The 57671-nt window shown below is 72.0% G+C and carries 51 protein-coding genes and 1 pseudogene (1 of these 52 running past the window's edge); 26 read left to right on the top strand and 26 right to left on the bottom strand.

Annotated features, from left to right (window positions below):
- The 7 genes and pseudogenes from CLV40_RS32860 to CLV40_RS40945 form a co-directional block, all read left to right on the top strand.
- A protein-coding gene (locus tag CLV40_RS32860) for an ABC transporter substrate-binding protein (RefSeq protein ID WP_245931720.1) crosses the window boundary here: on the top strand, window positions 1-1027 show its 3' portion. It extends 473 nt beyond the left edge of the window; only the last 1027 of its 1500 coding nucleotides appear in the window; the start codon falls outside the window, past its left edge; it ends in the stop codon at window positions 1025-1027.
- A gap of 11 nt (window positions 1028-1038) precedes the next feature.
- A complete protein-coding gene (locus CLV40_RS32855; RefSeq protein WP_245931719.1) occupies window positions 1039-1992 on the top strand; it encodes an ABC transporter permease in 954 nt (317 codons plus the stop codon).
- Window positions 1985-2812, top strand: a complete 828-nt coding sequence (locus CLV40_RS32850) for an ABC transporter permease (protein WP_104482906.1) — start codon at window positions 1985-1987, stop codon at window positions 2810-2812. Before CLV40_RS32855 ends, CLV40_RS32850 begins: the two co-directional genes overlap by 8 nt.
- Window positions 2809-4425: a dipeptide ABC transporter ATP-binding protein gene (locus CLV40_RS32845; protein WP_104482905.1), complete on the top strand. Its 1617-nt coding sequence runs from the start codon at window positions 2809-2811 to the stop codon at window positions 4423-4425. The genes CLV40_RS32850 and CLV40_RS32845 overlap by 4 nt, the downstream gene beginning before the upstream one ends.
- 137 nt (window positions 4426-4562) lie before the next feature.
- On the top strand, window positions 4563-5948 hold the full coding sequence (locus tag CLV40_RS32840) for a C40 family peptidase (RefSeq protein WP_104482904.1): 1386 nt from the start codon (window positions 4563-4565) through the stop codon (window positions 5946-5948).
- 114 nt (window positions 5949-6062) lie between these two features.
- Window positions 6063-6920 (top strand): helix-turn-helix domain-containing protein, encoded by an 858-nt coding sequence (locus CLV40_RS32835; protein ID WP_104482903.1) that lies wholly within the window; start codon window positions 6063-6065, stop codon window positions 6918-6920.
- A gap of 6 nt (window positions 6921-6926) precedes the next feature.
- Window positions 6927-7344: pseudogene (locus tag CLV40_RS40945) on the top strand (transposase family protein); the annotation flags it as partial.
- 20 nt (window positions 7345-7364) lie between these two features.
- Here the strand turns inward: CLV40_RS40945 and CLV40_RS32825 are convergent.
- Entirely contained in the window at window positions 7365-7958 is a 594-nt protein-coding gene (locus CLV40_RS32825; RefSeq protein WP_104482902.1) for a TetR/AcrR family transcriptional regulator, read from the bottom strand.
- A gap of 90 nt (window positions 7959-8048) precedes the next feature.
- On the opposite strand from CLV40_RS32825, the gene CLV40_RS32820 reads away from it, so the two are divergent.
- Entirely contained in the window at window positions 8049-8786 is a 738-nt protein-coding gene (locus CLV40_RS32820; protein WP_104482901.1) for an SDR family oxidoreductase, read from the top strand.
- 3 nt (window positions 8787-8789) lie between these two features.
- Here CLV40_RS32820 and CLV40_RS32815 read toward each other — a convergent pair whose 3' ends face one another.
- Both CLV40_RS32815 and CLV40_RS32810 read right to left on the bottom strand, forming a co-directional pair.
- Window positions 8790-9413, bottom strand: coding sequence for a DUF4230 domain-containing protein (locus CLV40_RS32815; RefSeq protein WP_104482939.1), 624 nt, complete (start codon window positions 9411-9413; stop codon window positions 8790-8792).
- 104 nt (window positions 9414-9517) lie between these two features.
- Entirely contained in the window at window positions 9518-10306 is a 789-nt protein-coding gene (locus tag CLV40_RS32810; RefSeq protein ID WP_104482900.1) for a metallophosphoesterase, read from the bottom strand.
- 155 nt (window positions 10307-10461) lie between these two features.
- On the opposite strand from CLV40_RS32810, the gene CLV40_RS32805 reads away from it, so the two are divergent.
- Window positions 10462-12378 carry a hypothetical protein gene (locus CLV40_RS32805; RefSeq protein ID WP_146108348.1) on the top strand — a complete coding sequence of 639 codons (1917 nt, stop codon included), beginning with the start codon at window positions 10462-10464 and terminating at the stop codon, window positions 12376-12378.
- Window positions 12379-12382: 4 nt separating this feature from the next.
- On the opposite strand, the gene CLV40_RS32800 is transcribed toward CLV40_RS32805, so the two are convergent.
- The 4 genes from CLV40_RS32800 to CLV40_RS32785 all read right to left on the bottom strand — a co-directional run bounded on the left by CLV40_RS32800 (window position 12383) and on the right by CLV40_RS32785 (window position 17168).
- Window positions 12383-14566 carry an FtsX-like permease family protein gene (locus CLV40_RS32800; protein WP_104482898.1) on the bottom strand — a complete coding sequence of 728 codons (2184 nt, stop codon included), beginning with the start codon at window positions 14564-14566 and terminating at the stop codon, window positions 12383-12385.
- Window positions 14566-15213: an ABC transporter ATP-binding protein gene (locus CLV40_RS32795; RefSeq protein ID WP_104482897.1), complete on the bottom strand. Its 648-nt coding sequence runs from the start codon at window positions 15211-15213 to the stop codon at window positions 14566-14568. The genes CLV40_RS32800 and CLV40_RS32795 overlap by 1 nt, the downstream gene beginning before the upstream one ends.
- A 554-nt stretch (window positions 15214-15767) precedes the next feature.
- A complete protein-coding gene (locus CLV40_RS32790) occupies window positions 15768-16235 on the bottom strand; it encodes a peptidase inhibitor family I36 protein (protein ID WP_146108347.1) in 468 nt (155 codons plus the stop codon).
- A 417-nt stretch (window positions 16236-16652) separates the two neighbouring features.
- On the bottom strand, window positions 16653-17168 hold the full coding sequence (locus tag CLV40_RS32785) for a nuclear transport factor 2 family protein (protein ID WP_104482895.1): 516 nt from the start codon (window positions 17166-17168) through the stop codon (window positions 16653-16655).
- Between the two features lie 56 nt (window positions 17169-17224).
- Here CLV40_RS32785 and CLV40_RS32780 point away from each other — a divergent pair, with 56 nt between their 5' ends.
- The 4 genes from CLV40_RS32780 to CLV40_RS32765 all read left to right on the top strand — a co-directional run bounded on the left by CLV40_RS32780 (window position 17225) and on the right by CLV40_RS32765 (window position 21194).
- The gene (locus CLV40_RS32780) at window positions 17225-18058 is read left to right on the top strand and encodes a LysR family transcriptional regulator (protein ID WP_245931717.1); all 834 of its coding nucleotides are present in this window, start codon (window positions 17225-17227) and stop codon (window positions 18056-18058) included.
- Between the two features lie 32 nt (window positions 18059-18090).
- Window positions 18091-18912 (top strand): MEDS domain-containing protein, encoded by an 822-nt coding sequence (locus CLV40_RS32775; RefSeq protein WP_104482894.1) that lies wholly within the window; start codon window positions 18091-18093, stop codon window positions 18910-18912.
- Entirely contained in the window at window positions 18909-19871 is a 963-nt protein-coding gene (locus CLV40_RS32770; protein ID WP_245931716.1) for an anti-sigma factor RsbA family regulatory protein, read from the top strand. Before CLV40_RS32775 ends, CLV40_RS32770 begins: the two co-directional genes overlap by 4 nt.
- 93 nt (window positions 19872-19964) lie before the next feature.
- Entirely contained in the window at window positions 19965-21194 is a 1230-nt protein-coding gene (locus CLV40_RS32765; RefSeq protein ID WP_104482893.1) for a PP2C family protein-serine/threonine phosphatase, read from the top strand.
- On the opposite strand, the gene CLV40_RS32760 is transcribed toward CLV40_RS32765, so the two are convergent.
- On the bottom strand, window positions 21191-21706 hold the full coding sequence (locus CLV40_RS32760) for a flavoprotein (protein WP_104482892.1): 516 nt from the start codon (window positions 21704-21706) through the stop codon (window positions 21191-21193). The genes CLV40_RS32765 and CLV40_RS32760 overlap by 4 nt on opposite strands.
- A gap of 15 nt (window positions 21707-21721) precedes the next feature.
- Entirely contained in the window at window positions 21722-22879 is a 1158-nt protein-coding gene (locus CLV40_RS32755; RefSeq protein ID WP_104482936.1) for a helix-turn-helix domain-containing protein, read from the bottom strand.
- A 567-nt stretch (window positions 22880-23446) separates the two neighbouring features.
- Here CLV40_RS32755 and CLV40_RS32750 point away from each other — a divergent pair.
- Window positions 23447-24325 (top strand): helix-turn-helix domain-containing protein, encoded by an 879-nt coding sequence (locus CLV40_RS32750; protein WP_181043889.1) that lies wholly within the window; start codon window positions 23447-23449, stop codon window positions 24323-24325.
- Window positions 24326-24347: 22 nt separating this feature from the next.
- On the opposite strand, the gene CLV40_RS32745 is transcribed toward CLV40_RS32750, so the two are convergent.
- From CLV40_RS32745 to CLV40_RS32720, 6 genes are all read right to left on the bottom strand, one after another.
- Window positions 24348-26966: a sensor histidine kinase gene (locus CLV40_RS32745; protein ID WP_104482890.1), complete on the bottom strand. Its 2619-nt coding sequence runs from the start codon at window positions 26964-26966 to the stop codon at window positions 24348-24350.
- The gene (locus CLV40_RS32740) at window positions 26953-27495 is read right to left on the bottom strand and encodes a potassium-transporting ATPase subunit C (RefSeq protein ID WP_104482935.1); all 543 of its coding nucleotides are present in this window, start codon (window positions 27493-27495) and stop codon (window positions 26953-26955) included. Before CLV40_RS32740 ends, CLV40_RS32745 begins: the two co-directional genes overlap by 14 nt.
- 6 nt (window positions 27496-27501) lie before the next feature.
- The gene (gene kdpB / locus CLV40_RS32735) at window positions 27502-29541 is read right to left on the bottom strand and encodes a potassium-transporting ATPase subunit KdpB (protein WP_104482934.1); all 2040 of its coding nucleotides are present in this window, start codon (window positions 29539-29541) and stop codon (window positions 27502-27504) included.
- A 5-nt stretch (window positions 29542-29546) separates the two neighbouring features.
- Complete coding sequence (kdpA, locus tag CLV40_RS32730) at window positions 29547-31169, bottom strand: potassium-transporting ATPase subunit KdpA (protein ID WP_104482889.1); 1623 nt, start codon at window positions 31167-31169, stop codon at window positions 29547-29549.
- Window positions 31169-31270: a K(+)-transporting ATPase subunit F gene (gene kdpF / locus CLV40_RS32725; RefSeq protein ID WP_104482888.1), complete on the bottom strand. Its 102-nt coding sequence runs from the start codon at window positions 31268-31270 to the stop codon at window positions 31169-31171. Before kdpF ends, kdpA begins: the two co-directional genes overlap by 1 nt.
- 306 nt (window positions 31271-31576) lie before the next feature.
- Complete coding sequence (locus CLV40_RS32720; RefSeq protein ID WP_104482887.1) at window positions 31577-32278, bottom strand: Crp/Fnr family transcriptional regulator; 702 nt, start codon at window positions 32276-32278, stop codon at window positions 31577-31579.
- Window positions 32279-32464: 186 nt separating this feature from the next.
- On the opposite strand from CLV40_RS32720, the gene CLV40_RS32715 reads away from it, so the two are divergent.
- Both CLV40_RS32715 and CLV40_RS32710 read left to right on the top strand, forming a co-directional pair.
- Complete coding sequence (locus CLV40_RS32715) at window positions 32465-33271, top strand: SDR family NAD(P)-dependent oxidoreductase (RefSeq protein ID WP_104482886.1); 807 nt, start codon at window positions 32465-32467, stop codon at window positions 33269-33271.
- A gap of 180 nt (window positions 33272-33451) precedes the next feature.
- Window positions 33452-34984 carry an alpha/beta hydrolase gene (locus tag CLV40_RS32710; protein ID WP_104482885.1) on the top strand — a complete coding sequence of 511 codons (1533 nt, stop codon included), beginning with the start codon at window positions 33452-33454 and terminating at the stop codon, window positions 34982-34984.
- Window positions 34985-35051: 67 nt separating this feature from the next.
- Here CLV40_RS32710 and CLV40_RS32705 read toward each other — a convergent pair whose 3' ends face one another.
- From CLV40_RS32705 to CLV40_RS38540, 3 genes are all read right to left on the bottom strand, one after another.
- Window positions 35052-35900 (bottom strand): DMT family protein, encoded by an 849-nt coding sequence (locus CLV40_RS32705; RefSeq protein ID WP_104482884.1) that lies wholly within the window; start codon window positions 35898-35900, stop codon window positions 35052-35054.
- Window positions 35901-36085: 185 nt separating this feature from the next.
- Window positions 36086-36985 (bottom strand): AfsR/SARP family transcriptional regulator, encoded by a 900-nt coding sequence (locus CLV40_RS38545; RefSeq protein ID WP_181043888.1) that lies wholly within the window; start codon window positions 36983-36985, stop codon window positions 36086-36088.
- Between the two features lie 149 nt (window positions 36986-37134).
- Window positions 37135-38253: a PLL family lectin gene (locus CLV40_RS38540; protein ID WP_181043887.1), complete on the bottom strand. Its 1119-nt coding sequence runs from the start codon at window positions 38251-38253 to the stop codon at window positions 37135-37137.
- 303 nt (window positions 38254-38556) lie between these two features.
- On the opposite strand from CLV40_RS38540, the gene CLV40_RS32695 reads away from it, so the two are divergent.
- The 3 genes from CLV40_RS32695 (at window position 38557) to CLV40_RS32685 (ending at window position 42941) form a co-directional block, all read left to right on the top strand.
- Entirely contained in the window at window positions 38557-39060 is a 504-nt protein-coding gene (locus tag CLV40_RS32695) for a YbaB/EbfC family nucleoid-associated protein (protein ID WP_181043886.1), read from the top strand.
- A gap of 70 nt (window positions 39061-39130) precedes the next feature.
- Entirely contained in the window at window positions 39131-42028 is a 2898-nt protein-coding gene (locus CLV40_RS40450) for a type VII secretion system-associated protein (protein ID WP_146108346.1), read from the top strand.
- A 61-nt stretch (window positions 42029-42089) separates the two neighbouring features.
- A complete protein-coding gene (locus CLV40_RS32685; RefSeq protein WP_104482881.1) occupies window positions 42090-42941 on the top strand; it encodes a toll/interleukin-1 receptor domain-containing protein in 852 nt (283 codons plus the stop codon).
- 19 nt (window positions 42942-42960) lie between these two features.
- Here the strand turns inward: CLV40_RS32685 and CLV40_RS32680 are convergent, their stop codons facing one another.
- Window positions 42961-43884, bottom strand: a complete 924-nt coding sequence (locus tag CLV40_RS32680) for a hypothetical protein (protein ID WP_104482880.1) — start codon at window positions 43882-43884, stop codon at window positions 42961-42963.
- A 479-nt stretch (window positions 43885-44363) separates the two neighbouring features.
- Between CLV40_RS32680 and CLV40_RS32675 the strand changes: the two genes are divergently transcribed.
- The gene (locus CLV40_RS32675; protein ID WP_104482879.1) at window positions 44364-47240 is read left to right on the top strand and encodes an AfsR/SARP family transcriptional regulator; all 2877 of its coding nucleotides are present in this window, start codon (window positions 44364-44366) and stop codon (window positions 47238-47240) included.
- A 326-nt stretch (window positions 47241-47566) separates the two neighbouring features.
- Here the strand turns inward: CLV40_RS32675 and CLV40_RS32670 are convergent, their stop codons facing one another.
- The 5 genes from CLV40_RS32670 to CLV40_RS32650 all read right to left on the bottom strand — a co-directional run bounded on the left by CLV40_RS32670 (window position 47567) and on the right by CLV40_RS32650 (window position 52085).
- Window positions 47567-47830: a helix-turn-helix domain-containing protein gene (locus tag CLV40_RS32670; protein WP_104482878.1), complete on the bottom strand. Its 264-nt coding sequence runs from the start codon at window positions 47828-47830 to the stop codon at window positions 47567-47569.
- Complete coding sequence (locus CLV40_RS32665) at window positions 47830-48315, bottom strand: helix-turn-helix domain-containing protein (protein WP_104482877.1); 486 nt, start codon at window positions 48313-48315, stop codon at window positions 47830-47832. Before CLV40_RS32665 ends, CLV40_RS32670 begins: the two co-directional genes overlap by 1 nt.
- 202 nt (window positions 48316-48517) lie before the next feature.
- Window positions 48518-50587 (bottom strand): xanthine dehydrogenase family protein molybdopterin-binding subunit, encoded by a 2070-nt coding sequence (locus CLV40_RS32660; RefSeq protein WP_104482876.1) that lies wholly within the window; start codon window positions 50585-50587, stop codon window positions 48518-48520.
- On the bottom strand, window positions 50584-51582 hold the full coding sequence (locus CLV40_RS32655) for an FAD binding domain-containing protein (RefSeq protein ID WP_104482875.1): 999 nt from the start codon (window positions 51580-51582) through the stop codon (window positions 50584-50586). The genes CLV40_RS32660 and CLV40_RS32655 overlap by 4 nt, the downstream gene beginning before the upstream one ends.
- On the bottom strand, window positions 51579-52085 hold the full coding sequence (locus CLV40_RS32650; RefSeq protein WP_104482874.1) for a 2Fe-2S iron-sulfur cluster-binding protein: 507 nt from the start codon (window positions 52083-52085) through the stop codon (window positions 51579-51581). Before CLV40_RS32650 ends, CLV40_RS32655 begins: the two co-directional genes overlap by 4 nt.
- 161 nt (window positions 52086-52246) lie before the next feature.
- Between CLV40_RS32650 and CLV40_RS32645 the strand changes: the two genes are divergently transcribed.
- Window positions 52247-52765, top strand: a complete 519-nt coding sequence (locus CLV40_RS32645; RefSeq protein WP_104482873.1) for an OsmC family protein — start codon at window positions 52247-52249, stop codon at window positions 52763-52765.
- A gap of 461 nt (window positions 52766-53226) precedes the next feature.
- Here the strand turns inward: CLV40_RS32645 and CLV40_RS32640 are convergent, their stop codons facing one another.
- Both CLV40_RS32640 and CLV40_RS32635 read right to left on the bottom strand, forming a co-directional pair.
- Window positions 53227-54162 (bottom strand): NHL repeat-containing protein, encoded by a 936-nt coding sequence (locus CLV40_RS32640; RefSeq protein ID WP_104482872.1) that lies wholly within the window; start codon window positions 54160-54162, stop codon window positions 53227-53229.
- A 68-nt stretch (window positions 54163-54230) separates the two neighbouring features.
- The gene (locus CLV40_RS32635) at window positions 54231-55214 is read right to left on the bottom strand and encodes a TIGR03557 family F420-dependent LLM class oxidoreductase (protein WP_104482871.1); all 984 of its coding nucleotides are present in this window, start codon (window positions 55212-55214) and stop codon (window positions 54231-54233) included.
- Window positions 55215-55302: 88 nt separating this feature from the next.
- Between CLV40_RS32635 and CLV40_RS32630 the strand changes: the two genes are divergently transcribed.
- The 5 genes from CLV40_RS32630 to CLV40_RS40635 form a co-directional block, all read left to right on the top strand.
- Window positions 55303-56217: a chromate transporter gene (locus tag CLV40_RS32630; RefSeq protein WP_245931715.1), complete on the top strand. Its 915-nt coding sequence runs from the start codon at window positions 55303-55305 to the stop codon at window positions 56215-56217.
- Window positions 56154-56405 carry a chromate transporter gene (locus CLV40_RS40015; RefSeq protein WP_245931714.1) on the top strand — a complete coding sequence of 84 codons (252 nt, stop codon included), beginning with the start codon at window positions 56154-56156 and terminating at the stop codon, window positions 56403-56405. The genes CLV40_RS32630 and CLV40_RS40015 overlap by 64 nt, the downstream gene beginning before the upstream one ends.
- 233 nt (window positions 56406-56638) lie before the next feature.
- Window positions 56639-56980 (top strand): hypothetical protein, encoded by a 342-nt coding sequence (locus tag CLV40_RS32625; protein ID WP_146108345.1) that lies wholly within the window; start codon window positions 56639-56641, stop codon window positions 56978-56980.
- Between the two features lie 141 nt (window positions 56981-57121).
- Window positions 57122-57475, top strand: a complete 354-nt coding sequence (locus tag CLV40_RS40445) for an alpha/beta fold hydrolase (RefSeq protein ID WP_104482869.1) — start codon at window positions 57122-57124, stop codon at window positions 57473-57475.
- 24 nt (window positions 57476-57499) lie between these two features.
- Window positions 57500-57671, top strand: a 172-nt coding sequence (locus CLV40_RS40635; protein WP_219824066.1) for a transposase domain-containing protein, incomplete at its 3' end; no start/stop codon positions are given.

Below are 57671 nucleotides of genomic sequence, written 5' to 3'. Positions count from 1 at the left end.
CGACGGGCTGATCGGCTCCGGCCCGTTCGTCTTCGAGAGCTACAAGCAGAACCAGCAGGTCGTGCTCGTCAAGCGCAAGGGCTACAACTGGGGTTCGCCGCTGTGGAAGCACACCGGCGAGGCCTACCTCGACCGCGTCGAGTACCGGATCGTGCCCGAACCCGGGGTGCGCAGCGGGTCGCTGGCCAGCGGCCAGCTCGACGCGATCACCGACGTGCAGCCGGTCGACGAGCCGCAGTTCGCGGGCAACGGCTTCACCGAACCCGTGCGCCCCAACCCCGGCATCGTCTTCAACCTCACCGCCAACACCACGCGCGGCGTGCTGACCGACCCCAAGGTGCGGCAGGCGGTCGCCAAGGGCGTCAACCGCCAAGAGGTCGTCGACACCGTCCTCACCAAGAACTACAAGGCCGCCACGAGCGTCCTGGGCTCCGCCACACCGCTGCACACCGACCTCGCGGGCCTGCTGGCCTACGACCCGGCGGGCGCGGGCGCGTTGCTGGACGCCGCGGGGTGGCGGCCGGGGCCGGACGGCATCCGGGTCAAGGACGGGCAGCGGCTGTCGGCCGCCGTGGTGTTCTCCGCGGTGTTCAACCAGAACCAGAGCGCATTGGAGCTGATCCAGCAGCAGCTGCGCAAGATCGGGTTCGACCTGCGCATCGAGCTGAAGACCACCGCCGAGAGCACCCAGATCCAGCTCAGCGGCGAGTACGACTTCATCTGGTTCAACGTCACCCGCGCCGACCCGGACATCCTGCGCCAGACGTACTCCACCAAGGCGGGCAACCGCAGCAAGTTGACCGCGGGCAACCCGCTCGACGCGGCGCTGGAGAAGCAGGCGGCCACCACCGACCGCGCGGTGCGCGAGCCCGCCGCCGCCGAGGCGCAGCGGATCATCGTCGAGCAGGGCTACTCGATCCCGGTGTTCGAGCTGACCCAGGTGTGGGGGCTCGGGCCCAAGGCGCACGCGCTCGAGTTCGAGGCGTCCTCCCGGCTGCGGCTCTACGACGCCTGGGTCGCGGAGTGAGGGCGGCGGGGGTGACCCGCCGCCTGCTCCAGGCGGTGGCGGTGATCTGGGCCGCGTTCACGCTGTCCTTCGTGATCCTCTACCTGCTCCCCGGCGACGCCGCGCTCAACCGGCTCGGCGCCGCCGAGGGCGGGATCACCGCCACCCCCGCCGAAGTGGCCGCGGTCCGCGCCGAGTACGGACTGGACGACCCGCTGGTCGTGCAGTACGGCAAGCGGTTGTGGGCCGCGACCCACGGTGATTTCGGCAAGTCGGTCATGACCGGTGACGACGCCACGGGCCTGGTGTTCGACGCGCTCCCGTCGACGCTGGAGATCGCCGCCGCCGGGCTCGTGCTGGCGGTGCTGTTCGGCGGCGGTCTCGCCGTCCTCGGCACCTACACCCGGCACCGCTGGCTGGGGAACCTGCTGCTGTCCCTGCCGCCGCTGGGCGTCTCGTTGCCGCAGTTCTGGGTCGGGCTGGTGCTGATCCAGATCTTCTCGTTCCAGCTGCGGCTGCTGCCCGCGCTGGGCACGGACGGGTTCGCGGCGCTGATCCTGCCCGGGATCACCATCGGGCTGCCGACGGGCGCGATCATCGGGCAGGTGCTGGCCAAGAGCCTGCGCACGCAGCTCGCCGAGCCGTACGTGGAGATCGTCCTGGCGAAGGGGGCGAGCCGGGCTCGGGTCCACTTCGGACACGCGCTGCGCAACGCGGCGCTGCCCGCGCTCACACTGGTCGGTGTGGTGGCGGGCAACCTGCTGGCGGGCACGGTGGTGACCGAGACGCTGTTCTCCCGCGACGGGATCGGCAGGCTCACCGCGTTCGCCGTCAACTCGCAGGACATCCCGGTGGTGCAGGCGGTGATCGTGCTCTCCGCGTTCTTCTTCGTCACCATCAACCTCGTCGTCGACCTGATCTACCCGCTGCTCGACCCCCGGCTCGCGGGCCGGGTCACGCGGAAGGCGGTGGCCGCCGGTGCCTGACACGCGCACGCGGACGCGAACCCTGGTGCGCAGCCCCGGGTTGCTGGTCTCCTACGCCGTCCTGGTGTTCGCCCTCCTCGCCGCCGTCGCGCCTGGCCTGTTCACCGACCAGGACCCGATCGCCGGTGTGCCCGCCGAGCGGCTGCGGGGGCCGGGCGCGGCCCACCTGTTCGGCACGGACGAGACCGGGCGCGACGTGTTCGCCCGGGTCGTGCACGGCGCCGCGCTGTCGTTGTGGGCCACGCTGTTGGCCGTGCTGGTGTCGCTGGTCGCGGGGTCGGCGCTGGGGCTGCTCGCGGGCTTCCGCGGCGGCTGGTTGGACTCGCTGGTCATGCGGTTCGTGGACGTGTTGCAGGCCGTGCCGTCGATCCTGCTGTCGCTCGCGCTGGTCACCGCGCTCGGCTTCGGCACCACGAACGTGGCCATCGCGGTCGGTGTGTCGAACCTGGCGGTCTTCGCCCGCCTGATGCGGTCCGAGGTGCTGCGCGTGCGGACCGGTGTGTTCGTGGAGGCCGCGCGGGCTTCCGGCGTGCGGTGGCGCGGCGTGCTGGGCAGGCACGTGCTGCCGAACTCGCTGGGACCGGTGCTGGTGCTGGCCACCGTCACGCTGGGCGTGGCGGTGCTGGAGGTGTCCGCGTTGAGCTTCCTCGGGTTCGGCGCGACACCGCCGACGCCGGAGTGGGGTTCGCTGGTGGCGGGTGGTCGCGGTTTCCTGGCCACCGCGTGGTGGATGACGACGTTCCCGGGACTGACGGTGGCCGCGGTCGTGCTGGCCACCAACCGCGTGTCCCGGGCGCTGGACGAACGGGGCGAGGCGTGAGCGCACTGCTGGAGATCCGCGACCTGGCGGTGTCCTACCACACCCGGACCGGTGTCGTCCGCGCCGTGCGGTCGGCCTCGCTCACCGTCGAGAGTGGACAGATCGTGGCCGTGGTCGGCGAGTCCGGGTCGGGCAAGAGCACCACCGCCCACGCGGCCATCGGCCTGCTGCCGCGCGGCGGCCGGATCGAGGCGGGCGCGGTGCGCTTCGACGGCCGCGACCTGACGCGGCTGGGGGAGAAGCAGTGGCGGTCGGTGCGCGGCGCGGGCATCGCCCTGGTGCCGCAGGACCCGACGGTGTCGTTGGACCCGGTGAAGCGGGTGGGGGAGCAGGTCGCGGAAGTCCTGCTGATCCACGGACTGGCGACCCGGCGCACGGCCCCCGAACTGGCCGTGGCGCTGCTGGGCCGCGCGGGTATCGCGGAGGCGGCGGCGCGGGCGCGCCAGTACCCGCACGAGCTGTCCGGGGGACTGCGGCAGCGCGTGCTCATCGCCATCGCGCTGGCGGGGGAGCCGAGGCTGATCATCGCGGACGAGCCGACCAGCGCGCTGGACGTGACCGTGCAGCGCGAGATCCTCGACCACCTGGCCCACCTGGCGGCGGAGTCGGGTACCGCGGTCCTGCTCATCACCCACGACCTCGGCATCGCCGCCGACCGCGCGTCCCACGTCGTGGTGATGTCGGAAGGCGAGGTCGTGGAACAGGGACCCACGGCCGCGGTGCTCGACGCCCCCACCCAGCCCTACACCCGCGCGCTCCTCGCGGCGGCGCCGAGCCTGGCACGGGAACCACTGCGCCCGCGCCGCGAGCCGGGACCGGAGGTCCTGGTGGAAGTCAAGGGTTTGCGCAAGACATTCACGCTGGGTCGAAACCGGACGGGGCCGCGCGAGGTCCGCGCCGTCGACGACGTCTCCTTCACCCTGACCCGGGGGCGCACGCTGGCGCTGGTCGGCGAGTCGGGTTCGGGCAAGACCACGACCGCGCGGATGGTGGTGGGACTGGAGGCCCCGACCGCGGGCACGGTCACCTTCGACGGCCACGAATTGTCCACAATGGGCGACAGTCGCCTCCGCGCGCTGCGGCGCCGGTTCCAGTTGGTGTACCAGAACCCCTACGCGTCCCTGAACCCGCGCTTCAGCGTCGAGGAGGTCGTCACCGAACCGCTGCGCGCCTTCAAGGTCGACAGTCGGGCCGGTCGCCGCGCACGGGCGGCCGAACTGCTGGACCAGGTGGCGCTCCCAGTGTCCACCCTGGCGCGCAAGCCCGCCGAACTGTCGGGCGGACAACGCCAACGCGTGGCGATCGCGCGCGCCCTGGCACTGCGCCCCGACCTGGTGGTGTGCGACGAGCCGGTCTCCGCGCTCGACGTCTCGGTCCAGGCGCAGATCCTGGAGCTGCTGGTACGACTGCAAAGCGAGCACGGGCTGACCTACCTGTTCATCACCCACGACCTCGCGGTCGTGCGCGAGATCGCCGACCAGGTGCTGGTCATGCGCCACGGTCGGGCCGTGGAATCGGGGCAAGCGGACCGGGTGCTCGCCGCGCCCGCCCACCCCTACACCGCCGAGCTGCTCGCCGCGATTCCGGGAGCGGACCGCGTCCCCCTTGGCTGAGCTACAGGTTTTCTCCAGGTTTCGGCCGCGGTGGCGGCCGGACCTGGAGGGATCGTGGAGGTTTTCTGGAGGGTCCCCCGGCAACGTTGTCCCCACGCCACCGAGCACGGCGGCGGGAACAACGAAGGGACACTCCGATGAGGACCAAGGTGAAGCTGGCGACGTCCGGCCTCCTGCTCGCGGTACTGGCTGGAATCGCGAACGGCGGCCTCGCTCACGCCCAGCCGGACGTGGTCTCCGGTGGCGGTGAGGCGAACATCAGCGCCGCGGGCGCGCTCCAGTCGCAGCTCGCGGCAACGGCGACAGTCACCCGGAGCGAGGTGCTGGCCCGGGCGGCGTCGTGGAACGGCGTCCCCTACAGCCAGACCTCCCACCACCCGACCCCGTACGGCACCTACCGCCAGGACTGCTCGGGCTTCGTGTCGATGACCTGGGGTGTGCCCGCCGGGAGCACCGGCGGTACCAACACCGTCGGGCTCACCGGCCTGGGCACGGTGATCCCGAAGAACGACCTCAAGCCGGGCGACGCCCTCATCGACGCCCTGGGCGACAACAACACCCGGCACGTGGTGCTGTTCGAGAAGTGGGTCGACGCGAGCCGCACCAGCTACTGGGGCTACGAGCAGTCCGGTCCGAACGGCAGCCTCGGCGCCAAACACCACGTGGTCCCCTACCCCTACTTCGGTTCGGGGGCCGACTACCGGCCCTACCGCTACGACAACATCGTTGATGACGTCGTGCTGCCCGCCGGCGCGTCCCTCTCCGGGGACAGCAAGGCCGACATCGCGACCGTGCTGCCCAACGGTGATGTGAAGGCGTGGCGGAACGGTCGCGGTCTGACTCCTTCGCCGTGGGACGCGGAGGCGACCATCGCCACCGGTTTCGCCGACGACAACCTGTTCTGCCCGGACTTGGATGGTGACGGTCGCAAGGACATCGCGGTTGTTCTGGCGAATGGTGATGTGAAGGCGTGGCACAACGGTCGCGGTATCACGCCGTCCCCGTGGGACGGGGAGGCGACGATCGCCACTGGTTTCGCCAAGGACAACCTGTTCTTCGCCGACATCGACGGTGACCGGAAGGACGACATCATCACGGTTCTGGCGAACGGTGATGTGAAGGTGTGGCACAACGGTCGCGGTATCACCCCATCCCCGTGGGATGGCGAGGCGACGATCGCCACTGGTTTCGCCAAGGACAACCTGTTCTTCGCCGACATCGACGGTGACGGCAAGGATGACATCGCCACCGTGATGCCCAACGGTGACGTGAAGGTGTGGCACAACGGTCGCGGTATCACGCCGTCCCCGTGGGACGGGGAGGCGACGATCGCCACTGGCTTCAGCAAGGACAACCTGTTCTTCGCCAACGTCGACGGTGACGGCAAGGATGACATCGCCACGGTTCTGGCCAACGGTGACGTCAAGGTCTGGCACAACGGTCGCGGCATCACCCCGTCCCCGTGGGACGGGGAGGCGACGATCGCCACCGGCTTCACCGAGGACAACCTGCACTTCGCCTAGTCACCGAGGAACCGCGCGGGATGGGTCGCCGACCAGGCGGCCCACCCCGCGGTCGTCGCAGGGTGGTACTCACGGGGTGCGGCAGCCGCGCGCGGCGCGGGTGACACTGGTGGCATGGACACGGAACTGGGGTCTTTCCTCCGCACCCGCCGGGCCTGCCTCACCCCCGCCGAGGTGGGGTTGACCTCGTACGGCGCCCGTCGCGTACCCGGTCTGCGCCGCGAGGAACTGGCCCAGCTCGCGGGGGTCAGCGCGACCTACTACACCCGCCTCGAACAGGGGCAGAGCCAGAACGCCTCCGACGACGTCCTCGACGCCATCGCGCGGGCGCTGCGGCTCAACGAGGACGAGAGCAGTCACCTGCGGGCCCTGGCGCGCCCGACGCGCAAGGGGCGGAAACCGGCGCCGCGCACCGAGTCCGCCCGGCCCGCGCTGACCCACCTGATCGGCGCCATGAGCGGGGTCGCCGCGGTCGTCCTGGACCGGCGCAGCGACATCCTGGCCTGGAACCCCCTGGCCCACCGGCTGCTGGCCGGGCACTGCGCGGCGGACAGCCCCGCGTCCCCGGCCACGCGCCCCAACCAGACCCGCATGCTGTTCCTCGACGAGCACACCCGCGACCTCTACGCCGAGTGGGACCACGAGGCCAAGCGCGCGGTGGCGGCGCTGCGGCTGCTGGCCGGGCAGCACCCGAACGACCGGCACCTGGCGGAGTTGGTGGGGGAGCTGTGCGTGAAGAGCACCGAGTTCTCCGCCCTGTGGTCGCGCCACCCGGTGCTCAACTGCACCTTCGGCACCAAGCACTTCGCCCACCCCGCGGTGGGCCCGCTGGAGCTGCACTTCGAGGTCCTGCACACCCCGGACAACTCGGCCCAGCGCGTCCTCGTCTACAGCGCCGAGCCGGACACCGCCTCCGAGGCCGCGCTCGGCCTGCTGGCCGCCGACCCGATGCGGGACCACGCCGCTAGATGAGCAAGTCCCCGCCGGTCCGGCTACAACAAGCGGCTGCGCGCCGCCGTGCCGCTGCTCAAGCGGATGATCCGGGTTCCTCGCGGCCGACACCGACCTGTGGGCCGATAACACCTGGGTGGTCGATTCCACCCCGGTGGAGTGCGGGCGTTCCCGGGAGACCGCGACGCGCTCGGAGTTGGCGGGGTGGGCCGGATACGGGTATTGCGCCAGCCACTCCCGGTTCTTCTGGCCTGCGCCTGCACCTGATCACCATCCCCGCCGGACTCCCGATCACCAGTTGGACCTCGAACACCTCGGTGGTCGCAGCATCGACGGAATCACCACCCGCGTCGCCCAACGCATCCTCGCCCTCACCGCCGCGATCTGGCACAACAGGACCACCGGACAACCCGCCACCCGATCCCTCACCGCCTACGACCACTGAACCAGCTAGGACTTGCTCATCTAGGTGACCAGGTGCGGCCAGGCCGTGATCGCGGTGTCGACGACGGCGGCCAGGTCGGCCGCGGTGTAGCCGTCCTTGGCCTGGGTCGACATGCCGTAGATCAGGCTCAGGTAGAACGACGCGACGGCCCGGGCATCCACGTGCTCGGCCACCTCGCCGGTCCGCTTCGCGCGCTCCAGCCGGGCGGTGAGCATCTCGCGGTCCCGGTTCCGCATCTGCGCCAGCAGGTCGCGGACGGCGTCGTTGTCGGCGCTGGTGTTGGTCGCGGCCATCACGACCATGCAGCCGCGCGGCCGGTCGACACGCGTGTACCCGTCCGCGCGGTCCCGTAGCCAGCTCTCGAAGGTCTCGCGGGCCGTCGGCAGGTCGCAGAACCCCTCGGTGCCGCTGCCGCTGCTGTACAGCGCGACGGCCTCGCGGAACAGCTGCTCCTTGCTCCCGAACGCGGTGTAGAGGCTGCGCGTCCCGATGCCCATCGCCGCGGTCAGGTCCGTGATCGAGACCGCCTCGTAGCCGCGGTCCCAGAACAGCCGCATGGCGGTGCGCAGCGCGGCGTCGCGGTCGAACGCCCGGGGGCGACCCGGTCCCGGCATGTGACCTCCTCCGCGCTGTCGTTGACGCTCGGATGCTACCCGTGATACCTAATTGTGTAGCGTTCGATGCACAAATAACCGGAGGTCGCAATGAGCTTGGCAGGGCGGGTCGCGCTGGTCACCGGGGGTGGCCGGGGGATCGGGGCCGCCGTCGCGCGGGGGTTGGCCGCGGCGGGCGCCGATGTCGCGATCACCTACAACTCGGGGGCCGAGGCCGCCGCGGCGGTCGCCGACGAGATCACCGCGCTGGGCCGCCGGAGCCTGGTGCTCAAGGCGGCGGCCCGCGAGCGCGGCGCCGTCGCGGACGCGGTGCGGCGGGTGGCCGAGGAGTTCGGGCGGCTGGACATCCTCGTCAACAACGCGGGCGTCTACCACGCGATCGACATCGCCGAGACGACCGAGGAGTTGTTCGACGAGGTCGTCGACGTCAACGTGCGGGCCGTGTTCACCGCCACCCAGGCCGCCGTTCCGCTGCTGCCCGACGGCGGCCGGATCATCACCATCGGCAGCAACCTCGCCGACCGGGTGCCGTGGCCGGGCCAGAGCCTGTACGCGATGAGCAAGTCCGCGCTCTCCGGCTTCACCCGGGGCGTAGCGCGGGATCTGGGACCGCGCCGCATCACGGTCAACCTCGTGCAGCCGGGGTCGACCGACACCGACATGAACCCCGCCGGCAGTGACCACGCGGTGGGACAGGTCGCGGTGAGTGCGCTGGGCTACTACGGCGCACCGGAAGACATCGCCGCCACCGTCACCCATCTCGCGGGCGACGGTGGTCGGCACGTGACCGGCTCGGTAATCACGATTGACGGCGGTCAAGCGGCGTAGACGTCAGCCACCCTGGGCGGGCGGTTGCACCATGCGGTAGCCAAGGCTGGTGAACAAGCCATTGAGCATGGCCACGGTGTTCTTCTGGGCGCGTTCGGCCAGGTTCGAGCGCTGCGCCGCCTCGGCGATCCGCTTCTCCGCCGCCATGTAGAACTCGCGCTGGTCGGTCGGGGCGCTCACCAGGTCGCCGAGTTGGTCGAAGAGGCCGCGGTCCTGGCGGTAGACGTAGCTGCGCGAGTTGTCCAGGTTCGGCTTGCTCAGCTGCGGCGCGGGCAGCTTCACCTGCACCGTCTTCTGCTCCTGGTTGACGGTGATCGCGTCACCGGCCAGGCCGCGGAAGTCGATGAACGCGTCGATGCTGCCCGCCGCGACGAACAGCGTGCGCTCACCGGCGATCTCGGCGGGCACGTACCGCACGTCCTTCTCGATGTCCACGACCACCTGGTAGTCGCCCGCGGCGGCGTGGTACTCGCTGAGGTCGCGAACCGCCTGCAACACCGCGGGTTGGCTGCGGTCGACGGTGTCCGTGCCGAACGACGGCAGCAACCCGGCCACACCGAGGCCCACCACCGCCGTGACCACCACGGCCAGGCCGACCGCCACGATCCCGATCCACTTCCTGCGCACGGCGCTCACTCCGTTCGTCGCCACTCCTCACCCGGGAGGTACCACCGGCGCCCGCCGTCCTCCCAAGTCGCCGCCGAACAGGTGTTCACACTAGGCCGAACGGGTCAACCGAGGAGGATCGCGTCCGCCAGCACGAGCGGCCGCCAGGACTCCGCGCCGGTGCGGCCGTGACCGGGGTCGACGCCGATGAACCGCCTGCCGCCGACCCGGACGCGCACGTGCCGGGACTCCCAGTCGACCTGGGCGCGGTTGCGGATCCGGCCCTCGCAGTGCCAGGTCCGGTCGCGGAAGCGCACGACCGTCGAGTGGCCGTGGATCTGGCCGAAGGGCACCACACCCGCGTACCCCATCCACGGCTCGTGCAGCGCCGCGCCGGACTCGGCCCACAGTGGACCGGACGCCGGGTCGCGACCGTGGTCGCCCTCGCGCCCGATCAGCGCGGGCCTGGCGTTGAGCGCCGCGGCCGCGTCCGCCGCGGCGCTGGGCTCGCCGAGTTCCCGCCAGCACCGGAGCGTCAGACCGGCGTGGCACACCAGGAAATCCTCGTCGCCCACCCGCACCGCGGCGGCCACGCGCAGCAGGCCCGTCGCCCACCACTCCCGCAGCCGCCGCACACCCGCGTCCGCGAGCGGCTCGCGGGTGAAGACCGTGCCGCCTTCGAGGTACTGGGCCTCGTGGTTGCCGGTCAGCTGGACCCATCCCGGGTCGCGGGCCAGCCGCTCGACGAGGTCGAGCGCCCCGAGGCTGTCCGGGCCCCGGTCGACCAGGTCGCCGACCTGGATCACCGTGAGGTCGGCCGGGAGCCGGTCGCCCCGCGCGCCGAGGTCGTCCAGCGCCCGCCGCAGCTGGTCCGGATGTCCGCCCACGTCCCCGATGACCGCGATGCGCGTCATGTCCCCTCCTCCGACCACGACCCACGATACGCACCTGGATCGTCCACTTCGGATGATCGCGGGTTCGGGCCTGCGGGCAAGGTCACCATGTCGCGCCGGGTGGTCGGTGTGGCATGGTGACCTTCGGGCGATGGGGGAGGACGATCACCGTGGGCTTGCGGACACCTCAGGCGGGCACCGGTTCGCCGCTGGGGCTGTTGGAGGAGTGGGCGGCGGGCGGCGCGGCGCTGCGTGAGGTGCTGGTCACCGGGTACGCGGTGGACCTGGCCGAGTTGGAGCGGCGGCTGGTGCCGACCGCGCGCGGGCTCGGCGCCCGGATCACCGCGCTGTCGGACCCGTCCGGCGCGCGCGAGCCCGTCGGGGTGCGCCACGCCGGTCTGCTGTACCAGCACGGGCACGCGGGCGCGGGCTTCGAGGTGGGGCTGCTCGTGCTCGTCGGCGACGAGCAGGTCTGGGTCGCGTTCGGCGCCGGTGACGCCGCGTGGGACGACGACCGGTGGCTGGTGGTGCGCTCGACGCCGGAACGCGGTCCGCTGGCGCTGCGCGAGTTCGGCGACTGGCTGGCGGAGCTGCCGGGCGTGGTGCCGATGCCGTCGTGGATCGCCGACGCCGTGCGCGTCGTGGGTGCCGCGGTCCGCCCGGACACCGTCGACGACTCGCTGCCGGACCTGCGCGTCGCCGACCGGCTCCGGCGCGGTGGCGCGCCCGCCGAGACCGCGCTGCTCGGCGCGCGGCTGACCGGGGACACCGTCGCGGTGGAGTTGCGCGCCACGTCGCACACCGTCGTCGAGTCGTCGCCGGACGGTGCGGCGTGGCGCAACGCCGTGGTGATCACCCGCGACAGTGCCACCGGGCACACCGTGCGCGCGGAGTACAAGGACAACGGAAACCGGTTGCTGCGCGCCCGTGTCCCGGCGGGAACGCCGACGGCGTCGGTGTTCGTCACCGACACCGAGCGCTGCGCCCCGGTGCGCGACCTGCCCCGGGTGTCCCGCGACTACCCGCTCGCCGACCTGTTCGCCGACCACGCCGTCGGCCGCCGGTTCGAGGCGGACTTCCTCCGCGTGGCGGCGGAAACCGAGGCGGAGGCGCCGAAAGCCACCTGGGCGCGGGACCTGGAGAACGCCCTGGGGCCGTCCCTGGCCGCGTTGGCCTTCCCGGCCGCGTGGCGCGCGGACGGCCCGGACCCGGACCTGGTGCCCGCCGAGGACTTCCGGCTGTGGCGGCGCCGGGCGGACAAGCTGCGGCAGGCCGCCGCCCCCGGCCCGCTCGGGCAGCGGCTGGTGGTGGCCGCGCTGTACGCGACGCTGCTGGCGGCGGGTGCGTGGGAGGGCGACGAGGACTGGCGGGAGGTCGTGGCGGAGGTGGCGGTCGCGGTCCAGCCCAGCGAGGCCGAACTGGCCGACCTGCCCGGTGACGTCACGGAGTTCGCGGTGTCGCTGAGTGCCCTGTGCGTCGCGCTGCTGCGCCAGGACGCCGTTTTCGACGGCCCCGGCACCCACGACCGCGTCGCCACGACCGCGTGGCGGCGGACCCGCGACCTGATCCCGTACGCGGTGCCCGGTGCCGTCGCGCCGCTGCTGCTCACCGCGACCCGCCCGCACGCCCGCGTCGCGGTGGAGAGCGAACTGGACGACCTGGTGGAGCTGGCCACGGTCGCCGAGGACGACCCGGACGCCATGCTGCGCCTGCGGTTCGCCGAGGCCGACATCCCCGCCACCCGGTTCGACGGCGCCTGGATCGTCGAGGGCGAGTTCCGCAACCCCCGCCGCTTCGCCGCCCGGGCCGCGACCCTGGCGGGCAGCCCGTGCGCGGTGGTCGCCCGCAACGCCAAGAAGTCCACCGCGATCCTGCGCGACGGCGACCTGGTCGCCATCGCCGAGTCCACGGTCCGCCGCTGGCGCGTCTACCGCCTGGGCCCTGCCTCGTCGCCGACGACGCTGTTCGGCGGCGACGAGGCGTTGCCCGCTACCCGGGAGCAGTACCCGCTGCTGCCGATCCCGGAGAAGGTCGCGGCGCTCGCCGCCGCCGCGGGCGTCAACCCGACCATGGTGGCGGCGGCGTTGCAGTAGCGGGCTATTCGCGACGCAGTGCGCGGGCGGTCAACGGTGGCACGGCGGAGGTGGCAACCGGGACCGCCAGCAGCGCGCACAGCAGCACTGTCGCGACCAGCAGTGGCGCCACGGTCGTCAACGCGGGTGTGAGCGGCTTGCCGAGGGCGCGCAGGAGTGCGGCGCTGATGGCGGTGGCGACGACGGTGGTCAGGAGACCGCCCGTCAGCGTCGGTGTCCACACGCGGACCAGGGCTGTTCCACGGAGCGTGCCCGGGTCGAGGCCGACCACCCGCAGCCGGGACTGCTCGCGTCGGCGGCGGAGGACGTCGTCGGTGGTGGTGATCGCCAGCGCGATGGCGCCCAGGCTCAGGGTCGTGATGGCGAGGGCGGTCACCACCGGGCCGAGGGTGGCGGTGTCCATCGCCTGCCTGACGATGATCGGTCCTGCCGCGTCCGCGGCGGGAGCGAGGGCGCCCAGGACCGCGCGGATCCGGTCGGCTGTGGGCACGCCACCATCGATGACGACCGTGGAGGTGAGCTGCGGTACCTCCGCCGGGTCGAGCGCGGCCGGGGTCACCACGTCGGTGAGAAAGTCGCGCGAGTTCGGCGTGCGGTTCACGAGCGGCAGTTCGACGCCCGCGCCCCCCGAGCCGGGGAGCACGTAGCGCTTTCCATCCACACAGGACTCGGCGCCGGTGTAGAGCGCCCGCAGTGAAGCGCAGTCGGCGATCAGCGTCGTGCCGTTCACGTTGGCGGACCGCGCGACGCCGCTGACGCCGTCGATGGCGGCGAGTTCGCCGAGCACCGCCGGGGACAGGGGTTGACTGATGCTCATCTTGATGACTTCGCCGATGTGTGACTGCGGTACGGCTCCGTCGGTCGAGGTGGCGGCGCTCAGCACCATGCCCGCACCGGACGCGCACAGCCCGGCGAGGACCCCGGCCAGAACGCGGGTGCCCGCCACCGAGTCGCGGCGCAGCGCGGCACCGCCGAGCCGCACCGGGAGCGAACCGGTGCGGGCCATGCGGTCGCCGAACCGGCGCAGCAGCAATGGCAGGCTGGTCAATAGCCCGACCAGAGTGAGCACGGCACCGCCCGCGGTCGGCAGCAGCAGCCACGCGGCCTCCTCGCCGATGCTCGGGTCGACCGGGCCCAGCACCAGTCCGGTGACGAGCCCGGCGACACCGAGGCCGAGCGGCACCAGGCGCAGCGCGCTCGGCCGGACCGGGGCGCGGCGGACGGGGCGGAACGGGTCGCGCACAGCGGAACCGATCGCGATCGCCGAGACCAGCACCGCGTACAGGGGAACCCCCACCGCGACGGCGAGCACGGGCGCCACGCCGAGTGTCAGGTCGTTCGAGTAGGCGCCGACCGGTCCGATCCACCACTGGTCGCGAACACCGCGCACCAGTGCGAACAGGACCAGCCCGAGCACCGCGCCGATCCCGGTGGCGACGACCGTCTCCACGGCGTTGATCACCTGGCAGCGCCGCGCGCTGAAGCCGATCACCCGCAGCGAGGCCAGCTTCCGGTCGCGCGTGGCCGCCGACAGCCGGGTCGCGGTGGCGATGACGACCGCCAGCGGCAGCAGGATGTACAGCAGTGCCAACAGGATGAGGATCCGCGACGGGGTCAGCAGATCCGTCCAGTCCTTCTGACCGCCGAGATGGATCGTCGTCACGCCCGGGGGCGGATCGGTCCCGAACCCGACGACCGGCCGGAGCGACTGCTCGTCACCGGGAAAGGGGTCCACCACGGTGTAGACCAGTAGTTCACCGGGACCCGTGATTCCCTCGGGACCGACGACGGCGGCGACCGGCTGCGGGAACTCGGCCCGCAGTACCGGATCGGTGAGGGCGCTCGCCATCGCGGGGGACACCGCGATGGTGCCCGACGCGGGCCACGCGGCGAGTCCGGGTGGCACCGGGGAACCCGGTGGTGCCACTACTGGCAACACCGTCACGTCCTCACCCCGGTACGACGACCTTCGTTCGGCCATGAGCAGCGACGAGTTCCCGTTGTCGCTGTTGATCGGCCTCCGGGCCTCATCCCGTTCCTCGGCGGTGTTGATCGCCGAGTACGCGGCCACGGCGGAGGCCAGCAGCAACGCGGCGACCAGGCCCGCGACGGCGCCCAGCGCCAGCCGCAACCAGGACCGGCTGCCCGCGGCCACCGCCATGCGCCAACCCAAGCGGAGGTCGCGCATCAGGCCACCACCCGGCCGTCGAGCATGCGGATCTCGCGGTGCGCGGCGGCGGCGAGCCTGCGCTCGTGCGTGGCCAGCACGACCGTGGCGCCGCGGTCGGATACCGCCCGCAGCAACAGGTCGAGGACCTTGGAGCCGGAGTCCTGGTCGAGGGAACCGGTCGGTTCGTCGGCGAGGACCAGCGGTGGGTTGTGCACCAGGGCCCTGGCGATCGCGGCCCGCTGGGCCTGGCCGCCGGACACCTGGTCGGGGAAGCGGTCGGCGAGTTCGGCGATGCCGAGTTCGCCGAGGGTGTCCCTGGCCCGTTCCCGCGCGTTCTTGGCGCGCAAGCCGTCCAGGGGGAGGGCGACGTTGTCGAGCAGGGTCAACTCGGGGACGAGATCGCCGAGTTGGAAGACGAACCCGCAGTTCTCCAGCCGCCACCGCGTGCGGGCCTGGTCGTTGGCGGACGTCAGGTCGGTCCCACCGACCGAAACCTCGCCCCGGTCCGGGCGCAGCAGCCCGGCCAGCACGTGCAGCAGCGTCGACTTGCCGCACCCGGATGGGCCGGTCACCGCCACGACGTCCCCGGCGGCCACCGCCAAGTCGACCCCGTCCAACGCCTTCGTGGCGCCGAAGTCCAGCCCCACACCCACCAGTTTGATCATGTGCGCCCCGTCGTCGTGTCGGCGGCGGTCGTCCGGGCGGACCCCCGCCGATCAGTCACCTATCGCAACCGGATTGTAGCCGGCAGTATCGGTCGGCTGGGGAAACCCGAGGTCGCCGCCTCGTCGTCGAACCTGACCAGGGCCGGGTCGGCGACGCCTGCGTCGGGCGGGAAGCCTTTGGGGGCGACTCGATCGCGGGCACCGGCGAAGTCCGCGCGCGGTCGACGCACCAATCGATGCAGGCGGGCGCCGCTCGCGGACGAGCGGCGCGGGCACTCCCGTGCGCGGGTTGTCACATCCCCAGTTGTGCCAACCGCAGCCCCGTCAAAGTAGCAAATTCGATCACGATTAGCCGAAAACGTCTAGTGAAACACCCAGACAATGCGAGAGGGGTTCGCGTCGGCATCCGCCGCACCGCCCCGGGCGCCGTCGAAGTCCGGTCCTCGATCCACCGGTTCGATCACGCGCTCCGGTGTCGAGTCGGGTGGGGACCGTCCGGACGACCCCCACCCGATCATTCACCTGACGCGGGCGAATCCCGCCCGCAGCCTCGACTAGCAGATGAACTCGAGGCTCTCCGCCTCGTTGTCGAACCCGACCTGGGAAAGGTTCCCGTTGCTGGAGTGGGCCGGGACGTCGTAGAAGCGGCCGGTCCAGCCGTCGTTGGCCCAGAGGCGGACCTTGCAGCTCGACTCGTTCGACACGGACGAGATCTCGTTGTCGCCGTCCCACCAGTCGATCTCGCACTTGTTGGCGCTGCACGCACCCTCCGCGACGTCGACCCAGCGGTCGCCGCTGAAGTTGTTGTCCTCCCAGCCGTAGAACCGGCCCGACAGCAGGCCCGCGGTGCCCACGACGCGGACCGGGATCGCCTTGCCGCTGGTGCTGAAACCGACGACCGAACCCTCCGGGGCGGCCTCGGCGGACGCCGAGCCCGCCAGCCCGACGACCGCCATGGTGGCGGCCGCGAGGACGACGCCCGCGCGGGCCGCGGTGTGCATTGCGGAAATGTTCTTGCGCATGGTCGATTCACCTATCGATGAAGGCAGGCGGCGATTCGGGCGCCTCCTGCGAATGAAGCGACGCCAGCGCCCCCAGGCGCGGGCCGTCGCATCCCCAGTCGCTCCAACCGGAACTCCATCAACGTACCAAACATGATCACGAACAACCGATGTCGGTTAGTGAATCACCCAGACAAAGCATGTCGGGTGCGTTTCGACCCGGTTTCGAGGGGGAAGTGGCTGAATGGAGTAGTTCGTTACCGCCAGGCGACAGTGGGAACGCTCCTGGTGGGAACGTCCGGGCAAAGCGCGCGGCGGAAGCCGGTGAGCCCGGTGTCAGACGTCTTTCCTGGCGAAAAAGTATGTGGCAAACAGATTTCGAGCCGGTGTGACCACGCGGTTTCCGGCTTGCCTTTCTCGTTCGGTTCGTCGCCTGCCTCACGCATCGAAGATGGCTTTGGGTGTACCGGTCAGCCAGACGTTGTCGATGCGGAGGTGGTGGATCCGCCAGTGGTCTCCTGTGCGGTGCAGGGTGGTGTCGTAGTAGTTGTTCAGTAGCGCGTGGACGGTGTGGTCGATGGTCAGAAGGTGTTGTGCCTCAACCAAAGCGGTGCAGTGCGCGGTATCGCCGTCGATCGAGACGCGGGTGTTGGTGACCCGGTGGGTGGTGTCCACGCGGCCCGCGAACAGGCCGAAGATCGCGTCGGCGATGCCCTCCCGGCCAACGAGAACCGGCGGCTCCGCGCCCCACTTCGCCGCGGTTGGGCGGAAGTCGAGGGTCGCGTCACCGGTGAAGCTGGAGGCGAACAGGTCGCGGTCACGGAGGTCCTGCCCTTGGGCGAATCGGTGCAGCGCGTCCACCACCTCCGCCCGGTCGCGCAGTTCCCGGATCGTCGCGGCGAAGTTCTCGGCTGGGGTGGTGAGGGCCTGGGTGCGGGTCACGAAGGTGGACATGGGCACCAGACTGGGGCGCCCACGGGGGCTGATCAACGACGGTCTGTGACACCATCGTGAAGCCACGGTTCACGATGGGGGTGCGGGTGCTGGAGCGGCACGAGATCGAGACGCTGCTGGTGCTCGCCGAGGAACTGCACTTCGGGCGCACCGCCGACCGCGTCGGGGTGTCCACCTCGCGGGTCAGCCAGACCGTCCGCAGGCTCGAGCGGCGTGTCGGGGCGGCCCTGTTCACCCGCACCAGCAGGCGGGTCGAGCTGACGGACATCGGGCGGGCCCTCTGCGCCGACGTGCGGCCCGGGTGGGCGGCGATCACCGCCGGGGTCGACCGCGCGATCCGGGCGGGCAAGGGCCTCACCGGCACCCTCCGGGTCGGGTTCGTCGGCGCGGCCGGTGGGCTGCTCGTCGCCGACGCCGCGACCGCGCTGACCGACTGCGAGGTCGTCCTCCGCGAGGCCCAGTTCCCCGAGGCGGCCCCGTGGCTGCGCGACCGGGTGGTCGACGTCGTCCTCGCCTGCCTCCCCCTCGACGACCCCGACTTCACCCCGGGCCCGGTCCTGGTCACCGAGGCCCGCCTGGTCGCGGTCCGCGCCGACCACCCGCTCGCCCGGCGGCGGTCCGTCACCGCCGACGACCTGCGCGGTGTGCCGGAGCTGCGCGCCCCGGACGACGGCACCCTCCAGGAGATCCTCACCCTCGTCGGCGCGGGCCGGGGCGCCTTCCCCGTCGGCGCCCACGCCCGGCGCTACTACCCGCGCCCGGACGTGGCCTACGTGCCGCTGACCGGCGCGCCACCGGTCCGCTGGGGGCTGGTCTGGCGCGCCGACAACGCCACCGCCCGGGTCCGCGCGTTCGCCGCAGCCGCCGAGGAGCTGGTTCGCGCCCGGTAGGGGATCGACTACCCGGCGCGTAGGCTGTGGCGATGACCTCGCCCACGCACGCCGGGCGCGGCCACCAGTGCTGGAGCTTCGCCGACCGGGCCGAGTTCGTGGCGCGGGCCGGGCGGTTCCTGGCCGGTGGCCTCGAATCCGGGCAACGCGTCTGCTACATCGGCTCGGGTGGCGTGCCCGCGCTGACCGCGCAGCTGCGCGGCGTCGGCGGGTTCGACGACGCGGTGGACTCCGGGGCCGCGCAGGTCGTCGCCCTCGACGGCCTCTACCCGTCGGACCGCGTGCTCGACCCCGTGGCGCAGGTGCAGGTCTACGCCGCCGCCACCCGGGCCGCGCTGGCCGCGGGCTACCGGGGGCTGCGGGTGGCCGCCGACGCCACCGACCTGGTGCGCGGGCCCGCCCGGCTCGCCGCGTTCGCCAGGTACGAGCACCTCGCCGACCGCTACATGGCGGGCCACCCGTTCGAGGGCATGTGCGCCTTCGACCGCGCCGCGCTGCACCCGGACGACCTGGCCCGGCTGGCCTGCCTGCACCCGGACGGGCACCCCACGCCGTTCCGGCTGCACGCCCGCACCCGCGCGGGCGACTTCGCCCTCGACGGCGAGGTCGACGGCCTCACCCGGGACCTGCTGCCGTGGGCGCTGGAACACGCGCTGCCCGGCGTCGAGCGGGACGGCGAACTGGTCGTCGACGCGACCGGGCTGCGGTTCATCGACCACCGCGGCCTGCTCACCATCGCCGAGCACGCCACCCGCGGCGGTCGCACTGCCGTCCTGCGCACCAGGTGGTCCGGCGCCGCGCGGATAGCCGCCATCCTCACCATCCCCGGGATGCGGGTGGAGGTGGTCGCGTGACGCTCGCGGGCAACCACTCGATGCTGCGCTACGGCTCGGACGAGGAGCTGCTGGCCGCCGCCGTGCCGTTCCTCGACGAGGGCTTGGCCTCCGGTGAACCCACCATCGTGTCGTTGGGCGACTCGCGCGCGGACCTGCTGCGCGGCGCCGTCACCGACCCGGACGGACTCGTCTTCGTCGCGGGCGACGACCTCTACCTCCGCCCCGCCGTGGTGGTCCGCGCCTACCGCGAGCTGTTGGCGGACCTGGTCGACCGCGGCGCGCCCCGGGTGCGGATCATCGGCGAGATCCCCCGGTCGCAGCTGCGCCATTCGTGGGAGTGGTGGGCCCGCTACGAAGCCGCCGTCGAACACGTCTACGCCGACTTCCCGCTGTGGAGCGTGTGCTCTTACGACACCCGGGTGACCCCACCGGCCGTCCTCGCCGAGGTCGCGCGCACGCACGCGATGGTCGCCGCGCCCACCGGGCTGACCGCCAATCCCGAACGGGTGGACCCGCGGGCGTTCCTCGCCGAGCCCCGGTCGCCGCTCCCGTACCCGGTGCAGGAATCCCCGCCCGCGGTGGAGTTGCTCGACCCGACACCGGGCGCGGCCCGCCGCGCGGTGCGCGCCGCCGCGGTGTCCAAGGGGGACGGTTGCCCCGACGGGACCGGCCTCGGCGCGGAGGACCTCGACAACCTGGTGCTGTCGGTCAGTGAGATCGTGACGAACGCGCTGCGCCACGGGCGACCCCCGGTGCGCGTGCGGGTCTGGCCGGGACCGCGCCACGTCGTGGTCACCGTGCACGACACCGGTCCCGGCCCGCGCGACCCGTTCGCGGGCCTGCTCCCCGCCGCCGACCGCGACGACGGCGGCTTCGGGCTCTGGATAGCCCACCAGCTCTGCGCCGACGTGGCGTTCACCCGCCACGGCGACGGGTTCACCGTCCGACTCGCGGCGGGAAACCCGTTCGGCGGATGAGTTCCGGGTGGGGAAGGGCGACGATGTCCGCCGACACGGGCGAACCGGCCACTGGTCCGGGCGCCGCGACTGGACCTTCGTTAGGCTGCGCCGGTGGCTGAGAACTCCGACCACGAGGACCGCCTGCGGGTGTTGGAGGAGGTGACCGACGCCGCCCTCGGAAACCTGGAGTTGGGGGATTTCCTCCGGGTGGTCCTCGGGCGCGCGCGGGAGCTGTTCAGGGTGGACACCGCGGCGGTCCTGCTGCACGACCCCACGTCCCACGTCCTTACCGCCACCGCGGCGGCGGGCATAGAGGAGGAGGTCCTGCAAGGCGTCACCGTGCAGTTCGGCGACGGCTTCGCCGGTCGCATCGCCGAGACCCGCCAACCGGTGGCCCTCGACCACGTCGAGCGGACGTCGGTGATCAGCCCACTGCTGTGGGAGCGGGGTCTGCGCTCACTGCTCGGCGTGCCGATGCTGGCCCGCGGCGAGCTGGTGGGCGTCCTGCACATCGGCTCGGTCAAGGCCAGGCACTTCACCGACTCCGAGATCCGCCTCCTGCAGGTCGTGGCCGACCAGCTGGCGCTGGCCACCCAGGTCGAGGTGTCGAGCGCCGAGCGGTCGGCCGCCGCCGCCCTGCAACGCGGCCTGCTCCCGTCCCGCCTACCCCGCATCCGCGGCCTGGAGTTCGCCGCCCGCTACGTCCCCGGCGCGGGCAAAGCCGTCGGCGGCGACTGGTACGACGTGTTCGGCCTCCCCGGCGACCGCATCGGCATAGTGATCGGCGACGTGACCGGGCACGGCCTGGGCGCCGCCGTGATCATGGGCAGGCTGCGCAGCGCCCTGCGCGCGTACGCCCTGGACTACGACACACCGGCCCAGGTGCTGACGAAGTTGCACAGGAAAGTGACCCACTTCGAACCAGGCGCCATGGCCACGGTCGCCTACGGCATCGTCTCAGCCAGCCAACGCTGCATGACGTTGTCGCTCGCCGGCCACCCACCGCCGGTGCTCGCCGTCCCGGGGACGCGGGCGGAACTGGTCAACGCCCCGGCGGACCTCCCGATCGGCCTGGGCTTGGGCTTCACCACCCGCCGCCCCCGCCGCGACACCCGAGTAGACCTCCCGGACGGCTGCCTCCTCGCCTTCTACACGGACGGCCTGGTGGAGCGCAGAGGCCAGTTGATCGATACCTGCCTACGAACCCTCACAGCGGCAATAACCCCAGACGAACCGGAACGCGTGTGCTCGCACGTGATGTCCACCCTCGTCGGCACCCGCGAGGTCCACGACGACGTCGCCCTGCTGGTGGCCCGCCGCGACCCGGACTCCTGCTCCTAGGGGTCCGCGGTGGCCGCGAGGATCAGCGACCAGTCGAAGGTGGCCAACCCGTCGTCGGCGCGGGTGGTGATCGAGTCGGGGTCGAGGAGGGGCACCCCGCACTGGGCGAGGCGGCGCACACTGTCGTCGTAGGCGGGGTGCTTGCGCAGCAAGGGTTTCACGCAGGGCGCGGCGATGATGGGGACGTCGGTGCCGAGGAGTTCGTTCAGGACACCCAGGGCGAGGGAGTCGCTGATGCCCGCTGCCCACTTGTTGAGCGTGTTGAAGGTCAGGGGAGCGGCGATGACGAGGTCCGCGCGTGGCAGGGGGTCTTGTGCGCCCGGAAGTCCTGAGTGGACTCGGTTGCGGCAGCCGGTGAGGGCGTCGAGGTCGACCCAGGAGGCGGCGGTGGGGGTGGCGACCAGAGTCACCTGACTGCCCTGGCGGGTGAGGAGTTCGATGAGTCCGTCGATGCGCAAGACCGGGGGCGCGGCGGTGACGACGAGGTAGACCGAACGGGGCGACGTGGTCATGTCTGGATTCCGGTGCTAGCGGGTCAGGGCTTCGACGGTGCGCAGTCGCTCGGTGGTTCTGGCTGACGGCATGCGGGTGGCGTAGTTGTGTGCGCTGTCCAGCGTTGCCTGGGCGGCGTCCAGGGCGCCGGTTCGGGCGTAGGACTCGGCGAGCCAGGAGAGGTACAGGGCGACTTCGCGGGCGTGCTCGCGGGGGTAGGTGGCGATCGCGGCGGACAGCAGGGGCGCGGCCCGCTCCGGGGCGCCGAGGTGGATCAGGCACCGTCCGGCCATGACGTCGATTTCGGCTCTGTTGAGCCAGTAGACCCACTCGGGCTCCTCGATCTCGGCGGAGCGCCGCTCGTAGGCGTCATCCACCGCGTCGAGGGCGCGGAGAGTTGTCTCCCGGTCCGCGGCCTTGGCACCTGCCCAGGCGACTCGCTCCCACAGCAGCGCGCGGACCACGGGGGACGCGTCCGCGGCACCGGTCGCGGCTGTGCGGGCGAGCAGCAGGGCGTCGCGCGGGTCGCCCTCGTTGGCGAGCTGGTAGCTGAGGGAGGAGAACAGTTGCGCCGCAAGCGGATCGTTGCCCACCTCGGCGGCGGCGGAGGCCCCGTCGAGGTAGAACCGCTGGGCTTCGTCGTGCAGACCCGCGTCCGACGCCACCCACCCGGCCAGTTGCGCCAACTCGGCCGCCGCAGTGAACAACCGCCTGCCGACCAGGTCCGCGTAAAGCCCCTCCCGCACCAGCGATTCGGCTCCGGCGAGCTCGTGCCGGATCGCGGGGAGCAGGTCAACGCTCTCGACTACGTCGTCGAGGTGCCTCAGCTCCACCACCCGCGCCTCCAGGCTATCGGCCAGAGAACCACCGAAACGCCTGCCCGCCCGGCGCTGCTCGGCCACAGGGGAGTCGGCCACCAGCCATTCATGGGCGCGTCGAAGGGGATTGAGCGGGGTGAGGTGGGGTTGTTCGGACGACGGAACCGGCGTCGGTGGCGTGAGCAGTGAGTCGAGTTCGGTGAGGGAGACATCGAGTGCGGCAGCGATCTGCTGTCGCCGTTGCGGCCGTGGCGTGATTTTTCCCGTTTCCCAACGGTTGACGGTCGAGACCTCCACCCCGAGCCGGTGCGCCAGCGACTCCTGGGTGAACCCCATCGCCTCGCGACGGGCTACGAGCGCCGCGCGTTTGCCCATGATCGTGCCCACCTCGACTCGCCAGTTGGAGCACCGGCGCAACCGTGCCTGGCCGGTTCCGATGCCGCGTCGCCACCATAGTCGGCCATCGCGCGAACGGGGGCCGACGTGGCTGCGGCATGCACCCGTTCGGACTATCCGTGCGGGTGTGGTTGCCATCAGGCGAATCGCCCAGGTTCGACCTCGTTCGGAGTATCCGTTCTCGCGACAGCGGGATCACTGTCCGGGGAGTCGAGTGACAGCTCCACTCGCACCGCCCAGTTCCAGTCGCGCCACGTCTGCTTCTCCATGGTGAGTGGCGAATCCCGTCTGTCGGCTGTTCGGGGGTGACCACTGAAGACGTGTGGGCGGGACGAGTCAGAGCGGGCACCCGGCGATTCGATGGAGTTGACCATGCGAACGGCCATGCGCGGGATAGACGCGATGCGGTCGGACAGTCGCCGGTGCTTGCGGGCCAAACGCTCGGTCAACGCCTGTTCTCCGCCGATACCACGCTCTGGATCCGGGGAGACGAATGTCGTTGACTGGGAATCGCAAGGTCTTGCGGAGACGATGAGGAGTGCCGGCGTGACCAAGACGCCAAAGGCTGTCGCACTGGGGAATGCCCTGCGGGTGGCGCGCAAGGACCGCCGCTACTCGTTGAGGGAGTGCGCGCACAAGGTCGGCTGTGACATCTCGGTGCTGTCCCGTTGGGAGACCGGGGACCGGGTGCCCGCTCCCGAGGTCGTGGGGCACATCCTGGGCGCGCTGGCTGTGCGGGGGCCGGTGCTCAAGGGAATCATGTCGCTGACGCGCGACATCGAGGCGCCGTTCTGGGTCGCGGGCACGCCTGTCGAGCGCGAGCGGCAGTTGGTGGCCTACGGGGAGTTCGAGCGAGACGCCGAGGAGATCACCCTGGTGTCCCCGCTGACCATCCCCGAACTCCTCCGCACCCCGGACACAACGGCCGCGGTTGTCCGCTCCCAGGGTGTCGCGGAGGACGGGATCGCGGATCAGGTCGCCTCGATCGTCGCCCGGCAGCAGAACCTGGTCGGCGCGGACCGACCGGCGAAGGTGACCGCCTTCATCGGCGCGACTGCCTTGCGGCAGACCTTCGGAAGCCCCCGCGCGGCCCTCGCCCAACTCGGACACCTGATCGCGATGGCCGCCCACCCCACCATCGTCGTCCGGGCGATCCGCGACAGCGGCGACACCTGCCCGCCCACCCAAACCTCGACCTTGCTGCACAGCCGCGATCTGCACACCGCCATCACCGACTGCCACCCATCCCCGGTGTGGGCACACCTGCCGGACCACCTCCGCCCCCAGAAGCGAGCCATCGCCAGACTCTTCGAGCACGCTCTGCCCCCCGATGAGTCCCTCGGCTTCATCAGCAACCTGGCCCACCGGCACCGTGACCGCACGGACCCCGACTTCCACGATGCGCGGGCTCCGGGTGATCGCTAGCGGCGAAGCGCAGCCGGGCTGGTTACGGCTGTTCGGACCGGTCCGGCACCGCGAGCGGCAGGGAGATCACCAGGGTCAGGCCGCCGCCGGGGGTGTCCTCCGCGGTGACCGTGCCGTCCATCGCCTCCGTGAACCCCTTCGCCACGCTGAGCCCGAGGCCCACCCCGGGGGTGCCTTCCCGGTCTCCCAGACGCTGGAACGGGGCGAAAACCGCCTCCGTCATGTTCTTCGGCAGTCCGGGCCCGTGGTCGACGACCCGCAGTTCCACGTGGTCGCGGTGGGCGCTGGCGCGGATCGCGATCTCCGGTTCGTCGGCGCCGATGGCACCGTCGCCGTCCACGTCGACGTGGCGGCGGGGGTGCGGTCTTCCGTGTCTTAGGGCGTTGTCGACGAGGTTGGCGACCACGCGTTCCAGCAGACCCGGGTCGGCGCATACGGCGGGTAGGTCTTCCGGCACGTCCACCGCGACGAGGTGGCGTTCGTCGATGCCCGCCAGTGCGCGGGACACGGCTTCGTCGTAGGTGACCGGGCGGGTTCGGGGGACCACCGCGCCCGCGGCCAGGCGGGAGGAGTCGAGCAGGTTGTCGATCAGGCCGGTGAGGCGGTCGGCGGAGACCTCGACCGTTTCCAGCAGTTCCCGGTTGTCCTCTTCGGACAGTGGTAGGGATGGGTCGCGCAGGCTGCCGATGGCCGCCTTGATGGAGGTCAGCGGGGTGCGCAGGTCGTGGCCGATGGCGGAGAGCAGGGCCGTGCGCAGCTCGGTGGTCTCCGCGTGGCGCCGGGCTTCCGCGGCCTCGGCGGCCGCTCGTTGTTGCCGCAGCGCCAGTACCGCTTGGCCCGCCGCCGCTTCCAGGGCCCGCTGGTCGCCCGCGGGCAGGGTTCGGCCGCGCAGTGCCAGGTGCACGTCGGCGGTCACCGGTACGTCCACATCGGCCTGTTCCGGCCGGTCGCACGGCGGCGACCCGACGCAGGCCACCCGGAGCCAGCGGCCGTCCTCGCGTTCGAGGAGCGCCACCGAGTCGAGGCCGAAGTTCTCGCGCACCTTCTCCAGCAGCCGGGTGACCGGTGTCGGGTGGGTCAGGACCGTGCGCGAGTACGACGCGAGCAGCGCCGCCTCCGTGCGCGCCCGCGCGGCCTGCTCGGCCAGCCGGGCCGCGCGGTCGACGACCAGCGCCACCAGCACCGCCGTGACCACCATCGCCACCAGGGTGACCAGGTTCTCCGGGGTGGCCACGGTGAGGCTGTAGAGCGGCGGGGTGAAGAAGTAGTTCAGCAGCCCGGCACCCAGGAACGCCGCCGCCAGCGCCGGCCCCAGCCCGCCGACCAGCGCCACCAGCACGGTGGCCAGGAAGAAGCCGATCAGGTCGGTGGAGAAGCTCAGGTCCCGCCCGGCCAGCGTGCCGAAGCCCGTCACCGCGGCGGGCAGCAGCACCGACAGCAGCCACCCCCACCGCAGCCGCGACGGCGACAGCGCCTCCCGGGCCCCCGACCAGCGCCCCCGCCGCCGGGCCCCGTCGTGGGTGACCATGTGCACGTCGATCGGACCGGACGCGCGCACCACCGCCGCCCCGATGCCCTCGTCGAACACCCGGGCCAGTCGTGAGCGGCGGGACGTGCCCAGCACCAGCTGGGTCGCGTTGACGCCCCGGGCGAACTCCAGCAGGGCCGTCGGCACGTCGTCGCCGACCACGGTGTGGAACGTGGCACCCAAGTCCTCGGCGGTGCCGCGGAACCGGGTCAGCAGGTCGGGGGCGACGCCCGCGAGGCCGTCGCCGCGAAGCACGTGCACCACCACCAGCTCGCCGCCCGCGCGGACCGCGATGCGCCGCGCCCTGCGGATCAGCGCCTCGCTCTCCCGGCCGCCGGTGATCGCGGCGACCACCCGCTCGCGGGCCTCCCAGGTGTCGGTGATGCGCTGCTCGCTGCGGTAGCGCTGCAACGCGACGTCGACCTGGTCGGCCACCCACAGCAGGGCCAGCTCGCGCAGCGCGGTGAGGTTGCCGACGCGGAAGTAGTTGGCCAGGGCCGCGTCGATCTTGTGCGCGGCGTAGACGTTGCCGTGCGCGAGCCTGCGGCGCAGCGCCTCCGGGGTCAGGTCGACCAGCTCGACCTGCTCGGCGCGGCGCACCACCTCGTCCGGCACGGTCTCCCGCTGCGCCACCCCGGTGATCCGCTGCACGACGTCGTTGAGCGACTCCAGGTGCTGGACGTTGACCGTGGACAGCACGTCGACGCCCGCGTCCAGCAGCTCCTCGACGTCCTGCCAGCGCTTGGCGTTGCGGGAGCCGGGGGCGTTGGTGTGCGCGAGCTCGTCGACGACCGCGACCTCGGGCGCGCGGGCGAGCAGCGCGTCGACGTCCAGCTCCTCGACCGCGACGCCCCGGTGGTCGATCGCGTGCCGGGGCAGCACGTCGAGGCCGTCGAGCAGCCGCGCGGTCTTCTCCCGGCCGTGCGTCTCGACCAGGCCGACGACCACGTCCGTGCCGCGTTCCCGGCGCCGGTGGGCCTCGCCCAGCATGGCGAAGGTCTTGCCGACACCGGGCGCGGCCCCCAGGTAGATCCGCAGTTCTCCGCGTCTGCGCTTGCCGTCCACCCGGTCAGTGTGCGCGTCCGGCTCCGGGGTCCGCTCACCTGGCGGCATCGAGCACGCGGTTGAGCGCGGTGACGTTGACGCCCGGGTCACCGAGGATGCCCAGGCCGCGACCCTCGGTGTGCTCGGCGACGAGCGCGCGCACGGCGTTCTCGGACAGGCCGTTGGCGCGCGCGACCCGGGGCACCTGGAGCTGCGCGTACGCGTCGCTGATGTGCGGGTCGAGCCCCGAGGCCGACGCGGTGACCGCGTCCTGCGGTACCCGGTCCGGGCTGACGCCCTCGCGCTGGGCCACGGCGGCCCGGCGCTCGGCGACCACGGTGTCGTAGTCGGCGTTGACCTCGGACTTGTTCGACCCGCCCGACGCGGGCAGGGTCGCCGCCGACGGGCGCGGCTGGAACCACCGGTCGCCGTCGCGGGGCACCGCCACCAGGGTGGTGTCCACGGCCTCGGCGTTCGCGCGCAGGCCGGGCAGCCGGGACACGGCCCAGACCGCGGTCGGGTAGAGCACGCCGATGATGACGGTCAGGACGAGCAGCACGCGCAGCCCGGCGCCGGTTTGCTTGAGCAGGTTCTTCATCATTCCTCACCCGATTCCGGGGATGAGCCGCACCAACAGGTCGATCAGCCAGATCCCGGCGAACGGCGTGACGACCCCGCCGACGCCGTAGACCAGCAGGTTGCGCCGCAGCAGCGCCGACGCGCTCGACGGCCGGTACCGCACGCCGCGCAGGGCGAGCGGGATCAGCACGACGATGATCAGCGCGTTGAAGACCACCGCGGACAGGATCGCCGAGTTCGGCGAGTGCAGGCCCATGACGTTGAGCCCGCCCAACTGCGGGTGGATCGCGGCGAACATCGCGGGCAGGATCGCGAAGTACTTGGCCAGGTCGTTGGCCACGCTGAAGGTGGTCAGCGCGCCCCGGGTGATCAGCAGCTGCTTGCCGATCCGGACGATCTCGATCAGCTTCGTCGGGTCGGAGTCCAGGTCGACCATGTTCCCGGCCTCCTTGGCGGCGGAGGTGCCGGTGTTCATCGCCACGCCGACGTCGGACTGGGCCAGCGCGGGGGCGTCGTTCGTGCCGTCGCCGGTCATCGCGACCAGCCTGCCGCCCTCCTGCTCGTGCCGGATCAGAGCGAGCTTGTCCTCGGGCTTGGCCTCGGCGAGGTGGTCGTCGACCCCCGCCTCGGCGGCGATCGCCTTGGCGGTCAACGGGTTGTCGCCGGTGACCATGACCGTGCGGATGCCCATGGCGCGCAGTTCGGCGAAGCGTTCCTTCATACCAGGCTTGACCACATCGGACAGTCGGATGACACCGAGGACGGTGTGGTCGCCGCCGGTGCTTTCCGCGACCACGAGCGGGGTGCCGCCGTCCGCGCTGATCTCGTCGACGATCTCGCGGGTCTGCTCGGTGAGGACGAACCCGGAGGCGGCGCCCTTGCGGACTTCGCGGCCGCCGAGGTCGATGCCGCTCATCCGGGTCTGCGCGGTGAACGGGACCGCCTCGCCGGTCTTCTCGTGGTCGGTGGCCTCGGCGGCGCGGCCGTACCCGGTGACGCACAGCTCGACGATGCTGCGGCCCTCGGGCGTGCCGTCGGCGAGGCTGGACAGCCGCGCGGCGTCGACCAGGGCGTCCATCGAGGTGCCGCCGACCGGGATGAACCCGGTGGCCCGGCGGTTCCCCCAGGTGATGGTGCCGGTCTTGTCCAGCAGGAGGGTGTTGACGTCGCCCGCGGCCTCGACCGCGCGGCCGGAGGTGGCCAGCACGTTGCGCTGCACCAGGCGGTCCATGCCCGCGATGCCGATCGCCGAGAGGAGCGCGCCGATGGTGGTCGGGATCAGGCAGACCAGCAGCGCGGTCAGCACGACCACCGACTGCTCGCCGCCGGAGTAGACCGCGAACGGCTGCAACGCGACGACCGCGAGCAGGAAGACGATCGTGAGCGTGGAAAGCAGGATGGTCAACGCGATCTCGTTCGGCGTCTTCTGTCGCTGGGCACCCTCGACCAAGGCGATCATACGGTCCACAAAGGTCTCGCCGGGCTTTGCGGTGATCCGCACCTCGACCCGGTCGGAAAGCACGGTGGTGCCGCCGGTGACGGCCGAGCGGTCGCCGCCGGACTCGCGGATGACGGGGGCGGACTCGCCGGTGATCGCGGACTCGTCGACGGTGGCGATGCCCGCGACCACGTCACCGTCGCCGGGGATGACCTCGCCCGCCTCGACCACGACCAGGTCGTCGACACGCAAGTCCGCGCCGGGCACGAGTTCCTCGGTTCCGTCCTCGCGAATACGGCGTGCGACGGCGTCCTTCTTGGTGCGGCGCAACGATTCCGCCTGCGCCTTGCCGCGTCCTTCCGCGACGGCCTCGGCGAGGTTGGCGAACAGCACGGTGAACCACAGCCACACGGCGACCGCGACGGTGAACACGGACGGCTCCGCGACGGCGAACACCGTCACCAGCACAGAACCGACCCACACCACGAACATCACCGGGTTGCGGACCTGGTGGCGGGGGTGGAGTTTGCGCAGCGCGTCCGGGACGGAGTCGAGCAACTGGCGCGGGGCGAACACCCCCGCCGCGACCTGTTGGTTCTCCGCCTGGGGTTCGCTGGATCGGGTCATGGTGGTCACTGGAGGGCCTCCGCGATGGGACCGAGGGCGAGGGCGGGGACGAAGGTGAGGGCGGCGACCAGCACGACGCTGCCGCCGAGCAGGCTCGCGAACAGTGGACCCGTGGTGGGCAACGTACCCGCGGTGACGGGCACCTTGCGCTGCTCGGCGAGCGCGCCCGCCAGGCACAGCGCCGCGACGATGGGCACGAACCGGCCGAGCAGCATGCACACCCCGAGCGAAGCCTGGAACCAGTCGCTGGCGACCGTGATGCCCGCGAACGCGCTGCCGTTGTTGTTCGAGGCGGACGCGAAGGCGTAGAGGATTTCCGATAACCCGTGCGCTCCCGGGTTGTTCAGCGCGCCAGGGGTGCCCGGCAGCACGGCGGTGATGCCCGCGCCGATCAGCACCACGGCGGGCATCGCCAGGATCGAGATCGCCGCGCAGGTGACCTCGCGCCTGCCCAGCTTCTTGCCCAGGTACTCCGGTGTGCGGCCGACCATGAGCCCGGCGAGGAACATCGCGATGACCGCCATGACCAGGATGCTGTAGAGGCCCGTGCCGACCCCGCCCGGTGTCATCTCGCCGAAGAGCATGTTGAGCAGCGCGCCGCCGCCCCCGAGCCCGGTGAAGCTGTCGTGCATGGCGTTGACCGCGCCGGTCGAGGTGCCGGTGGTGGCGTCGGCGAACAGCGCGGTGGACGGGATGCCGAAGCGGAGTTCCTTGCCCTCCAGCGGACGCAGGCCGTGGGCCTCGGCGACCCAGATCACCGCGAGCATGGCGGTCCAGAGGGTGCCCATGACGCCGAGCAGCACGTAACCCTGCTTGCGGTTGCCGACCAGGGTGCCGAAACTGCGGGTGAGGCAGACAGGGATCACCGCGATCAGGAAGATCTCGACCAGGTTCGACCACCCGCTGGGGTTCTCGAACGGGTGCGCGGAGTTGGCGTTGAGCACGCCACCGCCGTTGGTACCGAGTTCCTTGATGGCCTCTTGGCTCGCGACGGGCGCGGTGGCCACGGTCGAGCCGTCGACGTCCACACCGGACTTGAAGCTCATCACCACACCGGTGACGATCAGGAGGATGGCGAACAGGAACGCGACGGGCAGGAGGATCCGGACGGTGCCCCGGGTCAGGTCGACCCAGAAGTTGCCGAGGCGGTCGGTGCGCGCGCGGACGAACCCCCGGACGAGGGCGAGCGCGACGGCCAGGCCGGTGGCGGCGGAGACGAAGTTCTGCACCGTCAAGCCGACGAGCTGGACGGTGTGGCCCATGACCGTTTCCGGCACGTACGACTGCCAGTTGGTGTTGGTCACGAAACTGGTCGCGGTGTTGAAGGCCATACCGGGCTGGACGTCACCGCGACCGAAGTCGAACGGCAGGATCGACTGGATCCGTTGCAGCAGGTAGAGGAGGGCGATGCCGGCGAAGGAGAACCCGAGGACGCCGAACGCGTAGGTGCTCCAGCGCTGCTCGGAATCGGGGTCGACCCGAACCAGCCGGTACACGGCCCGCTCGACCCGGTTGTGACGGGTATCGGAGTAGACACGCGCCATGTAGTCACCGAGAGGCCGGTAGACCAGCCCAAGGGCGAGAAAGAGCAAGGCGACCTGAAGCAACCCCGCGACGGTCCCGGACATCAAAACCTCTCCGGTTTAACCAGGGCCACGACCAGGTAGCCGAGCAACAACAAGGCGAGCACCCCACCCACCACGTTGGCCACCACACCGGTGCCGCTCACAACTTCTCCAAACCGCGCACGCACAGCGCCAACAACAGGAACACACCGATCAGCAACACCGCGTAGGCCAGGTCGGCCATGGGGCGTGCTCCTCTCACCCGGCAGTCCACCTTGGACCGCGTCCACGAGAGGGTGCCCCACAACCAGGCGACCCCAGCCCCCACCTGACGCGTCCCTGACACCCACACCTGCGACTTTGACGCGCCCTTGATGGTCGGCGTGACCGCCGCCGCTACCGGTATGGGCGATTGGTTACGGTGCGTAGCGGAGTGTGGTCGAGAGGCTGAGCGATCGGTTCGGGACCGATCAGTCCGCTTCGGTGGGGGCGGTGCGGATGAGTGAGCGCAGGACCGCTGGCTTGGCGATGGTGTAGCGCTTGCGGGCGTTGCTGATGATGCCCCGGTCGCGCAGCATCGCCATGGACCGGGCCACCGCGCGCAGGGAGGCGCCCACGTGGTTGGCGATGTCCAACTGGGTCAACGGCATCTCGACGCTGATGCCCTCCGGGCCGGGCGTCCCGTGGTCCCTGGCCAACCGCAGGAGGTAGAGGGCCAGGCGGCGGGTCACGTCCATGGTGGTGATGTCGACGCGGACGGCTTCGGCGTCGCGTAGGCGGGTCGCGATGGACTTGATGACCGCCAGGGACAGGTCGGGTTGTTCGCGGACGCAGCGGACGAAGACCGGGCCGCGGACCTGGAGGACCTTGACCGGTTCGATCGTGCGCACGGTGACCGACCTCGGCATGCCGAGGATGGCGGCCAGTTCCCCGATCACGTCGCCGGGGCCGCGCAGGGCGAACAGGATCTCGGTGCCGTCGTCGGTCAGCGTGGAGACGCGCACCCAGCCCGCCAGCAGGATGTGCACGTGGTCGGTCGGGTCGCCCTCGTGCATGAGCACCTCGTTGGCCGCGTAGGAGCGCTCGCTCCCGGCGTCGCGCAGCCGCAGGGTGTCGCGTTCGTCGAGGAACGAGTACAGGGATCCGACGACGGGGCTGACCGAGTTCTCCATCGATTCTCCGACCGGCGCTCGACTACCCCGCCACAGTAGCGGGGACGGCGGTCCGGGGGTGGGAGGTTGGGGAGGTCCGACCTCGCAGGCCGGATCGGTTCAGCGGATCGGGCGATTGACGCCGCAACCAAACCGGCCGGGCGGTGTTCCTCCGGGTGCGGAGTTCGCCGAACGGAAGGACACACAGTGGATCTCGGACTTGACGGGCGCGTCGCGGTGGTGACCGGGGCGTCCCGGGGGATCGGGTTGGCGGTCACGCGCGGGCTGCTGGACGAGGGCGCCCGGGTGGTGGCGGTCTCCCGGACCACGGGCCCCGACCTGGCCGCCCTGGAAGGCCCGGCCCTGCGCCACCTCCCGGCCGACCTCACCGACCCCGACGCCCCCGAGCGGGCCGTCGAGGCGGCCGTGCGGGAGTTCGGCGCGCTCGACGTCCTCGTCAACAACGCGGGCGGACCGCCGCCCGGCACGAAGTTGCCCCGCGCGTCCTTCTTCGACGCCGACGACGCCGACTGGGCGGCCATGCTCGACTTCAACCTGATGACCGCCGTTCGCGCGGCCCGCGCCGCCATCCCGCGCATGCTCACCGCGGGCGGCGGCGCCATCGTCAACGTCTCCACCACCCTCGCGGTCGCGCCCAGTCCGGTGAACGTGGACTACGGCGCCGCCAAGGCCGCGGTCAACAGCCTGGGCAAGGCGCTGTCGGAGGAGTTCGCGCCGCGCGGCGTCCGGGTCAACACGGTCTCCCCGGCCGGTGTCCGCACCCCGTGGTGGACCGACGCCGACGGCGCGGCCGACCGGATCGCCGCCATGGTCGGCGCCGACCGGGAGGAGGTCCTCGACTCGGTCGGTCCCCGGATGCTGGGGATGCTCACGGGCCGGCTGATCGATCCACAGGAGATCGCCGACGTCGTGCTGCTGCTCTGCTCCCCGCGCTCCGGCAGCACGACCGGCGCGAACTTCACCGTCGACGGCGGCTCGGTGAAGGTGTTGTAGCGGCCCGGGAGGGCGTTGCGCGTGGCGCACCGCCCTCCCGTCCGATAGTCCTGTGTGGATGATCGATCTCTCGATGCCCTGGTATTCGGGAAATCGCGAGATATCAGACATTGTGCCCGGTGGAACCGACTGGAATTCTGCTCGCGATTGTCCGAATTGTGTGGCGAAGCGGAGGCGGGCGTGCGGCGGATCATCCGGGCCGTTGGCGGTGTGGCGGCGACAGTGGCGGTCGTGCTGGGGGTGGTGCCGTCGGCCGCGGCGCACCAGGGGCCGCGGTTGGCGTGGTCGCCGTGCGTCGAGGACGTGACGGCGGAGTGCGCGACGCTGAGCCTGCCGGTGGACTGGGCCAAGCCGCGCGGTGCGCGGTTCGACCTCGCGGTGGCCCGGCGCACGGCGACCGACCCGCGCAAGCGGACCGGGGTCCTGCTGATCAACCCCGGCGGCCCGGGCGGCTCCGGCGTGGACTTCGCCCTGGAGGCCAACACCTTCTTCAGCCCACGCGTGCTGGAGCGCTTCGACGTCATCGGGTTCGACCCGCGCGGTGTGAAGCGCAGCGCGCCGGTGGAGTGCTCGGTGGACGTGCTCGCCCGCCAGCCCTCGCTGTACCCGGCCAACCAGACCGAGTTCGCCGCGCTCGGCGCGTACAACCGCGAATTGGCTGCCGACTGCCGCAGGCAGACCGGTCCGATCTACGACCACGTCGACTCCCTGTCGGTAGTCCGCGACATGGACGCGCTGCGCGTCGCGCTGGGCGAGCGGAAGATCAACTACTACGGGTTGTCCTACGGCACGCTGATCGGCGCCCAGTACGCCGAGGAGTTCGGCGGCAACATCCGGGCCATGGTCATGGACTCGGTCATCGACCACAGCAACGGCGTCCGCAAGTTCACCGAGGTCTCCTCCGCCACCACCGAGGACTCCTTCGCCGAGTTCGTGGAGTGGTGCGACCGCACGACCTCGTGCGCGCTGCACGGCCGCGACGTCCCGAAGGCCTGGGACGACCTGCTCGCCCGCGCCGACCGCGGCGAGGTCGTCGACCCCGCCGACCCGACCAGAGCGGTCGACTCGACGGAGATCATCTACACCGCGTTCGACCTGTTCTACCTGCCCGCGTGGGACTGGCTGGCCACCAGCATCCGCGACTGGGAAGCCGCGGCTCCCACGACCCGCGCCGCCGCGCCCGGGGTCCGCACGGGCACCGAGACCGCGCAGGCGCCGTTCGCCGCCGTGTTCTGCCAGGACTGGGACTTCCGGGTGCGCGACCACCGCGAGTTCGCGGCACTGGTCGACCGCGCCAACCGCCTGGCCCCGCACATGCGCGGCTCGATCCTCGCGCACATCGCCACCACCGGCTGCGTCGGCCTGCCGGACAAGGTCAACAACCCGCAGCACCGGCTGGACGTCACCGACGCGCCGGACCTGCTGATGATCAACGCCAAGCACGACCCGTCGACCGGTCACGAGTGGGCGACCAACGTGCACCGGCAGATCCGCGACACCGCGACGCTGGTCACCTACGAGGGCTGGGGCCACCTCGCCTACAACCGCACCCAGTGCACCCGCGACGTGGTGGACAACTACCTGATCACCGCGAAGACCCCGCGCGCGGGCACCCGGTGCGCCGCCGCCGAGCCCACTACGGCCGCCGCGCGGTCGGCGGCTCCGACGGTCCAGCTGCCGAGTTCGGTCGTCCGAGCCGGCTGGGGCTGGTAGGCACCCACCGCGCAGCGCGCCCCGCCCGAACCCGGGCGGGGCGCGCTGTCGTGTTCGGGGGAGTTCGTCAGACCTGGACCGGCAGCTCGTCCGGGTGGGCGTCCCGCGCGCGGGCCAGCTGCATGACGCCGAGGGCCGCCGTGATCCCGCAGGCGACGGCGAGGGTGATGGCCACCGTGCCCGCGCCCAGCTCCTCGCCGAGGAAGACGACGCCGATCAGGGTCGCGCTGGCCGGGTTGACCAGGTTCGTCACCGCGAGCGGCGCGCCGAGGCCGTGCCGGTAGGAGCGTTGGGTGAGGACGGTCGCGGCGATCGCGTAGCTGCCGATCGCGGCGATGGTCAGGATCGTCACCGGCTCGGCGAGGATCGCGAGGCCGCGGTCGCCGAAGTGGACCACGGTCGTCTGGCACAGCGCCGAGCACACCGAGAACGCCAGCCCGCCCGCCGTCGCCTCCCACAGCGGCGACGCGCCGGGGCGGCTGCCCTGCACGCCCAGACCCACGACGAGCACCGCGCTGACCGCGAGCAGCCCGACGAGTTGGCCGGTGCCGAGGGCGGCGGACTTGCCGCTGGTCGAGATGATGAGCGTGAGCCCGGCGAGCCCGACGACGGTGCAGGCCATGCCGGTCAGCTCCAACCGGGTGACCCGCCGCTTCGCCGACAGCGCCGCCACCGGCACCGCGATCACCAGCGTCAGCACCCCCAGGGGCTGGATCAGCGACAGCGGCCCGAACCCGAGCGAGACCACGTGCAGCGCGGCCCCGGACGCGTTGAGCACCTGCGCGACCCACCAGATCGGCACCCGCGTCAGCTCGCGGACCGTCATGTGCGCGAACCGCGCCTGGATCAGCGCCGCGACCGCGTAGACGATCGCGACGACCACGCACAGCCCGACCGCGATGACCAGATCACTCATGACGTGCCCCCGCCCGACCTCTCCCACCCGAACCGAGCAGGACCCACCCAGCGTCGGCACACTCCTCGACCATAACCCGAACCGGTGACGCGTCGCCGCCGATCGCCCGAACCGTGCCGTTGCCCGTGGTCACACCCGGAGGACATCGGCAGCGGCCGTCCGTCGAGGACGGTTCCGCCCCGACCTCACACCGATGGTGTGCCGAGGCGGGCCTGCCGCGCGCCGAACAGCGCCACGTACGTGCCTGACGGCGGTCCGCCGCGCGGGTCGGACAGCACGCGCAGGACGGCGGTGTCGTCGCGGGGCTGGGCCGGGTAGGTGTTGAGGACCTGCTGGAAGGTGGTGCGCAGCACGGGGCCCGGCTCGATCCCCAGGTCGTCGACCAGCCGCGCGCGGAGGGTGTTCAGCGCGGCCAGGGCCTCGGCTTGGCGGCCGCAGGCGACGAGCAGCCGGGCCCAGCTCGCGTAGACGGCCTCGTCGGTGGGGCGCTCGGCGGCCAGGGTGGCGAGGGTGGGGACGGCTGCGGCTGGCCTGCCGACGGCGGTGGCCGCGTCGGCCAGGGCGCAGGCGGCCGAGATCCGGGACAGGTCCCAGCGCACGGCGGTCGGGAAGGCGGCGGCGACGGGGTGGCCGTCGAGGACCGGGCCGCGCCACAGGGCCAGCGCGGCGAGCAGGCCGTCGACCCGCAGCGCCGGGTGGGCGGCCGGGTCGAGGCCGTCGGCGACCAGGTGCTCGAAGCGGGCCGCGTCCGTGCTGGTCGTCGGGCCGGTGACCAGGTGGTAGCTGTCGTGCTCGCGGTGGATGCGGGTGTCCGGGAACTCCGCGCGCAGCCAGGCCCGCAGCCGCGACACCGCCACGTGCACCGCCTTGTGCCCCGAGTGCGGGGCCGCCTCCGGCCAGGCCAGGTCCAGCAGCCGGGGCCGCGGCACCGGGCGACCGGCCAGCGCCAGCGCGGCGAGCACGGTGCGCAGCACGCCGACCGGCAGGGGCACGTCGACGTCGCCGCGGCGAGCCCGGAACGGTCCGAGCACCTGCAACTCGCCTGGGGGCACACCCGCCTCCTCGCCGGTTACGGATTCCCCCACCAGGCGTACTTCCCGACCTGGGGGAGCGCGGTACTGACTATGCCACTCCCGGCGATCACGGTGGGGTGACGCGATCGGGGCCCGAACAGGCCGAACCGGTCGGTCGACCGCCCTGCTCGGCGCAGCGCGGTCAACCGACCGGGAGGCGGTCAGTCGACGATGGACCACTTTCCGTAGCCGCCGTCCGGCTCGACCTGGGTGCTGGACCACACCTGGCGGTCGGTGCCGACGCCGAACACGGCCAGCCTGCCGTCCACGTTCACCGCCACCGCGGCGCCACCGGCGAACTTGCCGCCGATCGACGCCGGGCCGGAGTACTCGGCGCCGGTCGGGGTGTTCTGCGTGACGGTCCAGTAGGCGTTGTCCGTGCCGCGCCCGTAGACGCTGATCCGGCCGTCGGCCTGCCTGCTCACCGCGAACGCCTCGGTGGCCCACACGCCGCCGAGGTAGCCGTAGTCCGGCTCGAAGGCGCCGTTCGGCTCGGCCTGCGTCCGCACGTAGAGCCCGTTGTTGCCGCCGAGCACGAACACCCGCAGCTTGCCGTCGACGCCGCGCTGCGCGACCGGCTGCGCGATGACGACGCCGCCGAGGTAGGTGTAGTCGGGCTCCCACGCGCCCGACGGCTCCGCCTGGGTGCGCGTGTAGAGGGCGCCGCCGCCACCGACGACGAACGCGGTGATCCGGCCGTCGGCGTTCGGCGCGGCGTACGGGCTGCCGGTGATGCCGCCGCCCAGGCCGGTCCACGTGCCGGTGGTGCCGCTGGGCACGTCCTGCTTCCACGTCCACAGGTCACCGGCGGTGCCGCGGACGAACACCGAGATGGTGCCGTCGGAGTTGCGGGCGGTCGCCGGGTCGTCGGTGATGCCGCCGCCGATGCGGGTCCACGGGCCGAAGGTGCCCGCCTCGGTCTGCACCCGCCACCACAGCGCGTTGTCCGTGCCGCGGCCGAAGACCGTCAGCAGACCGTCCGAGTTGCGCTCGACGACGGGCTTGCCCGCCAGCTGTCTGTTCCCGATGTTGCGCCAGCCACCCCAGCCGATCCCCGGCTGGGCCTGGGTGTCGTACCACAGCGACCGGTCGGCGCCCCGGGCGAACACCGCCAGCGACCCGTCCACGTCCCGCCCGACGGCGGGGGACAGGGTGGCGACCGGTCCGAAGTCGACCTGCGCCGGTTGGACCACCCGGGCGCTCGCGGCGGGCGCCATGGCGACCACGGCGGTCGCGGCGACCAGGGCACCGGTCAACACCCGGTGGAGTGATGCGCGCATCACGCTTCCTCCTCGTCGTGGACGGCGCCGCGGCGGAGCGGGGGCCGCTCGGTCGGACCGGGCGCGTCCGCGGCCAGGGTCGCGGCGCGCGTTTGCCGGGCGCTTGCCCGGCGGTTGCGCGGCACTGATGCCGCGGTCCGACCACCGGATCGGGCCGCCGGACTCCCGCGAGCGTCACCGGGCACGCGACCGAACGGGGGGCGCGTCCGCCGAATGGCCCAGCGGCGTGAAATCGGTGTTCGACTCCGCGCCCGCCGCCCCTTGTGCCAGGGTGGGGGTGGAATTCGGTATGGGGAGCTGTGGATGAAGACGCCGGACGAGTGGCTGCGGGACTTCGAGGACAAGATCGCCGACGCGCGGGCCAAGGCCGACGCGATCGGCGAGGGCATGGCACACGCGTCGGCGACGGCGTCCTCGCCCGACGGCGCGGTGACCGTCACGGTCGCGCCCAACGGGGCGCTGACCGACGTGCGGCTGACCGCCGCCGCGATGACCAGGCAACCGGCGCAGCTCGCCGCCGAGATCACGGCCACCGCGCGCAAGGCGCAGCGCACGGCCGGTGAGCGGGTCGCCGAGGCGTTCGGCGCCGCCGCGGGCGGTGCCGGGGCCGAGACCTACCGGCTGATCACCCAGTACCTGCCGCCGCCCGAGGACGACGAGCCGGAGGAGCGCCGCTACGCGCCCGGCGCGGTCGAGGACCCGGACGAGCCCGCCCCGCCGCGCCGCCCGGCACCGCCCGCCCCGCCGCGGCCGGTGGCCGACGAGCCGGACGACGACTACGGGGACGAGTCCATCTACAGGCGTTGACCGGTCCCGCGCACCGCATACGATGCGGTCGACCGTCTCCGCCCGTCGACCAACCGAGGACCCGCCGACTGTGACGTCGTCCCCTGTGCCAGGCCGTGATTTCGCCGTCTTCGGCAACGAGCTGCTGCGCTACACCCCGGGTGAGCACGGATACGCCATTGTGGACAGTGAGGTGGCGGGCGGCAGGCCGGTGGACGCCGGGTACGGTCGCACGGCGTGGTCGGTGCCGCTGTCGGCGTTCGAATCGGTGTTCCAGCTGTACACCAAGCGGTTGGTGGACGGTGCCGCCGAGGTGGTCGAGTTCGACCCGGTCGCCGGGCTGCTGTCCGAGGTGCCCGTGGTGCAGGTCCGGTGGATGGCACCGCTGGGCGGGGTCTGGCCGCAGTTTCCCGCCGTGCACGTGGGCGGCCTGCCGGTCGGTGGGTTCGAACCCGTGCGCGACGCCACCATCGACGCCGTGCGCGCCGCCGCGCCGGCAGGGTGGCGGCGGGTGAAGGTGTCCTGCCACGCCATCGGGTACGGCATGGAGATCGTGGCCGAGGTGACCGGCGCGGACGGGGAGACGCGGTCGTGGTCGCCGCCCGCGATGGTGGGCCAGTGGTTCCACCGCTGGCGGATGCGCGCGTATGAGGCGATCTGGGGCACCTGGTACTCGATGTCCTACGAGCTGACGCCGGACGAGGTGGTCGAGTCCGCCGCGTTGATCGAGGGACCGCCGCCGTCGTTGCTGGGCGCGGTCGGCGATGGTGCCGACGAACTGCGCATGCTGCCCCGCCAACCCCAGGTGGTGCCCGAGTGGATGGCCGCCGCGGCGGTGGCGGTGGTCGGGCGCGACCAGGTCAACGGGTGGCACCCCCACCCCGATCCCGACGCGGGTCGCGTGGACCTGGCGCCGGTGTTCGACCACGGGACGCAGTGGTACCGGCCGATGGTGAGCAGCCGGGAGGCGACCGCGGTCCTGCGGTACCTGCGCGAGGCCCCGGTGGTGCTGGCCGCTCGCGGTTACGGGCCGGACGCGTTGGCGGACAAGCGGGACCAGGTGCCGATGGCGTACCACACCGACGGTCGTTGGGTGTGGCCCGCGGCGGTGGCGTACTACCTGGAAGAGCACAAGGTGCCGCCCGTCCTCGCGTTGGTCGACCACATCCGGCAGAACCGCTACCGGCTGCCGGACGTGGTCCCGGCCGCGGCGCAGGACCGGGCGCTGGCCGCGGTCACCGGGCAGGACACCGTGAGCGACGCCGACCGGCGCGAAGCGGTCAAGACCGTCCAGGAGGCGGTGCTGCTGTGCCGGACGTCGCCGCGGTTCTTCTCGTTGGAGGCACACCGCAGCGGCGCGTGGTGCCTGGTCCGCGACGGTGACTGGTGGCTGGTCTACCGGGCGAGCGGCGACCACCGGGTCGACCCGGTCCGGTTCGGGGACGCGCGGTCGGCGGCGGCCTACCTGGTGGGGCAGCTGGTGATCCACCGCGACGCCCAGGTGTACACAGTGGACGAACCGCTGCACTGGTGGCAGGTGTCGACGGCGGTGCTCGGCCACGAGGACCCGTCGCTGAGCCAGTTCGAGGACATCCGGGTCACCGTGATCGCCGACGTCGAGCTGGAGCGGTACGGCTCCACCGGCGGGAACCTGCTCGTACCACCGGACACGCAGCCGCACCGGGTCGCGGCGACCGGCACCGACCCGCACCACCGCTACCGCCTGAAGGGGTCGTGGCACGTGGTCGCCGCCACCCACCCGTCGGGGGCGGAGGCGTACCTGCTGCCGGAGAGCGTCCAGGCGTTCCTCGACCGCGGCGACCTCGTCGAGCGCGTGCCGGAGGTCCCGAAACCACTGGCCCCCAACTCGTTCTCGCCGACCCGGGCCATCACACCCCCGCGCCCCGGCACCGCGCCGGGTGGTTCCACGCCATCCGGTGCCGCGCGGTCGTCCGCGTCGTCCGGTCCGCTCGCTTTCGGGCCGTCCGGTCCGGGGGTCCCGCCCCCGTCCGCTCCGGGCGGGCCGTCATCCGGTCCCGGCAGGCAGGCTTTACCCGGTTCCGGCGCCGCGCGGTCGTCCACACCATCCGCGCCGAACCCGCTCGGACCGTCGAGTCCGGGCACACCCGTTCCCGCCAGGCCCGCGCCACCCGTCCCGAACCCGCTCGCGCCGCCGGGCGGCTCGTGGCCTTCCGCGCCATCCGTTCCGGTCGTTCACGGACCATCCGGCTCCTCGTGGCCGTCCGGCGCTCCCGCACTGTCCACTCCGGCCGTCCCGCCGCCGTTCCCCACGCCGAGCACCCCGGGGCACGCCCAGCCGCCCCCTGCCTTCCCCGCGCCACCGGTCGCCCCCGCCGGGTTCCCGCCGCCCCCGGGGCCCGGAATCCCTTCCCCGCCAAGCGCTTCGCCCGTCCCGGTCCCCGGCCACCCCGGTCTCCCGCCGATCAGCGACGGTCTGCGCCAAGAGGCCCGCCGCACCCCCAACGGCTGGGTCTACTGCGCCGACCCGGACATCGACCCCCGCTACGTCGAGGGCGTCCCCAACGCGGCCCTGCTGGGCGCGTACCGGGTCGGCCCCCACGGCGACCTGACCGGCGAGACCTACCTCAACCCCGACTACCGCCCCAGCCCGCGCAAGCAGGGGTTCCCGCCCCCGCTGTGCGACTTCGACGCCGTGGTCGCCTTCGTCGCCGTCGGCTGGTCCCCGCAGCGCCACGTGCCGCACGCCGCCCTGGAGGCCACCGTCTACCTGGACACGCCGCCGGGCCCCGTCAACTTCACCTTCATGCCCGACGGCAGGCGCTACCTCGACGCCTACACCGCCCCCGAACACCTCCCGCCCCACGCGGTCCACGCCGTCCAAACCACAACCCGCAACCTGCTCCCCATCCTCAACGGCGCCACCCTGCGCCTCAACCAGGGCGGCAGGCTGTCCATCGAGATCCCCGCCGAGGACCTCATCGCCGCCGACCTCGCGACCCGCCGCTAGCGAACGGGTGATCGCGCCGCGCGGGCACTAACACCCCGACCCGGTCGCGCGATCCCCGGTCGTGTCCGAACACGCGGGGACCGCGCCGGAACCACCCGCCGCCCTGCGCCGGGTGCTCGTCAGCCACTCCCGCCAGGACTCGGCCACGGCGCGGGCGATCGGCACGGCCCTGGCCGACGGCGGCATGCACGTCCTGCTCGACGAAGGCGCCTTCGGCTCCGGCGAGTCCGCCGCCGCCCTGGTCCAACCCCACCTCGCCGGGGTCGACGTGCTCGTCTCGATCGTCGAACCCGGGACGATGGGCAGCCACTGGGCGGAACCGGCGGGCCACACCCGACCCGACGGCGTCAGCGCCCGGGGGCTGACGGTCGTCCCCCTCCGCCGCGTCGCGGGCGGCTCCGGAACCGGCCTCGGCAAGCTCTTCCTGCCCGTCGCCCCGGCCGCCGGACCCGCGGTGGCGGACGACGTGCGCGCGCACCTGTCGGCCCTGCGCGCCGTGTCGGTCCCGCCGACCCGGGCGGGACCGGTCGTCGTCCGGCCGCCCGTGCCGGACGAGGTCCGGCCACCGCGCGACGACGGTTCCCCGGGCAGCGGCCTGTACGTGGTGCCGCTGCCGCTGTCGGAGACACCCGACCGGGCCTGGGCGGAGCTGTTCACCGAGCACTGGCGCCGCCCGCCCCGCTGGCCGCCGCTCACCCACCGCCCCGACATCGCCGAGGTCGTGGACAACCGGCTGCTGCTGCGGGGGACGACGGTCCACGAGGTCAACGGCCGCCATTGGGAAACACTGCGCTTGGTGCTCGCCGTCACCAACGAACAGCGCACCCGCGACGGCGCGGCGGGTGGCACGGACGTCCGGTCCTGGCGCCAGGCGGTGGACCGGATGCTCTCCGACTTCCAGTCCGACGACTGACCGCGCTCGACCGGCGGCCTCACGGCGGGTCGTGCGGACGCGGTGGCGCGTACGGGCGCACCGCCGCCCGCCACACGGGCTCGTCGAGGCCGAGCAGCAGGTACATCACGTTGCGCAGCCGCTCCGACGCCTCATCGGGGCAACTCGACACCAGCGCGGTGATCAGCTCGCCGACCGAGCCGTCCACGGCGGACGCGAGTTGGGGCAGCAACGCGGCTCCGAGGTCGATCCGGCCGACCGCGCGGGCCAGTTCGTCGGCGATGCCGCCGGGGAAGGCGCGGTGCGTGGCGGCGACGAGCCGCACCGGTATGCCCATAGCCGCCGCGTACACCGTGGTCGAGCCGAGGTCGCCCAGCACGTGGTCGCTGGCGAGCACCGTGGCCTGCCAACCGGATTCGGGCGGCACGACCAGCAGACCCGCTCGGCGCGCGCGGGCCAGCACGCGCGTTTTCCCGTGCGCCGCCCAGATCGCGGGGTGCAGCACCGCGGCGACCCGGGTGTCGTCACCCGCCTCGTCCACCAGCCGGTCGCACAGGTCCGGGTGGCGCCCGAACAGCGACTCGGCGCCCCACGTGGAGCACACCGTCACCAGCCGCGTGCCGGGACCGACGCCGAGTGCGGACCGGTACGCCGCGCGCCGGTGCGCGCTGGCCCGCATGCGGTCCAGGCAGATGTCACCCGACACGACCGCGGCGGGCAGGACCTCCGGACGGGTTCGCCACAGGACGTCCACATCGGTCAGGTGGGGCAGCGCCAGCGCGGACGGCAGGACGCGGCCTCGGTAGGTCGGCGGTTCCCGGTCGAGGCGGGCAGGGGTCCCCGCGCCGGGCTGGAACACCAACACCTCCCCGGAGACCTCGCCGACGTGCTCGTGGCGGGTGGTGAGCACCAGATCCCACCGCGAGCGGACCGCGCGGGTCCACGGAATCGTCTCCGCGTCCATTTCGGCGAAGGATTCTGCCAATCCGTTCCAGCTTTTCCCGTGTGCCGGCACGGTGCGCACCAGCCGAATCCGCTTGTCGGACTCCAAAAGAGGGAACAGTTCCATCAACCGGGTGCCTTCGGTCATCGACGACATCATCACCAAAACGGTTTTACGGTTCGCCCCGGTTGGCCGGAAACCGCGCTCGAACTCGGTCGGCCCCTCGGCCCGGCACGCCTCACGCATGTCGACCCCCACTCTTTCCCCGTGCTGCCAACGAGATCGAGTCTCCGGGTGCGAACCGGCCGATCAACGGTGCGCGCCATGGTGATCGCGCTGTCCGCGGACAGCGCGCGGACAGCGGGCGGACATCCCAGCGGACCGGGCTGGTCAAAAACCTGTCAGTCGTCGAATCGGCTGAGAAATTTCGAGACTTCGGCCCTTGGGGTCAGTAACATCGACTATCCAAAAAGGGGAGGACAGGCCACGGGGGTGGGCAGGTGGACGCTGTGTTCGGGGTGCTCGGGGAAACGGCCATCCGCATCGATGGTGTTTTCCAGACCCGGGGCAAGCCGAGGGAAAGGGCGGTGCTCGCGGTCCTGCTGGCGCACCCGATGGAGGCGCTGTCGCTGGACCGCGTGCTGGAGTACGCCTGGCCGAGCACCTCGGCGCGGCCCACCAACGTCGCGGACACCGTCTACGGGCACGTCAGCCGCTTCCGCAAGCAGGTGGAGGCCGCGCTCGACGGCGTGCGGGTCGTGCGCGGCAAGTCCACGGTCCGGCTCGACGTCGGGCGGGAGCACGTGGACGCCTTCCAGCTGATGGACCTGGTCGACCACGCGCGCCGGTGCCTGACCGGCGGGCAGGCCACGAAGGCCCGCGAACTGCTCGGCGCCGCGGTGCCGCTGCTGCGCCGCGGCACACCGCTGGCGGACGTGGATTCCCAGTGGGCGCGGCGGTGGCGCGCGCAGGCGTCCGCGCTGGAGCCGGCGCGGGTGTACGCGATGCTCGTCTCGGCGATGCTGGCGCTCGACGAGTGCGACGACGCGCTGGCGGTGATCGAGGACGTCCAGCGGACGTTCCCCGGCGACGAGAGGTTCATCGACGGCAGGCTGGCGGCCCTGGTGCGCGTCGGCCGCGCGGCCGAGGCCGAGGACTACCACCGCGAGATCCGCCAGGTGCTGGCCGCGGACGGCGACCGCGAAGGCGTGGCCCGCCTCGACGAGAAGTGGAAAGCCCTGCGGGTCAACGCGCACGCCGCGCACTCGGAGGCGCCCGGTACCGCGCCCGCGAAACCCCGCCAGTGGCAGCTGCCCCAGGACATACCGGGGTTCGTCGGCCGCGCCGTCGAACTGTCCGCACTGGACACCGCACTGTCCGAACAGGAGGGTCGAGCGCTCCGGGTCGTCACCGTCGACGGCATGGGCGGCGTCGGCAAGTCCTCGTTGGCGGTGCACTGGGCCTGGACGCTCAGGAAGCGGTTCACCCACGCCTTCTACGTCGACCTGTGCGGCCAGGCGCGCGACGAGGAGGGCGTGGTCAACGAGTTGCTGGCCAAACTGGACTGGACGGCGCTGGAGGCGTTGCCGCTGGTGGCCCGCCGCCAGCGGCTGGGCGAACTCCTGGCGGACAAGACGGTCCTGCTCGTCCTCGACAACGTCTCCGCCGCGCTCCAGCTCGACGAGTTGTTCTCCCTGTTCACCGCGGGCACCGTGGTCCTGGTCGGCAGGCAGCGGTTGAAGGGCCTCACCCGCTTCGGCGCGGTACGGGTCAACCTGCCCACGATGACCGCGGCCGACGCGCGGCGGTTGCTCGCGGGCATCATCGGCGCCCGGGCGGAGCGGGAGGCGGACGCCTGCGCGGAGCTGGTCCGGCGCAGCGGCGGCCTGCCGCTGGCCATCGTGCTGATGGGCGACGGGGTCGCGGCCCGGCCCGGGGTGTCGGTGGCGGAGTTCACCCGGACCCTCGGCGACCGGTACGGGACCGAGCCGGACCTCAACGCGACCTTCCTCGGCTCCTACCGGGAGCTGGCGGAGCCGGAACGGCGGCTGTTCCGGCTGATCAGCCGGGCACCCGGGTGGGAGGTCTCGCTGGCGGCCGCGATCGCCATCGACGACCGCGGGCCGGGGCGCACCCGCGCCAGCCTGGACGTGCTGGTGGACAACAGCCTGGTCGGCCAGCCCGATGACCTGGGGCACTACCGCCTGCACGCCTTGGTCCGCGACTTCGGCAAGCACCGGGCGGGCCGCGACGAGTCCCCGGCGGACCTGCGCGCCGCCGACCAGCGGGTCCTCGAGCACCTGCTGGTGTCGGCGGTCGCCGCGCACACCCTGTACCAGCCCGAGCAGAGCGCGCCGCCCCCGCTGCTGACCCCCGGGCGGGACAACCCGCCGGTGGACCTGGCCGACGCGGCCGAGGCGGGACGGTGGTTCGCGCGTGAGCGGGAGACCCTGGTCGCCGCGGTCGGGTACGCGGTGGACCGGGGCTTCCACCAGCAGTGCTGGCGCCTCGCCCAGTCGTTGCAGAGCTACCTGGACAGCGTCGGCAGGCACGAGCAGACCCGGGTGGTGCTGCTGCACGCCGTCCGGTCCACCCAGGAACTGGGTGACGAGGACGGCCTCGCCTCCACCCTGCACGACCTCGGCACGGTGCTCACCAGCATGGGCAGGTTCGAGGCCGCCCGCCGCGCCTTCCGCGAGTCCATGCGCCTGAGCAGGCTCTTCGGCATCGAGCCGGGGACGCGCCGCACCCTGCACCAACTGGCCCGGCTGGAGATCCAGACGGGTGATTACCCGCGCGCGGCCGAGCTGTACCAGGAGTGCCTGGCCAGCGCGCTGGCGGCCCGGGACCAGGAAATGGTGACGTGGTCGCGGTACGGGCTGGGGGACACGCGGCTGGAGCAGGGGGACCTGGCGGCGGCCGCGGACCACCTCCGCGCTGCCCAGCACGACGCCGAGCGCACGGGGAACCGGCCCGTGCGGGCCTGCGCCATCCTCGGTCTCGCCCGCATCCACCTGGCACAGGGGCGGTTGTCCGACGCCCACGAACTGGCGGCGACCGCGCGCAACCTCGCGTACGAGCAGGCGCACCTACCTCTCACCGCGCGGTGCCACACGGTCATCGCGCGCATCCACTACCGCACCGGCGAGTACGAGCGGGCGCGCGACCTGTGCCGTACGGCGGTGGACCTGCTGCGCGGTGCCGGGGATGTGTGCTACCTGGCGGTCGCGGCCGAACTGCTCGGCGACACGGAGCTGGCCCTGGGTGACCGGGCGGCGGCGGTCGCCAACTACGAGTGGGCCCGGCAGCTCTGCACCCAGCTCGGCGTCGCCCCTGCCCTGGACCGGCTCAGGGAGAAGCTGGGCGAATCCCGGTAGGCTTCCCAGGGGTGCTGGGCTATTCCCGCCGGGACGGTCCATGTAGAGCGCGACTGCTCGCCTATCTAGTTGCCTGACCAGCAAGAAGACCTTCTGTGGCCCCCTGTCACTCGATGAGGTGAAGCGTGGGGCTATCCTGTGTCCACTTGTCGCACGGCGGACACGAAAGGCCTATCGAATGGCGAGTTTACCTTCGCACGTACGGCTGAACCCGAGCGTGGTGCCTGCGGCGGCGCGGAAGTCCGATCAGGTCACATCTCGCAGTGTGGTATCCCGTGACGCCGACTACTGGCGAACCTGGAAGAAGAAGTAGTGGAAATAGCTGCTCAGCCGCTAAAAGGCTGAGGTGTCGCGCGGTCGAGGAGGTCGGGCGCCGACACGTCGAGGACGTCGCAGATCTCCAGGAGTCGGTAGAGCGAACACCGGCGCCTGCCTTGCTCGTAGAACCTTATGCTCTTCTCTCCGGTGGAGGCGAGCGCCGTGGCCAAGGTGCTCCGGTTCCAGCCGCGGGCCTGTCGGGCTGTCATGATCTCGGCGCCCAGCCGCCTGGTGAACTCGCGCTCCCAGTCTGGTCCACTGTGGATGGACATCAGGCATCGCTTCGTTCGGCCGTGTATTGCCAGAGGGTCGACAGCAGGTCGACGATGTCGCGCTGTGCGGCCATCGCCATGCCGCGCACTTCGGTGAACCGCACCTCGTCGACCGCGGCCCGTCGCGAATGGACATCCTCCGCCCACTCCCGCACCTCCCCGGGAATGTCCGGGTCCGCCAGTAGTGCGGTGAAATCGATGCGGAGTGTGGGTTCCGGCCCACCTGAGAGCCGTCGCAGCGCGAGGGCCAGAATCCTGCCCGGGGACACCTCCAACGCCTGGCACAGCATGACGAATCGCGCGGCCGGAATTCTGCGCAACCCGTACTCGTAGGTCCTGAGTGTCGTGGGGTCCACCGGCACGGCCAGTTTCTTCGCCACCGCGTGCCGGGGGAGATCGGCCTCCTCGCGGGCGGTGAGCAGCAGAAACCCGATTGTTTCGGCGAAGGCAACGGGGTCGGGGAGCCGTGTCGGTATGTCGGTCACGGTGGCCTCCCCGGAGTGTCCCGAGGAGTTACATCGTGGGTAGCGTAGGATTGTTACGTTCGTGCCGTCGCCACAAGAGGCCGCATTGGTCGGCTTATGCCTGGCAAGGCTGGAATTTAGAAGAATTCCGCCGAAAAACTGGCCAAATCGTGGACACGGCAAGGTGTCTTGGTATTCAAAACTCTGTTTCCGACCGCGGCGTTCACGGCAGGTGGGGTAGGAGCTTGTCGAGGGTCAGTGGCAGGTCCCGGATGCGGGCGCCGGTCGCGTGGTGGGCGGCGTTGACGATGGCGGCGGCCGTGCCCACGATGCCGATCTCGCCGATGCCCTTCGTGCCCATCGGGTTCACGTGCCGGTCGTGTTCGTCGATCCAGTCCGCCTCCACGCGGTAGGCGTCGGCGCAGGTGGCGACGTGGTAGTCGGCGAAGTCCTGGGTCACCACGTGGCCGAAGCGCGGGTCCAGGACGCTGGTCTCGTGCAGGGCCATGGACAGGCCCATGGTCATGCCGCCGATCAGCTGGGAGCGGGCCGTGCGCGGGTTGACGATGCGGCCCGCGGCGAACATGCCGAACAGCCTCGGCACGCGGATCTCGCCGGTGTCGGCGTGGACGTGGACCTCGGCGAACTGCGCGCCGAAGGCGTACATCGCGTACTGGCCCTGGGCGGGGTTCGAGCCGATCTCGCCGGTGGCCTCCGCGCCGTCCGGGGGTTCCGTGCCGTGCTTCTCGCGGAACGCGCGCGCCGCCTCGACGATGGCCGAACCCCAGGTCGAGATCCCCGACGAACCACCCGCCACCGACGCGTACGGCTGGTCGGTGTCGCCGATCCGGGCCTCCACCAGCTCCACCGGCACGCCGAGGCCGTCCGCCGCGATCTGGGCCAGCGCGGTCCACGTGCCGGTGCCCAGGTCGGCGGCCCCGATCGACACCACGTACCGGCCGTCGGCGTAGCGCAGGTGGGCGGTCGAGTGCGGCATGCGGAACGCCGGGTACACCGATGACGCGACCCCGGTGCCCACCAGCCAGTCCCCGACCCGGTGGCGGCGCCTGCCCGACCAGCCGAACCGCTCCGCGCCGGAGCGCAGGCACGCCACCAGGCCCCGGCTCGAGTACGGCTTGCCCGACGCCGGGTCGACCGCGGGCTCGTTGCGGACCCGCAGCTCGATCGGGTCGACGCCCAACTCCTCGGCCAGCTCGTCCATCGCGACCTCGTTGCCGAACATGCCGGGGCACTCGCCGGGCGCGCGCATCCACGTCGGCACCGGCACGTCCAGCGCGGCCAGCCGGTGCGAGGTGGCCCGGTGCGGCGCGGCGTACATCATCCTGGTGGGCACACCGGCCTGCTCGGCGAACTCGGTCACCTTCGACGTCGGCGCGACCACGTCCATGCCGACCCCGGACAGCACCCCGTCCGCCGACGACGCCAGCCGGGTCCGCATCACGGTCCGGGTGCGGTAGCCGACCAGCGAGAACATCTCCCGCCGGGTCAGCGCCAGCCGCACCGGCCTGCCGGGGAGCGCGCGGGCGGCCATGGCGGCGACGATGACGTTGGCGTGCGCGGCGCCCTTCGAGCCGAACCCGCCGCCGACGTGCGGCGACACGACCCGCACCCGCTCCGGCGCCAGCCCGAACACCTCCGTCACGGTCTCCCGCACGGGGTGCACGCCCTGCGTGGATTCCCACAGCAGCAGGTTCTCCCCGTCCCACAACGCTGTTGTCGAATGTGGCTCCATCGGGTTGTTGTGGTACGTCGCGGTGGTGTACGTGCGTTCGACCGTGACGTCGGCCGTGCGCATGGCCGCGTCGAGATCGCCCTGCGCGGTGTCGGTGGGGTAGCCCGCGTTGACCTTCTCCGGCTTGTAGAGGTCGTCGCGGTCGGGGGAGAACGCGGTGTCCTGCGGTTCCTCGGTGCACGCGACGCGCGCGAGCCGCGCCGCTTCCCTTGCCGCCTCGGAGGTCTCGGCGATCACCGCGCCGATGATCTGGCCACGGAAGGCGATCGAGGTGTCCTGCAGGACGGCCAGCTCATCGTCCCCAGTGGACGTCAACTTCTCCGCCGAGCCCGCGCGCAGTACGGTCAGCAGGCCCGGGACTTCCGGTACCTCGATGCCGGTCACCCGGCCCCGGGCGGTGGGGGAGAGCAGCAACCGGCAGAACACCGGACTGTCCACTTCGGCGTCGTCCGCGTACGGCGCGGTGCCGGTGACCTTCAGGCCGCCCTCGCGGCGGACCAGGTCACGGCCGATCGCCTGGCGGTCGGAAAGCGTTGTCACCGCGCACCTCCCAGCTCGCGCAACACGGCCACGAGCGTTCGCGCGACCAACGGGATCTTGAACGCGTTGCCGCCGTCCAGCCCAGCCACGGCCCGCGCGTCGGCGAGTTCGAGCCGCGCGGCCCTGCGGTAGCTGTCCTCGTCCGCGGGCATGCCGCGCAGCGCCTCCTCGGCATTGGTCGCCCGCCAAGGTTTGTGCGCGACTCCACCGAGTGCGATGCGGGCGTCGCGCACGATGCCGTCCTCGACTTCCAGCGCCGCCGCGACGGAGACCAAGGCGAACGCGAACGACGCGCGGTCGCGGACCTTGCGGTAGCGGGACTTCGCGGCGATCGGCAGCGCGGGCAGGGTGATCGCGGTGACCAGGTCGCCGCGCTCCAGCACGGTGTCGCGCTCCGGGGCGTCGCCGGGTAGGCGGTGCAGGTCGACGAACGGGATCACCCGAGTGCCCCCGGTGCCCAGCACCTGAACCTCGGCGTCGAACGCGGCCAGCGCCACGGCCAGGTCCGACGGGTGCGTGGCCACGCACTGGTCGGACGCGCCCAGGACCGCGTGGTAGCGCGTGTAGCCGCCGACGGCGGAGCAGCCCGTGCCCGGCTCCCGCTTGTTGCACGGGGTCGTGGTGTCCTGGAAGTACACGCACCTGGTGCGCTGCAACGGGTTCCCGGCTGCCGTCGCCATGTTCCGCAGCTGCCCCGACGCGCCGGACAGCAACGCCTCCGCGACCGCCGGGTACCGGGTGCGGATCCGGCGGTCGGCGGCCAGGTCGCTGTTGCGCACGGCCGCGCCGATCCACAGACCGCCGCCGTCATCGTCGCGGATCTCGTCCGAGGTCACGGCGTTGACGTCGACCACGACCTCCGGTTCGGCGACGCCGAGCTTGAGGTGGTCGAGGAGGTTGGTGCCGCCCGCCAGGAACACGGCCGCCGGGTTGGCGGCGACGGTGTCGACCGCGGCGCCCGCGCTGGTCGGCACGCGGTAGTCGAAGGGCGTCATGACCCGCCCGCCACGTCCAGCAGCGCGGGCACGATGTTGGCGTACGCGCCGCAGCGGCAGAGGTTCCCGCTCATCCGCTCCGCCACCTCGGACTCCGTCAGGTCGGGCTCGGCGGCCACGTCCGCGCTCGCGTGGCTGGGGTGTCCTTGGGAGAACTCGGAAAGCATGCCGACGGCGGAGCAGATCTGGCCGGGGGTGCAGAAACCGCACTGGAAGCCGTCGTGGTCGAGGAACGCCTGTTGCACGGGGTGCGGCCCGCTCTGGCCGAGGCCGCGCGCGGTCGTCACCTCGGCCAAGTGGCAGCGGACGGCGAGGGTGAGGCAGCTCAGCACGCGTCTGCCGCCGACCAGGACCGTGCAGGACCCGCATTGCCCGTGGTCGCAGCCGCGCTTGGGGCTGGTGTTGCCCACCCGTTCGCGCAGCGCGTCGAGCAGCGTCGTCCGCGGTTCGATCCTGAGGTCGTGCTCGGCACCATCGACTCGGAGCGTGACGTCGGTCTCCACCCCGCTACGGTACCCAGACCTTGCCCCGTCCAACCGCTCCAAGCGTGTACCACACACGGATGGTCCCCGCCGCCCGTCCCGCCATCCGGGTGCGCTTGCGGCCGGTCGCGGGGCTGGGGAGGCTGCCGGAAACGCCCCCCGACGAGGCTTTGGAGCGACCCATGACGACCCAGGTCCGGCTCAACGACGTGGACATCGACGCGGTGGGGGCGCTGGTCGGCGCCGTCCAGGCGGACGCGACCAAGGCCGCCACCACCTGGGCCGCGCACGTCACCTGGACGGGTGGTTTCCGCTCGGAAGCCCGAGTCCGCGGCTTCACCCCCACCCCGTCCGACGAACCCACCGCCCTCGGCGGCGGGGACAGCGCCGCGAACCCGGTGGAGCAACTGCTGAGCGCGCTGGGCAACTGCCTGGCCGTCGGCTACGCCGCCAACGCCACGGTCGCCGGAATCCGCCTGGACGACCTGCGGATCGACCTGAAGGGCGACATCGACCTGCGCGTGTTCCTGGGGCTGGCGGAGGGGCACGCGGGGTTCGACAGCATCACGGCGAAGGTGACGATCTCGTCACCCGCGTCGCGGGAGGAACTGGAGACGCTGCACGCCAAGGTCATCGGCAGCTCACCGGTGGGCCACACGCTGGGCAGCGCGGTCCCGGTCACCATCGAACTGGCGGGCTGACCGCAAGTCGATCGAGCCAACCCCCACCGCTGGCGCGGGTTATCCCCATGCCTCGTCCGCATCCACAGGATTTCGCCACCCCGTGCTCCGCCCTGCTCCGCCGATAGACTGGAGCAGGGCTGTCCCCCAGGGGAAGGGCGGGGGCTGCCCGGAGTCCGGGCGGTGGCAGGGGACAGTCGGGTGCCGCTGGACTTGGTGGCCTCCGCGATCGCTGAGTGGAGCAAGATCGCCGGTCCGCCATTCACCTGCGAGCGCGAGTTGAAGGCAGAACCCAACGGGTCCGCTGCTGTTCTCGCGATGCGTGCGCGAGTACGGCGGTGTCCCGCCCTATCTCCGGCGCATCCCAGCTACCGCTTGGCTGCCGGCAGGGGAGGACACGTGGAGTCCGGGCGCTGGCAGGGGTAGTTGGAGGCGGGTGACCGGGTGGGTCCGCCCGGGCGTGGGTGGACCCACCCTGGCTTCTAGAAGCGCGGCACGGACACCGCGGTGTAGGTGGTGGTTGGGGTTGGTGGGGTGCTGAAGCGGGCGTTGACCGCGTACAGGCTCTCGCCGTAGTTGGCGATGGTGGTGGCGGTGTCGAAGCGGTAGTCGCTCAGCCTTCGTTGGAGGGTGCCGGTGGTGCCGTCGGGTGAGAGGGCAATTTTGGCGATCGTGCCGCGGCCGTTCTCCATGACGTACAGGTCTCGGCCCAGGCGGAGTTGGCCGTCGTTGCCGGTGACGGTCTGGGTGCCGATGTCGACGGTCTTCGCCGCGCCCGTGGCCGGGTCCACGCGGAACAGTTTGCCCGTGGCGGTTTGGCCTACTATCAGGGCCTTTCCGTCCGGGGTGGTGACGATTCCGTTGCCGTTGAACGAGTTCGGTACGTTCTGCCAGTCGCCGGTCAGGGGGAGGGTGGTGAGGGGCTTGCTCGCGTCCGGGAGTTCTCCCTTGGGGCCCAACGGGAGCTCGTACAGCGAGGCGTTGTTGGAGTCGGTGAACCACACCGCGTCCCGGGCGATGGTGACGTCGTTGAGGAACGCGCCGGTGGTGGGGACCTTGTAGCGGGCCAGGACTTTGCCGTCGTGGGTGTCGATGACGCGGACCTCGCCGCCGGTGCCGCCCGCGACGAACAGGCGGTTGTGGTCGGTGTCCACCTTGAGCCCCACCGACGGCCCGCCCGCGGGCGGGCTCAGCTGCCTGCCCGTGCCCGTGCGCAGGTCGATCTGGTGGATGCGGCCGTCGGCCAGGGATCCGAAGTAGGCCACCGGCCACCGCCCGATGGCGATGCCCTCGGGGCGGAAGCCGTCCGGCAGCCGCAGCTCGTCGGGGAAGCCCGGTGCCTGCGCGGCGGTCGCCACCACGGGCACCGCGAACAGGGCGAGCACGACGCTGACGAACAACGCGATTCTGCGTGTCATCTGCCCGAGTGTGCTTGGACCGGTCCAGCATGGTCTAGACCAAACCGGGTACCGGTGTTGCCGGCGGTTCACACCGACAGCGGCGCCTCGCGCACGACCTGCTCCGCCATCTGCCCCAGCTCGCGGCGCCAGAACTCGAAGAAGGCGTCCTGGTCCGGCCCGATCTGCTGGACGTAGACCTCGTCGTACCCGGCGTCGACGTAGCCGCGGATCGCGGTCGCGTACGGCTCCGGGTCCGGCCCGCACGGCACACTGCGCGCGACCATGTCCGGTGTCACCAGCTCCGAAGCCTGCTCGAAGTGGCGCGGTGTCGGCAGGACCTGCGCGAGTTCGCCCGGCAGCGCGGAGTTCGCCCACAGCCGGTGCGCGGTCCGCACGCCCTCGGCGGTGGTCGCGGCGTGGCAGAACTTGAGTCCCCCTTGAGCGGGCCGGTCGCCGCCGCCCGCCTCGCGGAACGCGCGCACCAGCCCGCTGTCCGGCTTGGTGCACGCGAACCCGTCGCCGACCCGGCCCGCGAGCCGTGCGGCCTTGGGACCGAACCCGGACACGTAGATCGGCACGGGCGCGTCGGGCCGTGTGTAGATCCGCGCGTTCTCCACGGTGAAGTGGTTGCCGTGGTAGGTGACCTCGTCGCCGCGGTGCAGTGCGCGGATCAGCTCGACGGCCTCCTCCAGCATGGCGAGCCGCACGTCGGCGGGTGGCCACCGGTCGCCGAGCACGTGCTCGTTGAGCGCCTCACCGCTGCCGACGCCCAGCGTGAACCGCCCCTCGAACTGCACGGCGGTGGTCGCCGCCGCTTGTGCGACGACGGCCGGGTGGATGCGCGTGGTCGGGCAGGTCACCGCAGTGGTGACCGGCAGCCGCGTCGCCTCCGACAGCGCGCCGAGCACCGACCACACGAACGGGCTCTGCCCCTGCTCGCGGTTCCACGGGTGGAAGTGGTCGGAGATCCACAGCCGCTCGAAGCCCGCCCGCTCGGCCGCCCGCGCCTGCCGGACGAGGTCGTGCGGGCCGAACTCCTCACAAGACAGGAAGTAGCCAAAGCTCACCATGCCCGTTCGGGTACCCGTTGGTCACCGGACAAACCAATGTCATCGGAGCTTCACCCGTGCGCAATGCCCGACCGGGCACGGTTGCTCCATGTCCAGTGAGGACCGTGTGGCGCTGTCCACGATCGTGCGCGAGTGGGGCCGGATCGGCTGCGTCGGCTTCGGCGGACCGCCCGCGCACATCGCCCTGTTGCGCGACCTGTGCGTCGTCCGCCGGAAGTGGTTGTCGGAGCGGGAGTTCGAGGACGGCATCGCGGTGACCACCCTGCTGCCCGGCCCGGCGTCGACCCAACTGGCGATCCTGTGCGCTTGGCGGCTGCGGGGTGCGGTGGGGGCGCTGGTGGGCGGCGCGTGCTTCATCGTGCCCGGGCTGGTGGTGATCCTGGCCCTGGCGGTGCTGTTCCTGGCGGACAACCCGCCCGTGTGGGTGACCGGGGCGGCGGCGGGCGCGGGCGCGGCGGTGCCCGCGGTCGCGCTGCACGCGGCCTGGGGGCTGATCCCGGCCGGTTGGCGGCGGGCGGGCCCCGGGGTCGGCGGCCGGGCGCGGTGGTGCGGGTACCTCGTCGCGGCTGGGGTCGCCGGGGTGCTGACGGGTCCGTGGCTGGTGTTGGTCCTGGTGGCGGCCGGTTTGCTCGAGGTGTCGACGAAGGTGTCGAAGGTGTGGGCCGTCCCGGTCGCGCTGCCCGTCGCGGGCGGCGTCGGAGGACTGGCGTGGGTGGCGGCGAAGGTCGGCGCGCTGTCCTACGGCGGCGGCTTCGTGATCATCCCGCTGATGCGCGAGGACGCGGTCCACACCTACGGCTGGATGACCGACGGGCAGTTCCTCAACGCGGTGGCGCTCGGGCAGATCACCCCCGGCCCGGTGGTCCAGACGGTCGCGGTCGTGGGCTACGCGGCGGCCTGCTCGCCGCGACCATCGCCTTCGCCCCGTCCTTCGCGTTCGTGCTGGTGGGCGGCCCCCGGCTGGACCGGCTCCGGGACAACGAGCGGGCCCAGGCGTTCCTGACCGGCGCGGGCGCGGCGGCGATCGGCGCCATCGCGGGCTCCGCGGTACCCCTCGGCCTGGCGCTGGCGCACCGGTGGCAACTCGGCGTGCTGGTCGCGGCGGTCCTGTGGCTGCTGGTGTTCCGCCGCGGTGTCGTGGCGGCGTTGCTGGGTGCCGGGGTTTTCGGCGCGCTGCTCGCGATTGTTTAGCGGCCGACTGACTCGACGGCCGCGCGTTTTTGGCGGTCGGGTATCGGCCGAACGTCGTAGTATTCCACCGAGCGTGAAGCCTTTGACATGCCTGCGAAAGGCTCGTTACTGTCCGATGAAGGCAATTCGATGCGGTCGGGGAACTGGGGGCTAACGCATTATTGCCGACCGGTTCAGTGCGCCCCGTTGTTTTGTCTGAACAGCGACCAACCACTTGCTACAAGGAGGCGGCAGTGCGCGCAATCACGAGGATGGCGGCGGTCATCGGGGTCGCGGGCTCGATCCTGGGCCTGGCGGGTACGGCGAGCGCCACGACGGTGGCGGACGCCGCAGGCGCGGTGACCACGCAGGTCACCGCCCAGGCGGCGCTCGACCCGTGCAGCGTCTACACGAACAACTCGACCTTCGCCTCGCTCATCTGCAGCGGCATCCCGGGTGAGTACCGGATCAGGGTCAAGTACTGCCGCAGCGGCTGCTCGATCGAATACGGCCCGTGGGTGACGGCTGGTCTTTACTCCGGTGTGAGCTTCCCCAGTGGCGGTTCCATCTCCGAAATCTGGGGCGAGTTCCGCTGAGGCGAGCGTAGGCCCGTCGCGGCCATTCTGGCGCGGCGGGCCCACGGCTGCTAAACTGAAATGGCAAAGACAGTTCCCCGGTTTGCGATTCATTCTCCCCGGTGGCATTCCCCATCCCAGCGAGCTGGGATGGGGAATGCCGTGGGTGAGTTCAAGACCGTTTCCGTCGGTGCCGGGATCGACCTCTGCTACCAACGCCTCGGGCCGGTCGACGCACTGGGTCTCGGCAGCGCGCGGCAGGCCGTCGCGTACGTGGTCTCCGGCGGCCGGACCGCGCGGCTCCGGACGATCACCGCGCGCACGCTGGTCATCCACGGCGGTGCCGACCGGATGTGCCACCCCAGCGGCGGTCGGGCCACGGCCGCGGCCATCCCGGGGGCCGAACTGGTCGTGATCGAGGGCATGGGGCACGACCTCCCCGCCGCGCTGTGGCCCGCGGCTCGTGTCGCTGATCTCCCGGCACATCGCGGGCTAGCCCCAATGCCGGTCGGTTAGGTCATGGCGGGGCTGTAGCCTGCGGTGGTGGATCTTGGGTTGGGTGTGCGCGAGGGCGGCGGTCTGGCCGACCGAGCTGCGGTTGGTGTGCTGACTCGGACGTTTCCGGTGGAGTTGGTCGATCGGGTCATTGACCAGTATTGGCGTCGGGAACAGCGGACCCGCGCATTGCCTGCTCGGTTGGTCTTCTATTTCA

Source organism: Actinokineospora auranticolor (genome assembly GCF_002934265.1).
Classification (GTDB): domain Bacteria; phylum Actinomycetota; class Actinomycetes; order Mycobacteriales; family Pseudonocardiaceae; genus Actinokineospora; species Actinokineospora auranticolor.
Note: the sequence above shows the minus strand (reverse complement) of the source record. Positions and strands in the feature narration are given on the sequence as shown.

Bases quoted from the DNA above. Each gene is read 5' to 3' on its own strand.
- CLV40_RS32800 (WP_104482898.1), bottom strand. From the start codon at position 14,566: ATGCGCGACCTCCGCTTGGGTTGGCGCATGGCGGTGGCCGCGGGCAGC.
- CLV40_RS32630 (WP_245931715.1), top strand. From the start codon at position 55,303: ATGTCCAGTGAGGACCGTGTGGCGCTGTCCACGATCGTGCGCGAGTGG.
- CLV40_RS32635 (WP_104482871.1), bottom strand. From the start codon at position 55,214: ATGGTGAGCTTTGGCTACTTCCTGTCTTGTGAGGAGTTCGGCCCGCAC.
- CLV40_RS32720 (WP_104482887.1), bottom strand. From the start codon at position 32,278: ATGGAGAACTCGGTCAGCCCCGTCGTCGGATCCCTGTACTCGTTCCTC.
- CLV40_RS32680 (WP_104482880.1), bottom strand. From the start codon at position 43,884: ATGGACGCGGAGACGATTCCGTGGACCCGCGCGGTCCGCTCGCGGTGG.
- CLV40_RS32695 (WP_181043886.1), top strand. From the start codon at position 38,557: ATGAAGACGCCGGACGAGTGGCTGCGGGACTTCGAGGACAAGATCGCC.
- CLV40_RS32840 (WP_104482904.1), top strand. From the start codon at position 4,563: ATGAGGACCAAGGTGAAGCTGGCGACGTCCGGCCTCCTGCTCGCGGTA.
- CLV40_RS32670 (WP_104482878.1), bottom strand. From the start codon at position 47,830: ATGTCCATCCACAGTGGACCAGACTGGGAGCGCGAGTTCACCAGGCGG.
- CLV40_RS32640 (WP_104482872.1), bottom strand. From the start codon at position 54,162: ATGACACGCAGAATCGCGTTGTTCGTCAGCGTCGTGCTCGCCCTGTTC.
- CLV40_RS32775 (WP_104482894.1), top strand. From the start codon at position 18,091: ATGACCTCGCCCACGCACGCCGGGCGCGGCCACCAGTGCTGGAGCTTC.
- CLV40_RS32810 (WP_104482900.1), bottom strand. From the start codon at position 10,306: ATGACGCGCATCGCGGTCATCGGGGACGTGGGCGGACATCCGGACCAG.
- CLV40_RS32645 (WP_104482873.1), top strand. From the start codon at position 52,247: ATGACGACCCAGGTCCGGCTCAACGACGTGGACATCGACGCGGTGGGG.
- CLV40_RS32790 (WP_146108347.1), bottom strand. From the start codon at position 16,235: ATGCGCAAGAACATTTCCGCAATGCACACCGCGGCCCGCGCGGGCGTC.
- CLV40_RS32655 (WP_104482875.1), bottom strand. From the start codon at position 51,582: ATGACGCCCTTCGACTACCGCGTGCCGACCAGCGCGGGCGCCGCGGTC.
- CLV40_RS32740 (WP_104482935.1), bottom strand. From the start codon at position 27,495: ATGAAGAACCTGCTCAAGCAAACCGGCGCCGGGCTGCGCGTGCTGCTC.
- kdpB (WP_104482934.1), bottom strand. From the start codon at position 29,541: ATGACCCGATCCAGCGAACCCCAGGCGGAGAACCAACAGGTCGCGGCG.
- CLV40_RS32760 (WP_104482892.1), bottom strand. From the start codon at position 21,706: ATGACCACGTCGCCCCGTTCGGTCTACCTCGTCGTCACCGCCGCGCCC.
- CLV40_RS32745 (WP_104482890.1), bottom strand. From the start codon at position 26,966: ATGCCGCCAGGTGAGCGGACCCCGGAGCCGGACGCGCACACTGACCGG.
- kdpA (WP_104482889.1), bottom strand. From the start codon at position 31,169: ATGTCCGGGACCGTCGCGGGGTTGCTTCAGGTCGCCTTGCTCTTTCTC.
- CLV40_RS32825 (WP_104482902.1), bottom strand. From the start codon at position 7,958: ATGCCGGGACCGGGTCGCCCCCGGGCGTTCGACCGCGACGCCGCGCTG.
- CLV40_RS32820 (WP_104482901.1), top strand. From the start codon at position 8,049: ATGAGCTTGGCAGGGCGGGTCGCGCTGGTCACCGGGGGTGGCCGGGGG.
- CLV40_RS32785 (WP_104482895.1), bottom strand. From the start codon at position 17,168: ATGTCCACCTTCGTGACCCGCACCCAGGCCCTCACCACCCCAGCCGAG.
- CLV40_RS32705 (WP_104482884.1), bottom strand. From the start codon at position 35,900: ATGAGTGATCTGGTCATCGCGGTCGGGCTGTGCGTGGTCGTCGCGATC.
- CLV40_RS32795 (WP_104482897.1), bottom strand. From the start codon at position 15,213: ATGATCAAACTGGTGGGTGTGGGGCTGGACTTCGGCGCCACGAAGGCG.
- CLV40_RS32835 (WP_104482903.1), top strand. From the start codon at position 6,063: ATGGACACGGAACTGGGGTCTTTCCTCCGCACCCGCCGGGCCTGCCTC.
- CLV40_RS38540 (WP_181043887.1), bottom strand. From the start codon at position 38,253: ATGCGCGCATCACTCCACCGGGTGTTGACCGGTGCCCTGGTCGCCGCG.
- CLV40_RS32755 (WP_104482936.1), bottom strand. From the start codon at position 22,879: ATGGGCAAACGCGCGGCGCTCGTAGCCCGTCGCGAGGCGATGGGGTTC.